General features: G+C 39.9%; 62 protein-coding genes, 4 tRNA genes, 1 rRNA gene and 1 other annotated feature. Of the genes, 51 read left to right on the forward strand and 16 right to left on the reverse strand.

Features of this window, described 5'->3' with window-relative positions; genetic code table 11:
• Positions 1 to 9: 9 nt before the first annotated feature.
• The 6 genes from rrf (at position 10) to OXPF_RS16840 (ending at position 2,457) form a co-directional block, all read left to right on the forward strand.
• A 5S ribosomal RNA gene (gene rrf, locus OXPF_RS16820) occupies positions 10 to 126 on the forward strand.
• Positions 127 to 214: 88 nt separating this feature from the next.
• Positions 215 to 290 (forward strand) — tRNA-Met (locus tag OXPF_RS16825).
• Between the two features lie 303 nt (positions 291 to 593).
• On the forward strand, positions 594 to 1,082 hold the full coding sequence (locus tag OXPF_RS16830) for a GNAT family N-acetyltransferase (RefSeq protein ID WP_054876399.1): 489 nt from the start codon (positions 594 to 596) through the stop codon (positions 1,080 to 1,082).
• Positions 1,083 to 1,295: 213 nt separating this feature from the next.
• On the forward strand, positions 1,296 to 1,532 hold the full coding sequence (locus OXPF_RS23205) for a hypothetical protein (RefSeq protein WP_242854444.1): 237 nt from the start codon (positions 1,296 to 1,298) through the stop codon (positions 1,530 to 1,532).
• Positions 1,526 to 2,035 (forward strand): nitroreductase family protein, encoded by a 510-nt coding sequence (locus OXPF_RS16835; protein ID WP_242854445.1) that lies wholly within the window; start codon positions 1,526 to 1,528, stop codon positions 2,033 to 2,035. The genes OXPF_RS23205 and OXPF_RS16835 overlap by 7 nt, the downstream gene beginning before the upstream one ends.
• A 125-nt stretch (positions 2,036 to 2,160) precedes the next feature.
• On the forward strand, positions 2,161 to 2,457 hold the full coding sequence (locus OXPF_RS16840) for a hypothetical protein (protein ID WP_160317250.1): 297 nt from the start codon (positions 2,161 to 2,163) through the stop codon (positions 2,455 to 2,457).
• A 5-nt stretch (positions 2,458 to 2,462) separates the two neighbouring features.
• Here OXPF_RS16840 and OXPF_RS16845 read toward each other — a convergent pair whose 3' ends face one another.
• From OXPF_RS16845 to vanR, 4 genes are all read right to left on the reverse strand, one after another.
• Positions 2,463 to 3,914, reverse strand: coding sequence for a cobyric acid synthase (locus tag OXPF_RS16845; RefSeq protein ID WP_054876401.1), 1,452 nt, complete (start codon positions 3,912 to 3,914; stop codon positions 2,463 to 2,465).
• Positions 3,915 to 4,066: 152 nt separating this feature from the next.
• A complete protein-coding gene (locus OXPF_RS16850; protein WP_054876402.1) occupies positions 4,067 to 4,747 on the reverse strand; it encodes a class I SAM-dependent methyltransferase in 681 nt (226 codons plus the stop codon).
• A 58-nt stretch (positions 4,748 to 4,805) separates the two neighbouring features.
• Complete coding sequence (locus tag OXPF_RS16855) at positions 4,806 to 5,921, reverse strand: sensor histidine kinase (RefSeq protein WP_054876403.1); 1,116 nt, start codon at positions 5,919 to 5,921, stop codon at positions 4,806 to 4,808.
• Positions 5,911 to 6,609: a VanR-ABDEGLN family response regulator transcription factor gene (gene vanR / locus OXPF_RS16860; RefSeq protein WP_054876404.1), complete on the reverse strand. Its 699-nt coding sequence runs from the start codon at positions 6,607 to 6,609 to the stop codon at positions 5,911 to 5,913. Before vanR ends, OXPF_RS16855 begins: the two co-directional genes overlap by 11 nt.
• A 300-nt stretch (positions 6,610 to 6,909) precedes the next feature.
• On the opposite strand from vanR, the gene OXPF_RS16865 reads away from it, so the two are divergent.
• The 12 genes from OXPF_RS16865 (at position 6,910) to OXPF_RS16920 (ending at position 17,564) form a co-directional block, all read left to right on the forward strand.
• Positions 6,910 to 7,287, forward strand: a complete 378-nt coding sequence (locus tag OXPF_RS16865) for a hypothetical protein (protein WP_054876405.1) — start codon at positions 6,910 to 6,912, stop codon at positions 7,285 to 7,287.
• Positions 7,288 to 7,363: 76 nt separating this feature from the next.
• On the forward strand, positions 7,364 to 7,618 hold the full coding sequence (locus OXPF_RS16870) for a TfoX/Sxy family protein (RefSeq protein WP_054876406.1): 255 nt from the start codon (positions 7,364 to 7,366) through the stop codon (positions 7,616 to 7,618).
• 175 nt (positions 7,619 to 7,793) lie between these two features.
• Positions 7,794 to 8,291, forward strand: a complete 498-nt coding sequence (locus OXPF_RS16875) for an RNA polymerase sigma factor (protein ID WP_054876407.1) — start codon at positions 7,794 to 7,796, stop codon at positions 8,289 to 8,291.
• Positions 8,269 to 8,544, forward strand: coding sequence for a hypothetical protein (locus OXPF_RS16880; protein WP_054876408.1), 276 nt, complete (start codon positions 8,269 to 8,271; stop codon positions 8,542 to 8,544). Before OXPF_RS16875 ends, OXPF_RS16880 begins: the two co-directional genes overlap by 23 nt.
• A complete protein-coding gene (locus OXPF_RS16885; protein ID WP_054876409.1) occupies positions 8,541 to 9,425 on the forward strand; it encodes a zinc ribbon domain-containing protein in 885 nt (294 codons plus the stop codon). The genes OXPF_RS16880 and OXPF_RS16885 overlap by 4 nt, the downstream gene beginning before the upstream one ends.
• Positions 9,426 to 9,436: 11 nt before the next feature.
• Positions 9,437 to 9,919 carry an HDIG domain-containing metalloprotein gene (locus tag OXPF_RS16890; RefSeq protein WP_054876410.1) on the forward strand — a complete coding sequence of 161 codons (483 nt, stop codon included), beginning with the start codon at positions 9,437 to 9,439 and terminating at the stop codon, positions 9,917 to 9,919.
• A gap of 65 nt (positions 9,920 to 9,984) precedes the next feature.
• Positions 9,985 to 11,088: a TolB-like translocation protein gene (locus tag OXPF_RS16895; protein ID WP_054876411.1), complete on the forward strand. Its 1,104-nt coding sequence runs from the start codon at positions 9,985 to 9,987 to the stop codon at positions 11,086 to 11,088.
• A gap of 12 nt (positions 11,089 to 11,100) precedes the next feature.
• Positions 11,101 to 11,772, forward strand: coding sequence for a response regulator transcription factor (locus tag OXPF_RS16900; RefSeq protein ID WP_054876412.1), 672 nt, complete (start codon positions 11,101 to 11,103; stop codon positions 11,770 to 11,772).
• Between the two features lie 67 nt (positions 11,773 to 11,839).
• A complete protein-coding gene (locus OXPF_RS16905) occupies positions 11,840 to 12,697 on the forward strand; it encodes a GerMN domain-containing protein (RefSeq protein ID WP_054876413.1) in 858 nt (285 codons plus the stop codon).
• A 31-nt stretch (positions 12,698 to 12,728) separates the two neighbouring features.
• Entirely contained in the window at positions 12,729 to 13,253 is a 525-nt protein-coding gene (locus OXPF_RS16910) for a transcription repressor NadR (RefSeq protein ID WP_054876414.1), read from the forward strand.
• Positions 13,254 to 13,273: 20 nt separating this feature from the next.
• Positions 13,274 to 16,018 carry a UPF0182 family membrane protein gene (locus OXPF_RS16915; protein ID WP_054876415.1) on the forward strand — a complete coding sequence of 915 codons (2,745 nt, stop codon included), beginning with the start codon at positions 13,274 to 13,276 and terminating at the stop codon, positions 16,016 to 16,018.
• Between the two features lie 88 nt (positions 16,019 to 16,106).
• Positions 16,107 to 17,564: a M1 family metallopeptidase gene (locus OXPF_RS16920; RefSeq protein ID WP_054876416.1), complete on the forward strand. Its 1,458-nt coding sequence runs from the start codon at positions 16,107 to 16,109 to the stop codon at positions 17,562 to 17,564.
• A gap of 99 nt (positions 17,565 to 17,663) precedes the next feature.
• Here OXPF_RS16920 and OXPF_RS16925 read toward each other — a convergent pair whose 3' ends face one another.
• The gene (locus tag OXPF_RS16925) at positions 17,664 to 17,861 is read right to left on the reverse strand and encodes a hypothetical protein (protein WP_054876417.1); all 198 of its coding nucleotides are present in this window, start codon (positions 17,859 to 17,861) and stop codon (positions 17,664 to 17,666) included.
• Between the two features lie 260 nt (positions 17,862 to 18,121).
• Positions 18,122 to 18,354: a binding site (T-box leader), on the forward strand.
• Between the two features lie 77 nt (positions 18,355 to 18,431).
• Between OXPF_RS16925 and serS the strand changes: the two genes are divergently transcribed.
• The 4 genes from serS (at position 18,432) to OXPF_RS16945 (ending at position 21,197) form a co-directional block, all read left to right on the forward strand.
• A complete protein-coding gene (gene serS / locus OXPF_RS16930; protein ID WP_054876418.1) occupies positions 18,432 to 19,715 on the forward strand; it encodes a serine--tRNA ligase in 1,284 nt (427 codons plus the stop codon).
• Between the two features lie 72 nt (positions 19,716 to 19,787).
• Positions 19,788 to 19,878, forward strand: a tRNA-Ser gene (locus OXPF_RS16935).
• A gap of 29 nt (positions 19,879 to 19,907) precedes the next feature.
• Positions 19,908 to 19,999: transfer RNA gene (locus OXPF_RS16940), tRNA-Ser, on the forward strand.
• 229 nt (positions 20,000 to 20,228) lie between these two features.
• Positions 20,229 to 21,197, forward strand: a complete 969-nt coding sequence (locus OXPF_RS16945; RefSeq protein WP_054876419.1) for a helix-turn-helix domain-containing protein — start codon at positions 20,229 to 20,231, stop codon at positions 21,195 to 21,197.
• 351 nt (positions 21,198 to 21,548) lie between these two features.
• Here OXPF_RS16945 and OXPF_RS16950 read toward each other — a convergent pair whose 3' ends face one another.
• The 4 genes from OXPF_RS16950 to OXPF_RS16965 form a co-directional block, all read right to left on the reverse strand.
• Positions 21,549 to 23,420, reverse strand: coding sequence for a heavy metal translocating P-type ATPase (locus tag OXPF_RS16950; RefSeq protein ID WP_054876420.1), 1,872 nt, complete (start codon positions 23,418 to 23,420; stop codon positions 21,549 to 21,551).
• A 169-nt stretch (positions 23,421 to 23,589) separates the two neighbouring features.
• Entirely contained in the window at positions 23,590 to 23,865 is a 276-nt protein-coding gene (locus OXPF_RS16955) for a metal-sensing transcriptional repressor (protein ID WP_054876421.1), read from the reverse strand.
• Positions 23,866 to 24,013: 148 nt separating this feature from the next.
• Positions 24,014 to 24,646 (reverse strand): manganese efflux pump MntP, encoded by a 633-nt coding sequence (locus tag OXPF_RS16960; RefSeq protein WP_054876422.1) that lies wholly within the window; start codon positions 24,644 to 24,646, stop codon positions 24,014 to 24,016.
• A gap of 342 nt (positions 24,647 to 24,988) precedes the next feature.
• Complete coding sequence (locus OXPF_RS16965; RefSeq protein ID WP_054876423.1) at positions 24,989 to 25,954, reverse strand: helix-turn-helix domain-containing protein; 966 nt, start codon at positions 25,952 to 25,954, stop codon at positions 24,989 to 24,991.
• Between the two features lie 198 nt (positions 25,955 to 26,152).
• Between OXPF_RS16965 and OXPF_RS16970 the strand changes: the two genes are divergently transcribed.
• The 5 genes from OXPF_RS16970 to OXPF_RS16990 are packed head-to-tail and all read left to right on the forward strand — an operon-like array spanning position 26,153 to position 32,425.
• Positions 26,153 to 26,764: an MptD family putative ECF transporter S component gene (locus OXPF_RS16970; RefSeq protein ID WP_054876424.1), complete on the forward strand. Its 612-nt coding sequence runs from the start codon at positions 26,153 to 26,155 to the stop codon at positions 26,762 to 26,764.
• The gene (locus tag OXPF_RS16975; RefSeq protein ID WP_054876425.1) at positions 26,761 to 27,468 is read left to right on the forward strand and encodes an energy-coupling factor transporter transmembrane component T; all 708 of its coding nucleotides are present in this window, start codon (positions 26,761 to 26,763) and stop codon (positions 27,466 to 27,468) included. Before OXPF_RS16970 ends, OXPF_RS16975 begins: the two co-directional genes overlap by 4 nt.
• Before the next feature lie 11 nt (positions 27,469 to 27,479).
• Entirely contained in the window at positions 27,480 to 28,961 is a 1,482-nt protein-coding gene (locus tag OXPF_RS16980; protein ID WP_054876426.1) for an ABC transporter ATP-binding protein, read from the forward strand.
• A 4-nt stretch (positions 28,962 to 28,965) separates the two neighbouring features.
• Positions 28,966 to 30,735, forward strand: coding sequence for an ABC transporter ATP-binding protein (locus tag OXPF_RS16985; RefSeq protein ID WP_054876427.1), 1,770 nt, complete (start codon positions 28,966 to 28,968; stop codon positions 30,733 to 30,735).
• Entirely contained in the window at positions 30,722 to 32,425 is a 1,704-nt protein-coding gene (locus OXPF_RS16990; RefSeq protein WP_054876428.1) for an ABC transporter ATP-binding protein, read from the forward strand. Before OXPF_RS16985 ends, OXPF_RS16990 begins: the two co-directional genes overlap by 14 nt.
• Positions 32,426 to 32,620: 195 nt before the next feature.
• Here OXPF_RS16990 and OXPF_RS23210 read toward each other — a convergent pair whose 3' ends face one another.
• From OXPF_RS23210 to OXPF_RS17000, 3 genes are all read right to left on the reverse strand, one after another.
• Complete coding sequence (locus OXPF_RS23210; RefSeq protein ID WP_242854446.1) at positions 32,621 to 32,788, reverse strand: P-loop NTPase; 168 nt, start codon at positions 32,786 to 32,788, stop codon at positions 32,621 to 32,623.
• On the reverse strand, positions 32,772 to 32,909 hold the full coding sequence (locus OXPF_RS22620; RefSeq protein WP_160317251.1) for a hypothetical protein: 138 nt from the start codon (positions 32,907 to 32,909) through the stop codon (positions 32,772 to 32,774). The genes OXPF_RS23210 and OXPF_RS22620 overlap by 17 nt, the downstream gene beginning before the upstream one ends.
• A 66-nt stretch (positions 32,910 to 32,975) precedes the next feature.
• Positions 32,976 to 33,596: a VOC family protein gene (locus OXPF_RS17000; RefSeq protein WP_242854447.1), complete on the reverse strand. Its 621-nt coding sequence runs from the start codon at positions 33,594 to 33,596 to the stop codon at positions 32,976 to 32,978.
• Positions 33,597 to 33,889: 293 nt separating this feature from the next.
• On the opposite strand from OXPF_RS17000, the gene OXPF_RS17005 reads away from it, so the two are divergent.
• Positions 33,890 to 33,966, forward strand: a tRNA-Arg gene (locus OXPF_RS17005).
• A gap of 99 nt (positions 33,967 to 34,065) precedes the next feature.
• On the opposite strand, the gene OXPF_RS17010 is transcribed toward OXPF_RS17005, so the two are convergent.
• The 3 genes from OXPF_RS17010 to OXPF_RS17020 are packed head-to-tail and all read right to left on the reverse strand — an operon-like array spanning position 34,066 to position 37,022.
• Positions 34,066 to 35,250: a tyrosine-type recombinase/integrase gene (locus OXPF_RS17010; protein WP_054876431.1), complete on the reverse strand. Its 1,185-nt coding sequence runs from the start codon at positions 35,248 to 35,250 to the stop codon at positions 34,066 to 34,068.
• A gap of 28 nt (positions 35,251 to 35,278) precedes the next feature.
• Positions 35,279 to 36,373 carry an ImmA/IrrE family metallo-endopeptidase gene (locus tag OXPF_RS17015; RefSeq protein ID WP_054876432.1) on the reverse strand — a complete coding sequence of 365 codons (1,095 nt, stop codon included), beginning with the start codon at positions 36,371 to 36,373 and terminating at the stop codon, positions 35,279 to 35,281.
• Positions 36,354 to 37,022 (reverse strand): helix-turn-helix domain-containing protein, encoded by a 669-nt coding sequence (locus OXPF_RS17020; RefSeq protein WP_054876433.1) that lies wholly within the window; start codon positions 37,020 to 37,022, stop codon positions 36,354 to 36,356. The genes OXPF_RS17015 and OXPF_RS17020 overlap by 20 nt, the downstream gene beginning before the upstream one ends.
• Positions 37,023 to 37,290: 268 nt before the next feature.
• Between OXPF_RS17020 and OXPF_RS17025 the strand changes: the two genes are divergently transcribed.
• The 18 genes from OXPF_RS17025 (at position 37,291) to OXPF_RS17110 (ending at position 47,867) form a co-directional block, all read left to right on the forward strand.
• Positions 37,291 to 37,485, forward strand: a complete 195-nt coding sequence (locus tag OXPF_RS17025) for a helix-turn-helix domain-containing protein (protein ID WP_054876434.1) — start codon at positions 37,291 to 37,293, stop codon at positions 37,483 to 37,485.
• A gap of 63 nt (positions 37,486 to 37,548) precedes the next feature.
• Entirely contained in the window at positions 37,549 to 38,286 is a 738-nt protein-coding gene (locus tag OXPF_RS17030; protein WP_054876435.1) for a Rha family transcriptional regulator, read from the forward strand.
• A 14-nt stretch (positions 38,287 to 38,300) separates the two neighbouring features.
• Complete coding sequence (locus OXPF_RS17035; RefSeq protein WP_054876436.1) at positions 38,301 to 38,558, forward strand: MerR family transcriptional regulator; 258 nt, start codon at positions 38,301 to 38,303, stop codon at positions 38,556 to 38,558.
• A 92-nt stretch (positions 38,559 to 38,650) separates the two neighbouring features.
• Complete coding sequence (locus tag OXPF_RS17040) at positions 38,651 to 38,983, forward strand: hypothetical protein (protein WP_054876437.1); 333 nt, start codon at positions 38,651 to 38,653, stop codon at positions 38,981 to 38,983.
• Positions 38,955 to 39,581, forward strand: a complete 627-nt coding sequence (locus OXPF_RS17045) for a hypothetical protein (protein ID WP_054876438.1) — start codon at positions 38,955 to 38,957, stop codon at positions 39,579 to 39,581. Before OXPF_RS17040 ends, OXPF_RS17045 begins: the two co-directional genes overlap by 29 nt.
• A 252-nt stretch (positions 39,582 to 39,833) precedes the next feature.
• Complete coding sequence (locus OXPF_RS23215; protein ID WP_242854448.1) at positions 39,834 to 40,025, forward strand: hypothetical protein; 192 nt, start codon at positions 39,834 to 39,836, stop codon at positions 40,023 to 40,025.
• 18 nt (positions 40,026 to 40,043) lie between these two features.
• On the forward strand, positions 40,044 to 40,268 hold the full coding sequence (locus OXPF_RS17055; RefSeq protein ID WP_054876439.1) for a hypothetical protein: 225 nt from the start codon (positions 40,044 to 40,046) through the stop codon (positions 40,266 to 40,268).
• Between the two features lie 169 nt (positions 40,269 to 40,437).
• Positions 40,438 to 40,773 carry a hypothetical protein gene (locus tag OXPF_RS17060; protein ID WP_054876440.1) on the forward strand — a complete coding sequence of 112 codons (336 nt, stop codon included), beginning with the start codon at positions 40,438 to 40,440 and terminating at the stop codon, positions 40,771 to 40,773.
• A 235-nt stretch (positions 40,774 to 41,008) separates the two neighbouring features.
• Positions 41,009 to 41,866, forward strand: coding sequence for a replication protein (locus OXPF_RS17065; protein WP_054876441.1), 858 nt, complete (start codon positions 41,009 to 41,011; stop codon positions 41,864 to 41,866).
• Positions 41,867 to 41,870: 4 nt separating this feature from the next.
• On the forward strand, positions 41,871 to 43,148 hold the full coding sequence (locus OXPF_RS17070; RefSeq protein WP_054876442.1) for a replicative DNA helicase: 1,278 nt from the start codon (positions 41,871 to 41,873) through the stop codon (positions 43,146 to 43,148).
• Positions 43,120 to 43,329: a hypothetical protein gene (locus OXPF_RS17075; protein ID WP_054876443.1), complete on the forward strand. Its 210-nt coding sequence runs from the start codon at positions 43,120 to 43,122 to the stop codon at positions 43,327 to 43,329. The genes OXPF_RS17070 and OXPF_RS17075 overlap by 29 nt, the downstream gene beginning before the upstream one ends.
• 55 nt (positions 43,330 to 43,384) lie before the next feature.
• Positions 43,385 to 43,615, forward strand: a complete 231-nt coding sequence (locus OXPF_RS17080) for a hypothetical protein (RefSeq protein ID WP_054876444.1) — start codon at positions 43,385 to 43,387, stop codon at positions 43,613 to 43,615.
• Between the two features lie 333 nt (positions 43,616 to 43,948).
• Positions 43,949 to 44,257, forward strand: a complete 309-nt coding sequence (locus tag OXPF_RS17085; protein ID WP_054876445.1) for a MerR family transcriptional regulator — start codon at positions 43,949 to 43,951, stop codon at positions 44,255 to 44,257.
• Positions 44,258 to 44,272: 15 nt separating this feature from the next.
• Entirely contained in the window at positions 44,273 to 44,557 is a 285-nt protein-coding gene (locus OXPF_RS17090) for a Rha family transcriptional regulator (RefSeq protein WP_054876446.1), read from the forward strand.
• Positions 44,558 to 44,619: 62 nt separating this feature from the next.
• Complete coding sequence (locus tag OXPF_RS17095) at positions 44,620 to 45,111, forward strand: sigma-70 RNA polymerase sigma factor region 4 domain-containing protein (RefSeq protein ID WP_054876447.1); 492 nt, start codon at positions 44,620 to 44,622, stop codon at positions 45,109 to 45,111.
• A 668-nt stretch (positions 45,112 to 45,779) separates the two neighbouring features.
• Positions 45,780 to 45,962, forward strand: a complete 183-nt coding sequence (locus OXPF_RS17100; RefSeq protein WP_054876448.1) for a hypothetical protein — start codon at positions 45,780 to 45,782, stop codon at positions 45,960 to 45,962.
• A 5-nt stretch (positions 45,963 to 45,967) separates the two neighbouring features.
• Positions 45,968 to 46,441: a terminase small subunit gene (locus tag OXPF_RS17105; RefSeq protein ID WP_054876449.1), complete on the forward strand. Its 474-nt coding sequence runs from the start codon at positions 45,968 to 45,970 to the stop codon at positions 46,439 to 46,441.
• A gap of 46 nt (positions 46,442 to 46,487) precedes the next feature.
• On the forward strand, positions 46,488 to 47,867 hold the full coding sequence (locus OXPF_RS17110) for a phage terminase large subunit (RefSeq protein ID WP_054876450.1): 1,380 nt from the start codon (positions 46,488 to 46,490) through the stop codon (positions 47,865 to 47,867).
• 496 nt (positions 47,868 to 48,363) lie between these two features.
• Here OXPF_RS17110 and OXPF_RS17115 read toward each other — a convergent pair whose 3' ends face one another.
• On the reverse strand, positions 48,364 to 49,539 hold the full coding sequence (locus OXPF_RS17115) for an IS110 family RNA-guided transposase (protein ID WP_054876451.1): 1,176 nt from the start codon (positions 49,537 to 49,539) through the stop codon (positions 48,364 to 48,366).
• A gap of 257 nt (positions 49,540 to 49,796) precedes the next feature.
• On the opposite strand from OXPF_RS17115, the gene OXPF_RS17120 reads away from it, so the two are divergent.
• The 5 genes from OXPF_RS17120 (at position 49,797) to OXPF_RS22180 (ending at position 57,498) form a co-directional block, all read left to right on the forward strand.
• A complete protein-coding gene (locus OXPF_RS17120) occupies positions 49,797 to 51,281 on the forward strand; it encodes a hypothetical protein (RefSeq protein WP_054876452.1) in 1,485 nt (494 codons plus the stop codon).
• A gap of 13 nt (positions 51,282 to 51,294) precedes the next feature.
• Entirely contained in the window at positions 51,295 to 54,903 is a 3,609-nt protein-coding gene (locus OXPF_RS17125; RefSeq protein ID WP_054876453.1) for a hypothetical protein, read from the forward strand.
• A 64-nt stretch (positions 54,904 to 54,967) separates the two neighbouring features.
• A complete protein-coding gene (locus OXPF_RS17130) occupies positions 54,968 to 55,672 on the forward strand; it encodes a hypothetical protein (protein WP_054876454.1) in 705 nt (234 codons plus the stop codon).
• A 442-nt stretch (positions 55,673 to 56,114) separates the two neighbouring features.
• The gene (locus OXPF_RS17135) at positions 56,115 to 57,248 is read left to right on the forward strand and encodes a sigma-70 family RNA polymerase sigma factor (RefSeq protein WP_054876455.1); all 1,134 of its coding nucleotides are present in this window, start codon (positions 56,115 to 56,117) and stop codon (positions 57,246 to 57,248) included.
• A 79-nt stretch (positions 57,249 to 57,327) separates the two neighbouring features.
• Complete coding sequence (locus tag OXPF_RS22180; RefSeq protein ID WP_201779739.1) at positions 57,328 to 57,498, forward strand: hypothetical protein; 171 nt, start codon at positions 57,328 to 57,330, stop codon at positions 57,496 to 57,498.
• Positions 57,499 to 57,671: the final 173 nt, after the last annotated feature.

Here is a 57,671-nt window from a genome sequence, read left to right on the forward strand (position 1 = left end):
GTTATCATAATCGGTGGCAATAGCCCCAGGGTCACACCCGTTCCCATACCGAACACGTAGGTTAAGCCTGGGTACGCTGATGGTACTGCCATGGAAGCGTGGTGGAAGAGTAAGTCGTCGCCGGTATTAAATAAGGGGGGCACCCGAATGTAGGGTGTCCTGATTTATTTCACAGGTATAATATATCAGTTATTGCATATAACTAATTAAGCATCGCGGGGTGGAGCAGTTGGCAGCTCGTCGGGCTCATAACCCGAAGGTCGTGGGTTCAAATCCCTCCCCCGCAACCAAATTAAGCCATCTATTGATAGAGTTATTTTTCGATAGATGGTTTTTATTTTATGTAGTTGTTTAAAAAACTATGGTTATTTGAAGGCCTCTACTTTTTTAGATGAGAGATAAAGGCTTTAATAAATTATTATCTTTAGTTTTATGGGCTATAACAACGATTATATATTTTCGTTGCATAGAGTGTAACTGGAGAATACAAGATAGAGGTGAATCTATTTACCTAAATTTTGAAAAGGACTGCCATATGAAAAATGCGGGTTAAACGGCATTGGCAAAGCCACAATATGCATTGGGGGATAAATATGATGCGGCTTGCAAAATACGAAGATTTAGATAAAATCATGGATATATACGCAATTGCCAGAAAGTATATGGCAGATAACGGCAACGTGATGCAATGGGGAGAAACTTATCCTGAGCGTGAAATGCTGGAGGATGATATCATGAATAAACAGTTATTTGTATATGAGGAAGGAGATAAAATACACGGAGTTTTTGCTTTTATGATAGGTCCTGATGAGACATATTCTTATATAGAGAAAGGTTCATGGAAAAATAATGACTTATATGGAACCATACACCGAATTGCCGGTGACGGTGCAGTGAAGGGTATTTTCAGCCAGTGTCTGGATTTCTGCAAAGAAAGAATATCAAACCTTAGGATAGATACCCATAATGATAATCATACTATGCAGCATTTGATAGAAAAATACGGCTTTGAAAAATGCGGAATTATATATGTTCAGGATGGAACACCCAGAATTGCCTATCAATATGTGGAGTATAAATGAATTCCAAATAAGAATGCTAATAAAAAACCCTCGGATTTTTATACCGAGGGTTTTTATTTAGGCTTTTAGTAAAGTCTTAATTATAAAAGAACATTCCTGTTTAAGTAAAAAATGCCTGAACATAAATTAAAAAGGGAGTTGTTTTTTATTTTAAAGCATTGTATGTTAATTTCAGACATGGATGTTGCTGATTAAAAAGGAGAAAAAACAATCATGATAGATGAACAATATAACATGATTGTTAAAAGAAAATCATTTAGAAGATTTAACGATACCTTATCTCTTTCTAACGAAGAATTGCAAGAGATAAATCAGAAGGTTAAGAATTTAGAGCCCCTTTTGGATGATATAGTTGCTAAATATCGGATTGTACCTAGAGAAAAAACAACCTCCAATCGGGGAGAGTATTGCATGCTTATTTACAGTGAAGAAAAAAATATTTTTTGTTAAATATTGGCTTTATATTTGAACAATTAGATTTGTATCTGGCTTCAAAGGACATCGGCGTATGTTGGTACGGGATGGGAAAAACACAAGAACCTGAATATGAGAACTTGAAATTTGTGATTATGATAGCTTTTGGTAAAGGGCGGCCAAGCGAATTTAGAAAAGATTATACAAAATGTTCACGAAAAGAAACACAGGAAATTTGGACTGGTTCGCCAGGGTTGGAAGTAATAGCAGATGTTGTAAAATATGCTCCGAGCGCTTGTAACACTCAACCATGGCGGATTGTTTGTGAAAAGAATAAATTGAAAGTATATCGAGCAACAAAGATTAAGTCTATAATGCCGAAAAGCAAAGCATCATTTTATAATTCAATTGATATGGGAATATTCCTATATTTTTTGGAATTAGCCTTGTCACATAACAAGATTCCTTTTCAACGGATTTTGTGTAAAGAAAACCAGTCATCTGATTTAATCCCTGTTGCCATATACAATTTATTGTAAAGACATAATTGACCCTGCTGACAGAACAGTCAAACACAAATTGTCCTGAAAAGTGTTGCCATGCTAGTGTGCAATCAATCAGCACCTGATGTATTGCAAAAAATGGATTGCCTTATGCATATGGTATGGCAGCACTCTATGCAAATCGTGTTGGAACAGCTTATATAAATAGCGGCGTATGCGCTGTTTATGATTCTGGTATTCTGGATTGTTACCTCCAACAAAGTATTGAGTCCTGTAAGCAAGCAACTGCAAAAAGCCACTCGAAAGAAGAAGAAGCTGTTTATAATGCTTATCTCCTGTTTTTTACAGAGGAAATAAAAAAAGCCGGAAATTCAGGATGCTATAGAATTAGACGATTGAGCAAAAGACCATCTTTTGATAAAGTGGTTTATCTAGAAGATGGCCTTTATTTTGCCTGATTATATTAAATTGATGAGGCGATTTCAAGTATGCCGTCAATATCAACGCTCTCAGCAAGAATATTCGCAAAGGCATTTAAAGCTTCATCAACTCTTGCGGATTGGTCAATGCCGTCTGATGCCGCACCAAGCTTAGCTAACCAATGAGCACGCTGCTTAGCATCATCAAAGATACGGTGCACATAGCAGCCGGCAATACGCCCATTTGAACTAATGGCACCGTCAGCACCGCTTCCGGAAATTTGTAAAAGGGGTGTGGCTTCAAAAGTAAGCTCCGTCCGTCCGCAATGAATTTCATAGCCTCTAAATGGTGTGCGGTCGGGGAGGCTATATCCGGTGACTTCCGTCACCCGTTTATCATTAGTCAATATAGTATGTACCGGTAAGAGGCCAAGGCCTTCAACCTCACTGGGTTCGCCTTCCAAACCCAGGGGATCAGCAATTGCCGTACCCATCATTTGATAACCGCCGCATAGTCCTAAGACATAACCGCCGCGTCTGATGTGAGCCTGCAAGTCCAGGTCCCAGCCCTGTTCACGGAAAAATGTAAGATCGCTTATTGTAGCTTTGCTTCCGGGTAAAATAACCATGTTAGCATTTCCCGGTAATGCTTGGCCGGGATATACACGGACAATTTGGACTGATTCTTCCGCCTCAAGGGCGTCAAAATCATCATGGTTGGATATGCGGGGAAGTACGGGGACGGCAATAACAACGATGGCTTTTCTTTTAATATCGGCAGCTACCGCATCTTCTTCCGGCAGGCTGCGTGCTGCGGCAATCCAGGGCACAACGCCCAGGCCTTTCCAGCCGGTCATCCGCTCAATGGTCTTATAGCCTTCATCGAAAAGCCCCAGGTCTCCTCGGAAACGATTTATTATAAAGCCCTTAATAAGAGCCGCATCTTCCGGGTCCAGTACCATTTTAGTGCCGACAACGGATGCAATAACACCGCCGCGGTCAATATCACCTATCAGGATTACCGGAACGTTGGCAGGTTGGGCAAATCCCATATTTGCAATGTCTCCGCGCCTGAAATTTATTTCCGCCGGGCTTCCCGCGCCTTCGACCACTACAAGGTCGCTTTGAGCCTTCAATCGCTCAAATGACTCCATAACCTGATCGAAAAAAGGTATACGGCCGGTATGGAAATCCTTGGCCTGAAGCCTTCCGAATACCTGCCCATGAACAATAATCTGTGCATCGATATCTGAGTTAGGTTTTAACAGAACCGGATTCATGTCAATGGTGGGAGGCACGCGGCATCCTATGGCCTGTAATGCCTGAGCCCTGCCGATTTCACCGCCGTCAATCGTCGGAGCTGCGTTGTTTGACATGTTTTGAGGCTTGAAGGGGCGGACCCTTAAGCCCCGGTTTGCGAAAACCCTGCATAGTCCCGCAGCCAGAACCGATTTGCCCACATCTGAGCCGGTACCTTGAAGCATAATAGCGCGCATATTTATACCCTCCGTAATTAATTATATAATTGCTTAAAGCATGGACAGAATGCGACACCACTTTAAGTTATTTAATAGGTATAGAATAACATAACTGATGATAAAATGAAATTTCAAATTAAAGTGTCCGGAAGAGCCTGGTTCCATGGTATCTAGCTATTCTTCTGCCAAATAAGTGAATAACGCCAAAATAATTTTCTGCGCACAACGGCACCCGGGATATGCTGTGCGGCAACTAGACGGATCTGGTGAAGGGTCATATAGCGGTCGTGCTTTCCATGCCTTCTCCATACCTCCGTTGTGTGCGGGTCATCCTTGCGGAGCTTGCCGTTCTTGATTAAGTTCATGATTACGTTAGGAAATGCTGCAAAACCCCAAACCATATAATCCATTATTGAGCTGGCTTTGGCCAGATCGAGTAAAATAAGCTTTCCTCCAGGGCGCAGTTTATCCTTTGCAAACTCCAGCAGCCAGTCATATGGAAGATGATGAGCGGTGGCTGTTGAGATTATAATATCAAAGGACAGTGGAGCATACTCCATATCCAATACGTTACCGCATATGTATTCGATATTTTCAGCGGCATTATTTGAACGGGCAAATTCGATCATCTTGTCGGCGAGGTCAACGGCAATAACCTTCCCCACTCTTTTGGATAATAGGGCAGACAAATCTCCTTTTCCACATCCGATATCCAAACAAGTTTCCGTGCCTGTAGGTATATGCTGCAGTAAATGAGAAAAGTAACAATTATTGTGATTCCATTTTGGTTCACTGCCCAGCTCGGCAATTTCATTAAAATCAGATTTGACAATATCATAATTCTCTGTCATACAAATGCCTCCAAGGATTTCTTTTTATCTACCAGTATACGCGGAGCTTATTTTTTCCCTAAGACTCAAGACTTTTATCAGCATCCCTGTCCTCCATTGGAAGGACAACCGTAAATATGGTTTTGTTCTCGCCGCTTTGGGCTGCTATCATACCCCCATGAGCGCTAACAATCTCTTTGGCGATTGCCAGGCCCAGACCTGCGCCTCCTGTTTGTGAAGAACGTGAGGCATCCAGACGGAAAAACCTCTCAAAGATCATATTCAGCATTTGCGGGGGGATTGGGTCACCACTGTTGGAGAATTGAATAACTACATTTTTATCTTTCCGGAAAGCGGATATTTCAATTATGCTGCCGGGATAGCTGTAGGCAATGGCGTTTTTCAGGATGTTATTGAATACCCGGGCAAGCTTGTCGGCGTCTCCCCACAGAGTGAGGTCATCCGGTGCAGTTACAACGGCCTTTTTTTCCTCAGGAGACAACAGCGGGTAAAACTCATCAGCCATTTGCTGCAGCATAAAGGAAAGGTTGATTCTGCCTTTATTAAGTACAATGGAACTCAAGTTAAACCGGGTTATTTCGAAAAATTCATTGATCAGCTGCTCCAGCCGGTAGGCTTTTTGGAGGGTGATACCGGTATACTTGATACGCTGCTCAGCAGGCATATCCGGTGCTTCGTCCAGCAGGCTCAGGTAACCTACAACCGAGGCGAGGGGGGTACGGATATCGTGAGCCAGATTGACGACAAGGTCATTTTTGCGCTGCTCCGCTTCTTTTGCCTCCCGCTCATTCTTTCGGGAGGTCTTCTTGATCTGATTCATTTTATGCTCAATTTCGCGCAATTCTTCAGGCAGCCGGATATCATCGTCATCAGGCTGTACTAAAGCCGTACTGGCCGCCGCAATATCCTCAATATATCCGACCGTCCTGTTCCAGTATATATAGATTATAAACAGGAGCATTGCAAGCCAGGCTAAAGGAAATAATAGAGTGGAATAGGCTGCGACAGTCTTTAAAAAATAGTAAATGGGCGATGGCTGCCAGGTTATATTATGGGCAATAAGGTACCCAAAAGCAAGAATAACAACATATACCACGGTAGCAACAATTGCCGTACTTGCGCATCGCAGGACGATTTTATTAGTGAATTCGGATCTAAAGGCTTTAATCTTCAATTTTATAACCCACCCCCCATACTGTTTTAATGTATTTGGGATGCTCCGTACTGTCCTGCATTTTTTCCCTTAAATGCCGGATATGAACCATTACGGTATTATTGCTGTTGGAAAAATACCTATCGCCCCATACTTCCTGAAATAATTCTTCCGAACTGACCACACGCCCCCGGTTAGACGCCAGTACCCATAAAATAGAAAACTCTGTCGGGGTAAGGGAAAGGGACTTTTCGTTCAATATACATTCATGTTTTTCTTTGTTTAGCACCAGGCTTGAAAATACTATAGTGTTCTCTTCCTGCCTGGCTTCAGCCGAATTATATTTTTTGAATCTTCGTAACTGGGCTTTAACCCTTGCAACCATTTCAAGAGGCCGGAAAGGTTTTGTAATATAATCATCCGCACCTAACGTAAGGCCGGTAATCTTATCAATTTCCTCATCCTTTGCAGTCAGCATGATAACGGGGAAGTTATGCTTTTCTCTGATCTGTTGGCAGATTGAAAAGCCATTTATATCGGGAAGCATGACATCCAATATGGCTAAATCTATATTTTCCTCATCAATACACTGCAAAGCATCACGTCCGTTATAGAACTTAAGCACATTGTAACTTTCGCTTTTAAGATATACTTCAATCAGGTCTGCAATGGATTGTTCATCATCAACAACTAAAATATTAGCCGGCATAGTTCGTTCAACTCCTTTGGTTACAAAATCCCATAACATCATATCAAAGGGTTAATGGATATTTATAACTTTTATCTTATTAAATCCTTAAGATTTACTTAAAGTCAACTGTTTTTCAACTATCTTTCAATCTAACATTCATCCCGCATAATGAGACATATAAATAGTCATTATATATTGTCCTAATGATTAATGATAATTATAACTGATATGTATACATTGAGGCAGGAATTTTGAAGCTCTATTTGCCGGTGGATTTAAGAGGAAACCAATGGCTACTCTTAGTTTATTTATATTTTTATGGTAAAATGTGCTCGAACATATATTAAAGATATGAAATCCGAGAATTCCGGAACGCCAGTTTTAACTGAGATACCGGAAGAGCAGAAAATCGTCACCCAGGCAGCAGAGCTGACACCGTCAGAGGACGCCGCTGCTATCGGTATCACGGAAGAAAATCATCCGCGCATCGACGGGTCGACTTCCACCCTTCCTCTCGTGCAAGGGATATATAGAAGAATGTTTTTGCCGGCGGACGGTGACGGCAACGGGTGGCCAGGCCTTCCGCAGAAGGCTTCCAAAACAGTACCGTCCTATGAGAGTCTTATCAATGGGAACGTGGATTTGATTATCGTCCCTGACCCATCAAAGGATGGCAGTAAACTGAGAGGATTGTAGAATTATTCACATAAGAGTGATATAATCTACTATATCTTTAATATCATAAAAGCTGATTAGAGAAAGGAAGAATTAAATGGGTGAATTATCCACATTGCCAAATATAGCTGCAAAGCTGGAAGCCCAGCTTTCTGATGTGGGAATTACGACAATTGATGAACTGAAACGGGTTGGAAGCCGTGAGGCGTGGCTTCGCATCCTTGCTCATGACCCGTCAGCCTGTATTATGCGGCTTTCTGCTCTGGAAGGCGCTATTCAGGGCGTGAGGTGGCATTATCTTGATGAGGACACGAAGAAGTCTTTAAAGGAATTTTACCGGCAAAACAAATAATTTGTTCTTCTGCCCGAAAGAGCCTGTTATTGGCGTTTTCGGGCTTTCTGCTTTTTCCGGCATTCATGAAAGTTCATGGACATAAGGGCATAAAGGCTTTGATTATATAAAAAAATAAAAAAATGAACTTTTAGGTTTTTTTAATTGTATATGTATATGAGAGGGGGCACAATGATTGATTGATAAATACATAAACCAACACGGCAAGCGGTTATATGGATTGTGCCTGACTCTTTGCGCCAATTCTGCCGATGCGGATGACTTGTATCAGGATACATGGCTGAAGGTTGTTAAGAATTTTTCACAATATGACACTACAAGAGAATTTGAGCCCTGGCTCACAAAGATCTGTATAAATATCTATCGGAACATACTGAGAAGAATAGGCAAAAGCCCAATTTTAAGCAGGTTTTCCAGCAATGAGGAAAAGAGAGCTGTCATGGAAGGTGTTTTGTCTGTACTGCCAGAGGATTACAGTTCATTGCATGAGGCAATTGACCAATTGCCTGAGAAACTCAGGATGACCATTATCCTGTTTTATTTCCGGGATATGGACCTTAAATCAACTGCTCTCGTGCTTAATATTCCCGTTGGAACGGTAAAATCACGGTTAAGCAAATCAAGAAAGTTATTAAAGGAGGCATTAAAAAATGAAGCAGATATACCATTTTGATTGTACTCATCCGCCGGTTGTAAGCGAAAAAATGCTTCGGGCTGAATTGGAACGGCGTACAATAGAGCGCCAGACAGCTGTTTTGGCACTGGCCGGTATTTTAGCCCATATGTGCCTGATTTTCACAGCAATTGTTTTACGACCTTTTAATGCCATGCTTTCATTAATCTGTATTGCTTATGTTTGTGTTGCCATAAGTGGCAGCGGAGCAATTGCAATAGTTTTTGATCATAAAAGGAGGGATCTGATATGAGTATCTCAATTATAGCTATACTCATCTATATGATTATTATTGCCGGCATTCCGGCGATGATAGGCTTCTATGTGTACCGGGACGCGGTTCAGCGAGGCATGAATGGGGGCCTATGGACTTTGATAGTGGTATTAACCCCCGGATTTATAGGCTTTATCATATATCTTCTTGTGCGAGGCAGCTATTCGGATTTAAAATGCCCAAACTGTTTAACTCAGGTTAACGATCAGTATGGGGTTTGCCCAAAATGCGGTACAAGGCTTAAAGCGTCCTGCCCAAACTGCAATTTTCCTGCAGAACCCGACTGGAAAGTTTGCCCCAGATGCGCTTCTCCTTTGCCGGAAAATGACGGTGCTGCATATCCCATCAGGACAAAGGATAATGCTCTTGGAAAGATCCTTTTGGCTGTAGTCGTTATTCCCCTTATTCTTTTGATGCTGTTAGTTATATTTAACTTAGCCATCTTTAGAAGCACATCGGCTATGAACATAGCGTATCTGAGTATAGAGGATTATAAGGGTCGTCCTGAAGTAACGGAATGGATTAAGGCCTGTAATGAGGATCCATCCAAAACATATGCATTGCGCTATCAGTCGGAGTATAATGAGAAAAAGGCGACACATTATTTAATTTACCGCCCTTCAGCCGGTAAAAACACAAGTGTGGGGGCTGACTATAAATCCGGACTTTTCGGAGCCAATATAGAAGCCCGTTTTTATGAAGGCGCTGATTTGGAAGGGGAAGAAAATCATCTGACATGTATTTCCAATTACTCGGATAAATTCGCAGGTCTGAAAGTGTTTTTGAAGGATAAAAAGATAGATTGCGAAATCACGGAAGTTGATTATAACCCTGCATTATTTGAAATTATCAGTGAATAAGAGGAATTTTTATGATATACAGAATAAGGCAGTTTTTTAAGGGATTAACTGCCTGCAGAACTGATTGTGAAGTTATATATAAGTATTTAAATGATAAAGAGATTGATTTATTTAACAAATTGCCTCCCCATGAAAAGCGGCATGCAGTTGATACTGCTTATACCGTTATGAAAATTTACAGCGGAGAAGATGAGGATATACTTATAAAATCAGCACTTTTACATGATATCGGAAAAATAGAAGGAAAAACGGGAATCATGAAGAAGTCTATATTAGTGCTTATGGATAAATTTGCGCATAGGCTGTCAGTTAAACTATCACATAGGATAAAAATGTTTGACATATATTATAATCATCCGGAGGCTGGAGCTGAGCTTTTGGAAAAAATAAGGACAGATGAAAAAGCCATATTGCTTGTCAGATATCATCATGCAGAGAATTATGCCGATGAATATACCATGGATATATTGAAAAAGGCCGATAGTATGAATTAGCATAATGGTATGATAAATTATAGCCAGTATATAAATAATAGCAATTATTGCAGGGAAGGGATTTTATGAAACAGCCGTTAACTTTATTATTTGGAATAATCATATCAATATTATTTTTAAGCATAGCCTTTCCTGCCGACCCTATGCAGCCGGATTTGATAACCAGGATTGCAGGGAACAAGGAGGAAGTAAAAACCCCATTGGAAACTGTCAGAAATTACAGGGTGGGGGATGTAACAAAAATAGATGATGCAGGGACTGCCCTTATCTTTTCACCCGATGAAGAAGAACTGTATTATACAAAGAAGTCGGATGATAATTCTTATGAAGAAATATGGATAAGCAATCTCAAAGACTATAAAGGAATTATAAATACAAAATTAAAGATAAACGATATCAGAAATGCCAAGTGGTCACCGGACGGCAAGCAGTTGTGCTTCATGGGGGATTTATCCCCGGGGACAACCAGTTTGTTTACATATAGCGCAACCACTAAGCTTATAAAAGAAGTCACCCCAAAAAACATCAAGGATATGGGCGTTACCTCCTATGATTGGGACAATGAATCACTGTATTTAGTAATGTCCGTCGATATTGTAAAACCCTTTATTGAATTATATAACACCCATACGGGGAAGTTCAGCAGGGTGAATTTGAAATTGAGGTCCTGCAGGAATGTAGCATTTTACGAAGATGACAAGTTAATGTACTCGGATTTGGACGAAAATAATGAATATAAAATATACACTGTCGAAAAGTCAGGGAAAAATGCTGAGTTTATTGCTGACGGACAGAGTTTTATATTGTCCCCTAATAAGAATAAAATGGCCATTTTAGCCGATTTAAACAGCCAGCAGGGCTTATGGATTTATAATATTATCAATAAAAATATAAAGCAATTGAGGACAGAACCGATAAATAATATAGTATGGTTATCTGATAATACCAATATAATTTTTGCAGAAGAGGATGACTGCAAATCAAAATATACTTACTCCGGAAGTCTTTATTATGTAGAAAATAATTTACAGGAAACCGAAATAACAGGTACTGTTTATCCTATATTTACTGCTTCGGAAAGCGGACGTAAAATTGCCATGACCTCCCCTGATTATGTAGAGGATAGAACAGAAAACAAAGGTATATTTGCAGGAACGCTATTTAAATAGGAGGTTATAAATTTGGGGGAAAAAATACTTATAGCATTAGAAGAACTTTTAATACTGAAGGGATTAAAGTTCAGCCTGGAGCAGGATGGCTATAATGCTGATGCCGTAGAAAATATGGATGAGGCCAAAACCTTGGCTGAGAATAATAAATATGATTTGATTATAATGGATGAATCCATTGGAAATATAAGCAGCAATGACTTCTATCAGAGAGTGAGAGAAAAATACAATACACCTTTTATTGTACTGACATCAAATGCTGATATGGTTGATAAAAACCAGGGAATATATGATTATGTATTAAAGCCCATTAATATCGTTGATTTTAAATCAAAGGTTAATGCAGCCCTTGTCAAATCAAGAGGAGAAAGCAATCAGCAGACAGGAGTCATAAAGCTTTGGGATATAACCATTGATTTATCGTCAAGAAATATAGTTGCAGGCAACCGTGAGATTGACCTGACGTCAAAGGAATACAGCATACTTGTTTTTCTTGCAAGCAACAAGAACAAGGTTTACAGCAGAGAAGAGCTTTTAGATGAAATCTGGGGCAATGAACATACAGGGGATAAGAGAATAGTGGATGTCCACATAAGAAGGCTTCGTGAAAAAATAGAAAACGACCCTTCAAACCCTTCATATATAATAACAAAATGGGGTTCAGGGTATTATTTCAACGGATAAATCAACTCCCTTATAGACTTGGTATTTTTGGTAAAGAATATTAAAAGCCTATAAGGGAGGTTTTTTTATGAAGAGGATAACAGCACTCGTTTCAGCAGTTATAATAGTTATATCGGGTATTTTTATCAGCATAAAAGCCATAAGCAGCAATAAGGATTCCGGTCCTTATGCATATACTTCGACAGAGGGGGCGGATGAATACACATACATAATCCTTTTCTTCAAAGGGGACGAAAGCCTTTTGCCTGAAGCCAGGGGTATAAAAAGCCGCAGGGATATTGCAAGGGCTGTTGTTGAAGAGCTGATTTCAGGTCCTGAATCCATGGAGTATAAAAATACAATACCGCAAAATACAAGACTGATAACAGCTAAAATAGATAAAAATACGGCGCATATCAATTTAAGCCGTGAATTTAATTATAAAAATATTGATGTGCCTAATCCGAAAGACATTGAAATAAGCTCCGTTGTGAACTCCTTAACCCAGCTTCCCGATGTTTTGAGAGTACAGTTTTATATCGAAGGTAAGAAATGGGGAGGGCCAATCAAAAGGGTCAGAGAAATGTTACAAAGAGAGGAGCTAAACCCGGCAGAGGTTTTAAATAAGCAAATGGCCTTTGAGAAAAAGGGAAGCTGGCTAAACGCTTATTTATTGATGTCCGATGCGGAAGAAGGCAAGGGGCGAAAATCCTATCATGAATATGTAAAGGAAATGCAGGAGGCTAAAAAAGAAGGTCTCATGGAGGCGGAATTTGAAGTAGGAGAATATAAAATAGATCAAAATGATATAAATAAGGCGGCGGTTAAAATCATATTTATTACAAGAGACGGCCTGGGTAACTATTATAAAGGATCCGAGGTATTTTTCAACACAGTTAAGGTTGACGGCTTCTGGATGGTAGATTGGCTGACTGATTACAGGTAAAATTTATGTTATACTTATAGGGGGTGATTTTATGGTGGGAATTGAAAGAAGAAACAAAATACTTGAGCTTTTAAACAGCGGCTTAGGGTCCCTTTCCGGTTCATATCTATCTAAAATACTTAAAGTTTCAAGGCAGGTTGTAGTGCAGGATATAGCTATATTGAGGGCGGAAGGAAAAGACATAATAGCAACTCCCCAAGGATATATAATACCTGACTACTTTTCAAAAAAGAGCGCTAAACGGATTATAGCCTGCAAGCATCATGGACAGGATATAGGGGATGAGCTTAATTTGATAATTGCCATGGGGGGAAGGATTTTAGATGTTATAGTAGAGCACCCCGTATATGGCGAATTAAAAGGAATGCTCATGCTTTCATCCATTATGGATGCCGAAGAATTCACAAGAAGGATGAATGAGAGCGTAAGTGAACCTTTATTGGTTCTTACAAAAGGGGTTCATCTTCATACAATAGAGGCAGACAGCGAAGAAAAACTTAACATGATAGAGGAAAAGCTCCGGGAAAAGGGCTATCTGTTGAGTGAAGAAAATTAATTTAAAGCAGGTGATTTAAATTGAAAAAGCTGTTCAATTTAAAATTTCTCATAGGGATTATTATATTTCTTATTATTGTTTTCTTTTCAGGCATAGTAAGTCTGTTGGTTGATTTTCAGTGGTTTAAGGAAGTAGGATACACGGGAGTTTTTACCACCCGCCTATTTACCCAGTTCAAACTTGGAATTCCTATTTTTGTTATTCTGGCAGGAGTTATTTATCTTTATCTTCAGTATCTCAAAAGTGAATACATTAAAAATATGAAGGTAATACATACGAAGGAACAGGTCAAGTCCATCAATTTCAAGCTGTTCTTAGCTTCACTTGGATTATCACTTATTTCCTCTTTTACCTTATCGTCCACATACTGGTACGAAATACTAAGCTATATAAACGGAGCGGATTTTAATTTAAAAGATCCTATCTTTAATAAGGATGTAAGCTTTTTTATATTCAGGCTGCCGCTGTACCAAGCACTGTATGGCGTTGTATTTGGCATATTGATATTGCTTATGATAATTACCGTTATATTTTGCTTATTTTTAGGGATAAGGCAGGGCTTGTTTGAGCTTAACAATAATATGTTAAGGTTTGACAGGAGAAGAGGGTTAGTATTCGGAAAAGAGGTTTTCGAGCTGGCGGGAAGACAGCTTGCTGCAATATTAAGCCTCATACTGGTTATGATAGGTATAAGCTATATATTAAGAAATTACAGCCTTGTGTATTCTCCCAGAGGCGTTGCTTTTGGCGCCAGCTATACCGATGTTCACGTGACGCTTTTATTCAACAGGATTCTTGCCGTTTTAAGCATAATTTCCGCAGCAGCCTTGTTTTTGGGGCTCTTTAAGAAAAATTTAAAGCTTACATTAATTGTCGTTGGCGTAATGATAGGAGCTAACCTCATACAAGGCCTTTTAGAGGCGGGGGTGGACCGATTTATAGTCAGCCCAAACGAAAAGGACAAGGAACAGCAATTCATAAATTACAATATAAAGTATACCCGTTTAGGATACGGCCTTGATAACATCGAGGAAAAGGATTACCTGGCCGAAGTTGATTTATCACCTGAGGATATAGAAGAAAACAGAAATACCATTAAGGATATAAGAATAAACGATTTTGCACCGGCTCTTGAGGTTTACAACCAGCTTCAGGGCATAAGGAATTATTACAGATTCAACGATATAGATATAGACAGGTACAAAATTAACGGTGATTATACCCAGGTGTTCATAGCCCCCAGGGAAATAGATTTAAGCAAGCTTGACCAGAGCTCCATAACCTGGCTAAACAAGCATTTAATATATACCCACGGATACGGCGTTGCCATGTCTCCCGTTAACACAGTTACGGCCCAGGGCCAGCCCAATTTGATAATAAAGGATATACCGCCTGTTTCAACTGTAGATTTACAAGTTGAAAGGCCAGAAATATATTTTGGCGAGCTTACAAACGATTATATCGTGGTAAATAACAAAATCACAAAGGAAATGGATTACCCCTTAGGCGATACAAATGCTGAAGCCGTGTATCAGGGCAAAGCCGGCATATCCCTTGGAGGCTTGAACAGGCTGCTATTTATGATTGACAGGGGCAGCTTCAATTTCTTACTGTCCCAGGATATAAATTCAAAGAGCAAAATAATTCTTCACAGAAATGTGGTGGAGAGGGCAAATAAAATCGCTCCCTTTCTCGTCTATGACAAGGACCCTTATATAGTTTTAAATGAAGGAAAGCTCTACTGGATACTTGATGCATACACCATTAGCTCAGGCTTTCCCTATTCAGAGCTTTATATGGGTATAAACTACATAAGAAATTCGGTTAAAGTCATAATAGATGCCTATGACGGAACTACAGATTTTTACCTTGCAGATGAAAATGATCCCCTTGCCGTCACCTACAGCAGAGTATTCCCGGGGCTTTTTAAGAGCCTGAATGAAATGCCCCAGGGCTTTAAGGAGCATTTCAGGTATCCCCAGGACATATTCAGCATACAGGCTGAAGTTTATAAAAAATACCATATGACAAATGCAGGAGTATTTTATAACAGGGAGGATATGTGGGCTATTCCGGGAGAAAGCAATGTACAGGAGCAGCAAACAAAAGCGGAGCCCCTATATCTTAACATGAAGCTTCCGGAGGAAGAAAAGGAAGAATTCATATTGATGACACCTTTTACGCCATCAGGCAAGGATAATATGGTGGCTTGGCTGGGAGCAAGGTCGGAGGGAGAGCATTACGGAAAGCTCATATTATATAAATTTCCCAAGCAGAAGATGACCTATGGGCCTATGCAGTTTAAAGCCAGAGTCAATCAGGATTCCACCATATCAAAGGAATTGGCTCTTTGGGATCAGCAGGGCTCCAGCGTGCTGCAGGGGAATGTAATTATAGTTCCCATTGAAGAATCCTTGATATACGTTATGCCGGTTTATATAAGGTCTACCGGCACCAACAGCATACCTGAAATGAAAAGGGTTGTTTTAGGCTACGGGGAAAAGATTGTCATGGAGGAGACACTGGATAAGGCGCTTCAAAATATTTTTGACATGAAGATTGAAGATACCGCTCCGCAGGTTCCAGAGGTCAATGAGCCTCCCATACCGGATTCTCAGATGGAGGATCTGATACTCAAGGCAAATGAGGCCTTTAATAAGGCAAAGGAAGCACAGCAAATGGGAGACTGGGCGGAATATGGTATCAGGTTAGATGAGCTTCAGAGCATATTAAATGAGATGAACCAATCGGTACAAAGCGAATAATTAATAAGAATCCCGGCTAAATATTATTTTACCGGGATTTTTTCATATAGGCCTGTATATAAATAGAGTATAGTTTAATTATGAAGGGATGATTATAATAAGGCATAAAAAAGCAGCGGTTATTATTATTTTAATCATATTTATATTTACATCGGGGTGCAGTAAAAACTCAGTCATAAATTCATTATTTACAGGTTATAGAAACAGATATGAAATAAGTGTTTATTATAAACCGGAGGACCGTTACATATTCGGCACCCAGAAATTGTTCTATAAAAACACGGAGGATATTGAGCTTAACGACATATATTTTCATCTGTACCCAAATGCTTTTTCACAAGCTGAAACAGCCCCCATGATTGGTGATATAAGGGATAATTACCCCTCTGGCTTCAACCCGGGGAAAATTGATATAATAAACGTATGGGTCAACGGTGTTTCATCTAAGTGGGCTGTGGAAGGACAGGACAAAACAATTTTAAAGGTGGAGCTGAATAAGCCCATAAAGCCTCAATCCACCATGGAAATTAGGATAGATTTCGGGGAAAAGCTGCCGCTGTCCCGGACGGATTTTGGAGCCTATAACGGGATCGCTTCTTTTGAAAACTGGTATCCCGTATTATGTGTATATGATAATGAAGGATGGCACACAGAACCCAGCTGCAAAATGGGAGAGGCAAATTTCAGCGAGGTTTCGGATTATTATGTGGATATAGACCTGCCTGAGAATGAGCTTGTTGCGTCCACAGGCGATATAAAAAAAGAAAAAGCTCTTGATAATAACAGAAAGATCATATCAATAGAGGCAAAGAATGTACGGGATTTTACCTGGGTAAGTAGCAGCAAATTTCAAATGGCAGAACTTGAGCATAATGGCATAGAAATAAGATCCTTCTTTTTAAATGAAGACAGGGAAAGAGGGATTAAAGTTCTTGATTATGCATCAAAAGCCATGGATTTCTTCTCTGAGAGCTTTGGAGAATATCCCTATAAAAGCTTTGATATTGTAGAAACTCCCCTTTACGGCGGAGCCATGGAATACCCTCTTTTAACGGCGGTAGGGGAACAGTATTATAAATATCTTGAGGAAAAAAATCTGGAAGCTGCAGTAGCCCACGAAATAGCACATCAATGGTGGTATGTAATAGTGGGGAATAACGAATATGTGGATCCTTGGCTGGACGAAGCTCTTGCTACATATTCCGAGGCTATGTATTTTGAAAAATACTACGGGGAAGCTGCTTTCAAAGAGAAAATAAATACCCGGGTGGGAATGGCCAGGTTTAACAGGGTTCCCATGGATTCCATGGATAAATTTAAAACAGGAAGCGAATACAACATCGTAGTATATATACAAGGGGCTTACATACTGGATGAATTCAGGAACAAAGTTGGGAATGAAATGTTTTTGGAAATATTGAAAAGCTATTTTGAAACTTATAAATTTAAAAATGCCAATACTGATGATTTTATAACCATAGCCACTGATATATGCGGCAATGAGGCAGCAACCTTTTTAAAAAACAGATTATCCGGAAAAAACTAAAAGAAGCAGAAAGTCTGCTTCTTTTGACTTATTATTTGCACAAACATAGGTTCTCGGAACCCGCCAGCAATCTTTGATTGCTAATCTGGATATGGGTTCTTATATGTCCTGGGCTTTAAGAATTTTAAGCTGCTCTTCCGTTAGGCTGTCCAAAAACTGCGCCTTTTTAGTAAGATCCATCCTTGTGATAACTTTTTTTTCAATAAGTAACTCAATAATGCTAACAATTGCAAGAGTGTTTTTATAGTCGGTATCTTTAAGGTCGGCTAACTGACCCGCAAAATCAATATTATTCATAATTTCTCCTCCCAAATAATTCCTACTTAAATAATTGTCAAAACTCATTTTATTTATTCAGTGAAGTATAGTAAAATAATATGAAGCTGGGAGAATAAAAATAACAAAATATAGGAAAGATATCAAACAGGTAAAATATTGTTGAATTTTCTTGAAATTATGATATAATAATTTCAAAATGGCAAAGCCATTTGAAATCATTTGACATGAAAGCTGCAAGCAGGTTTCATGAAATAATTAATTCCAATATATTAAAAATATATAAACCTATGACGGGAAATAGTAGTTATGTATTTATATAAAGAGAGCCGGCGGGCGGTGAAAGCCGGTTATATAGCATAGTGAATCCATCCCGGAGGGATTGCGACCAATTAAGCAATATCGTCAGTGCACGTTACAGCACATAAAGAGGATGGCTATCAATAGTGTAAATATTATTAATAGCTTATCAATTAGGGTGGCAACACGGAAATATTAGCCTTTCGTCCCTTGATAAGGGGATGAAGGGCTTTTTTATTTTAGGATAATTATAATATATTTTATTCATATTATTATCAGGAGGTAATGTAAATGCTGGATTTAAAGAGGATAAGAAGCAATCCCAGTGAAGTAAAGGAATTAATGAAAATAAGGGGGGAGTCCTTCGACTTATCCCTTATAGATAGAGTTGTGGAACTGGACGAAAGCAGGAGAAAAATCCTTACTGAAGTTGAAGCACTTAAAAACAAGAGAAACGCCATAACCCAGGAGGTAGCAAAATTAAAGAAGCAGCAGCAGAATGCCGATGACTTACTGGCTGAATCAAAAGCCTTGGGCGAAAAAATCAAGGAATTTGATGACCAGATATCAGGCATAGATACAGAAATTGAAACTATAATGCTTACCATTCCAAACATACCAAACCCAACGGTTCCTCAGGGAGATACGGATGATGACAACGTTGAAATAAGAAAATGGGGCACACCCAGAGACTTTGGCTTTGAAGCAAAGGCCCATTGGGAAATAGGAACCGGGCTTAACATACTTGATTTTGAAATGGCAGGAAAGGTTACAGGCTCAAGATTTACCTTCTACAAAGGATTAGGAGCGCGTCTGGAGAGAGCATGTATAAATTTCATGCTGGATTTGCATACTACAAAGCATGGATATGAAGAAATATTCCCGCCTTTTATGGTGCACAGAAGGAGCATGGTAGGAACCGGCCAGCTCCCTAAATTTGAAGAGGATGCCTTCAAAGTTACCAATACAGATTACTTTTTAATTCCTACAGCAGAAGTGCCGGTAACCAACATGTACAGGGACGATGTTCTGGATGCCGATAAACTGACCATAAAACACGTTGCCTACACTGCCTGTTTCAGGGCGGAAGCCGGTTCTGCCGGAAGGGACACAAGGGGCCTTATAAGACAGCATCAGTTTAACAAGGTAGAGCTTGTTAAATTTGCCAAGCCGGAGGATTCCTATGAAGAGCTTGAAAAATTAACCCGCGATGCGGAAGAAGTACTGCAGCTTCTTGGCATACCTTACAGGGTGGTTAAAATATGCAGCGGTGATTTAGGCTTTACCGCAGCCATGAAGTATGACCTTGAGGTATGGATGCCCAGCTACGGAAGATATGTTGAAATATCATCCTGCAGCAATTTCGAGGATTTCCAGGCAAGAAGGGCTAATATAAAATACAAACCATCACCAAAGGATAAGCCTCAGTTCATTCATACACTAAACGGTTCCGGTGTGGCAGTAGGAAGAACCGTAGCCGCCATCTTAGAAAACTTCCAGGAAGCCGACGGCAGCGTAAAAATCCCCGAAGCCCTTAAGAATTACATGGGCGGCGTTGAAAAAATAGTGAAATAAAACCAGTAGCTTTATGGCATGTTTTGTGTTGACACAGTAAATTTTGATTGTTATAATATAAAATGTGCCGTTGGAGAGGTGGTCGAGTTGGTTTAAGGCACCGGTCTTGAAAACCGGCGTAGGGGTGACCCTACCGTGGGTTCGAATCCCACCCTCTCCGCCATTAATAATTTTTTGTAAACTTAAGCCAATGGAGAAGTACCCAAGTAGGCTGAAGGGGACGGTTTGCTAAACCGTTAGTAGGGGCAACTCTAGCGCGAGTTCGAATCTCGCCTTCTCCGCCAGAAAAGACATGGCTTTCCGCTAAGGGAAGCTGTGTTTTTCTTTATATTGGCAGGCATGTTATCTTAAATACAAAAGCATTATATCCTGCAGGGATACAGGCGCTTAACGAAAGTGCAACTAATGGTTGCGGAATTTTCAAGTCATGTTGATAGTATGCAACCGGAAGCTTTGTTATGATTTCCTTGCGATATCGTCAAAATGCTATTTGATGAATAGGAGGAATTCAAAATGATTTTGGCAGACAAAATTTTATCGTTGCGTAAAAACAACGGATGGTCTCAGGAAGAACTGGCAGAAAAAATGAACGTATCAAGACAGTCTATATCTAAATGGGAAAGCGCCGCCGCAATACCGGATATCAATCGCATACTGGAACTGGCGAAGCTTTTCGGTGTAACGACGGACTACCTGTTAAAAGATGATCTTGAAACGACTGTGTATTCCGATACAGATGAGACAGAAAATTATATACGCGTTTCATTACAGGAAATGAACGATTTTTTAAGGAATAAGGCTATCCATGGAAGGCAGGTTGCATTGGGCGTTATGTTATGTATTCTTTCCCCGGTTTTGTTGATTTTGCTGTCCACAGTATCGGAGGTGGGTGTTGCCGTAACCGAAAGAGCCGCATCCGGTATTGGCATTGTAACGTTATTATTGATGGTCTCAGGAGCCGTTGCCATATTTATTATCAGCAGTGCAAAAATGAAACGCTTTGAATACCTGCAAAATAGTAATTTTGAGCTTGAATATGGTTTATTGGGCATTGTAAAGGAAAAGCGGGCGGCATTTGAGACAACATATGTTCGGAACATGGCCATTGGCGTTGTTCTTTGCATTTTATGCGTCATACCGCTTGTCGTCGCCGGCATATTCGAGGCTTCGAGCATGACTTTGTCTTTCTTTGTAGCTCTGCTGCTGGCCATTGTCTCCGTTGCGGTATATCTTCTTATCACTGCGGGGACCATAAAAGGCAGTTATGACCAGCTGCTGCGTGAAGGCGAGTTCGAGCCAAAAGAACAAGAGCATTCGAAAAGGGTATCAAAATTCGCGGGCTTCTACTGGCCGATTATTGTGGCAGTCTATCTTGGGTGGAGTTTTTATACAAGCAACTGGGGATTCACCTGGGTGGTTTGGCCCATTGCAGCGCTGATTTTTGCGGGGATTTCTTCGGTATTGCATGCATCCAAACCATAAAAGATACTCCGATTACAGCACAGTCCGTTATATAACTAAGCACAATAAAAAGGCTTTTGCATTCGAAATACTGCATTTACTGTGTTGGAGTTCCGTTCCCTGCCTTGAAAATACAAGAATTTTTAAACTTGATTCGTTCAAACAATCTAAAATTCTAAATATTTTCTGCGGCAGAGCCCCCGAGAGCTTTAGAGAGAACTCTCACAATGCTCATTACGTTGTTTCAAATGCATAGCCCCATCTATATTTGCCCTCATGGCGAATATAGATGGGGCTATTTCTTGTTTTTTGTTATGATAACTTATTAGAACAATGAGTCTGCTCATTAATATTGGGACAGAGTGATTGTTTTCATTTACCCCGTTCCTTCCATTTCAATAATAGTGATGAGTTTATAATTACTGCTACCGAACCGGCATTATGTACCAGTGCGCCAAGGACAGGTCCGAGAAATCCTAGCATAGCCAGAAAAATAGCGGCAAAGTTAAGTACCATGGAAAGCGCCATATTGAGCTTGATGGTATTCATAGCCCGTTTTGATAAGGCAAACAAATGGGGAATGCTCTTGATATCATCACCCACAAGAGTAATGTCGGCGGCGTCTACTGCGATATCGCTGCCGATGCCTCCCATGGCAATGCCGACGTGAGCCTTTTTCAGCGCCGGGGCATCGTTTACGCCGTCACCAACCATACATACCAACTCACCGGTGCTTTGATACTGTTCGATGACAGCCATTTTATTTTCCGGCAGGCAACCGGTATGAATGTCATGAATTCCCGTAATTTTTGCCATGTGGGAAGCGGCATATTGATTATCACCTGTCAGCAGCACGCTTGTTATTCCCAACTTTTCAATGCTCCTGACCATATCTATGGCATCAGGACGTAAAGTGTCCGATAACGCTATAAGACCACAGGCACGGCGGTCCACGGAAATAAAGATGATGGTGCAGCCGTCATTTCTGTATGCATCTGCTTTATCTGTTATCTCTTGGGGCAAGGTTATAGTATGGTCAAGCAAAAGCTCCGCATTTCCTGCAAGTATCCTACGGCCGTCTACCAGTGCAAAAACGCCGCGCCCTGCAACCATTTGAAAATCATCAGGTTCTGGCAGGGGTTTATTTAAGGGCGCCTTATAATGAGCCACAATAGCTTTCCCCAATGGGTGCTCGGAGCGCAGTTCCGCGGAAGCCGCCAGGGACAGCAGATCATCGGCAGTCAGGCTGGAATCAAAGCTCTCAACAGCTGTAACATCGGGCTTGCCGTGGGTAAGGGTGCCTGTTTTATCAAAGGCAATGCGCTTGATTAAAGAGAGCCTTTCCAGTGCGTCACCCTCCCGGATTAAGATACCGAATTTCGTAGCGTTGCCGATGCCTGCCATAATTGCCGTAGGTGTCGCAAGCACTAAGGCACAGGGGCAGAATACTACCAATATGGTCACGGCACGAATAACCTCTCCTGTAATAAACCATGTGGCGGCTGCAAAAGTCAATGCGATAACTACGATCCAGGTGGCCCATCTGTCTGCAATGCCGACGATGTTAGCTTTTCCGGCATCGGCGGACTGGACCAGACGGATCATCCTTTGCAGGGAGCTATTTTCGCCAACTTTTGAGGCCTTCATATCGAATGTGCCAAACTGATTGACCGTTCCGCTGAAAACCTCATCCCCGGCACTCTTATCAACCGGCAGAGATTCTCCTGTCATCACCGATTGGTTAACCGAGGTTTGCCCGCTTACGATGATGCCGTCAACGGCAATGGTTTCACCTGCAAGGACGCGCAGTATATCATCAACCTGGACCTGTTCCGCTGGTACAATAGTCTCTTCACCATTCCTGATGACCCTTGCCGTCGTCGGAGTGAGGTGCACAAGCTTTTCAATGCCCTCCCGGGCTTTTGCTACGGTGCGTTCTTCCAGATAGGCGCCGACTGCCATAATAAAGGCGACTTCACCGGCTGCGAAGATCTCGCCAATTATGACTGACGCGATTAAAGCGATAGATACCAGCACATCGGCCTTGATATCAAATTCTGTAATAAGGCCGATAATAGCCCCCTTGATAATTGGTATACCGCACAGCAAGATTGCTGCCCATGCTGCGTCAACAGGTAAATTCCTGAAGTTAAAGAAACTGATTACAAGAGAAATAAATGATATCGCGAGGAAAAGGAGTGTTCTTTTTTCGCCGTCTTTTAATAGCTTTATCAAGTGCATCATCCTTTCTATACCTATGGGGGTATGGGTTTATTATACTCCCATAGGTATACTCAGTCAATAGATATCATCCTTAAAATACCAGGGGGATGGATCAGCAATATTGTGAACATAAAAAAAAGGACTGGCAAAAGCCATATCCTTTTCAATGCCTGTTATATATATCCGAATGTCATGTTATTCTTGAAAAATGTTCAACCGCTTTGGCAAAATCCGCAATAGTTTTATCAGCGTCGCCGTGCTCGATCCCTTCCCGGACACAATGGCTTAAGTGGCCCTCCAAAACAACCTGGCCGACTTTTTGCAAGGCACTTTTTGCCGCATTTATCTGAATCAAAAGGTCTTCACAGGGGAGGTCTTCATCGATCATTTTATCTATTGCCTTGATCTGTCCCATTATTTTGTTTATTCTTCTATGCAGATTGTCCGAATCCATACATTTACGCATTTTATCACCTCTTATAATACCCATGGGGGTATGCCTTAGTATATCATAACACATATTCAGCGTCAACCTGGAAGATATTTTGGCAAAGAGGGCAACAGGCGGCAATGATATAAAAATTGATAACCGCAATATGTATCAGCTTTTATATTCATAAGCTGATAATCCCCATATGTTCCAGCAATATTTTCAAACCTATTAATACCAGTATAATTCCACCGGAAAGTTCGGCTTTGGATTTAAACTTTATACCGAATATATTTCCGACTTTTACACCCAGCATGGATAAGGCAAAGGTGATAATGCCTATAGAAGAAACCGCCGGGACAATGTTTACCTGAAGAAAAGCAAAAGATACTCCTACAGCCAGCGCGTCAATACTTGTGGCGAGGGCAAGGGGCAGCATTTCCGAAGGTTTTAAGGAAGGTTCTCTTATTCTGGGGCTCTCCCCCCCGGGACATTCTCTGTCCGCACAGGTTTCGGCGACACATTCCCTGTCCGGACATCCTTCCTTTTTAAAACTTCCCACCGCCATTTTTCCGCCGATAAAACAGAGCAAGGCAAATGTAATCCAGTGATCAAAAGCGATTATTTTTTCGGCAAACTGTGTGGCAAGCATATAACCTATAAGCGGCATAACAGCCTGAAAAAAACCAAAGTATCCGCCTACAATCAATGACTTTTTTACGGTTACCTTGGGCATGGTCAGCCCGGAACAGGCAGCTACGGCAAAAGCGTCCATAGAAAGTCCGACAGCGATTAAAAATAATTCCCATAGATTCATTGTGCATTCTCCTTTACAAAACGTAATTTCAAAAGAAAAAACCCAGGTATTTCTCATACGAGCATATACCTGGGTTTTCTGCAAAAAATAAAAACCATGTATAGCTGTAGAAGTTATACATGAGTCTCGTTTTTTAAGACAAGCCAGACCGTTGCCGGTCAGTATGTTGACTTGCCGCGCAAATCTGCGCTAACTACTCCCTCACGGGCTTTTCAATTTATAAAAGTATATCACGATTTTGTGTAAAGGTCAAGCTCTCAATGGCAGCCCAAAGTTTGAGTATTGCAGACCCGCTGCACTCAGCCTTTTTGACCATGAAAACAAAAGAGCAAATTGCCGCGTTCATCTCAATGCCATCTTCCGGTATTCCCCCGGAAGCAAGCCGGTGCTTAGACGAAACAATTCGGCGAACCGGCTGGCGCTTACATATCCTACGGTTTGGGCGATTTGACCGATGGTCAAATTGGTCGAGGATAGCAAATGCTCCGCCTGGCTCATGCGGCGCTGCTGTATATACTCTGTGATGGTATAGCCGTGAAATTGCTTAAAACAGGACTTAAGCTTCGTTGTACCCATGCAGGCAATCCTTGAGAGACGGATAAGAGGCAAATCAAAGGCAAAATGGTCGTTTATGTAGGATGTAACTGTTTCAATCTGTTTTACATCCTGAAGAGAAAGCTTAACTTCCTGTTTGAATGCGCATTTTTTCTGCCTTTCCACAACCAGCGAAACTGCTTCGGCAACTTTGGCTTCATAAAATAATCTTGCTGAAATTCCTTCGCCCCGATAATTCTTTACCTGGCTCAAAAGCCTTGCCATCTCCGGAAAGTTTGTGGTCTGCCCCACATGGGCAAAGGCATCATGGGGATTTAAATATTCTCCGGGATATTGTTTTTTTAAGTAGTCTTCATAATAAGCGGGCATAATTTCAATGCCTATGGAGCAAATGGGTATTTTTTTATGGATAAGAATCTTATAGGGCGTATATCCTCCGATGATGCTTTTGATGCACCCGGCAGTAAGCCTCCGGTAAGGAGATAATTCTTCACCGGATATGGATTCAAATTGTGTGATGTTTAAACATTCGGGAAGATCAAATTCCATAAAGGAATCCTCATGAAAATAAAAATCATGGATTTTAATATCAAACAAATTTTTCTGGCCGTAGATCCAGTAATATCCTTCCCCCATATCCTCTGAAAGCTTCCAGCACAAGCCGGCCCTTCCATATCGCTGATTGCCCGGGTTGGGAGAAAAGCCCCGTTCGGATAGCATAGGTCTGTAAATATCTTCAATAATATCTTTCAATTACGCCGCCTCCTTGCTATGATCGGACGTTTCTTTGCCAGGAAAAGACGAACTGTGTTTCATGGGATTGCCATCCCCGGCACCATAGAGTATTGTTATAATTAATAGTTAGATTCAGCTAACTGAAATTTTAGCATGACTTTTTAGCATCGTCAATACAGACGGATAAAAGGCTGCAAATCGAGGAGGGATTTATTAATGATAAACCAGACAGAAACTGAAAAGAAGGTGCTGACCGTAAAAGACCTTGTAACGGCGGGAATTTTTACGGCATTGTTCTTTATATTTACGTTGATAGGCGGTATTGTGTTTGCCCCTAATCCTGTTTTAACCTTCTATATGCCTTTAGGCTCAGCATTGCTGTGCGGCCCCATCTTCCTGCTGCTGGTTGCAAAGGTGCCAAAACCACGTGCAGTAACCATTCTCGGTGTCATTGTAGGACTGATCTTTTTTGCCACGGGAATGCACTGGGCTATGGATATTGGTTATATAATCATGGGCATAGCTGCCGACTTTGTAGCCGGTATAAAAAAGTACAAAAGCAAGGGGATGAACATACTGTCATATATGTTGTTCTGCCTGGGCGCAACGGGGAGCTACATTGTATTTTTTATTGACCCTGAAGGATGGACAAGCGCAATGCTGAAAAACGGAACGGAACAGGCATATATTGATACTATGGCGGCCTCGGCTCCGGCATGGATGCTATATGTTATTCTCTTCGGCACCCTTGCAGTAGCGGCTTTCAGCGGCTGGGCTGGAAGCAAGCTTATGAAAAAACAATTTGAAAGAGCCGGGATTACCGCATGATTGTTTCAGGCAGAACACAAGGCATTAACCCCGACCCAAGAACTAAGCTTTTCCTTCTCTTAATGGTTATTCTGGCTGCCGCCATGTCACCATCCCTTAGCTATGAGCTTGGTCTTGTAGTGTTGATTGCGGTATTCGGTGTGTTTTGCGGGGGTATAAAATACAGCCTTATTTCGGCTTTTGCCTATGGCCTTATTTATATTTTTACCCTTTTGGTGCTTGATAAAATAACCGGCGGGCTAAGGACCACGTTCATTGCCTTTCTGGGGCTGGTTCACAAAGTCTACCCTTGCGGTATGTTGGCAGGAATTATGATTTCCACAACAAAGGTCAGCGAGTTTATGTCCGCCATGTACCGCATTCGTGCGCCTAAAAAGCTGGTTATACCGCTGGCCGTAATGCTCCGTTACCTGCCTGCAGTCCGGGAGGATTGGAGCTATATAAAAGATGCTATGCGTATGAGGGATGTGTCTCCAAGCCTTAAGGGGCTAATAACACGGCCTGCCATGACGATGGAATGCGTATACGTGCCGCTTATGATGTCAGCCTCCAAGGCTGCCGACGAGCTTTCCGTAGCAGCCGTCACCCGTGGAATTGAAAATCCAAAACCGCGGACCTGCCTTACGCAGATCTTGTTCGGAGTGTCTGATTTAGTATTGGCCGCCTGCTTTCTTCTATATTTCATGGCAGGACGGTTTATATAGGAGGGGATTATATGATTGTATTTGAAAATGTATCCTTTACCTATACGGGGCAGGAAGGAGGCGGGCTCCGGGATGTGAGTCTCACTGTTAAAAGAGGAGAATGCGTCCTTTTATGCGGACGCAGCGGCTGTGGGAAAACTACGGTTACCCGGCTAATTAACGGGCTTATTCCCCATTTTTATGCCGGTACTTTAAAGGGAAGGGTGGCGGCAGGTAACATGGAGGTTTCCGAAACACCGATGTACCGCATTGCCGATAGCATTGGCTCGGTATTTCAAAATCCCCGGACCCAATTTTTCAATACGGATACGGACAGCGAGATTGCCTTTGGAATTGAAAACCAGGGGTTGCCGCCCGACGAACTTAAGCGCCGTGTTGAGGAAACCGCCCTTAAGCTGGGTATCCGGGAGCTTAGAGGGCGGAATATTTTTGCTCTTTCGGGGGGAGAAAAACAAAAAATTGCTTTTGCATCGGTTTATGCCATGAATCCGGATATTTATCTATTGGATGAGCCATCCTCCAATCTGGATATGAAGTCCATTAAAGAACTGGAAAAGCACTTAAGGCTTATAAAAGAAAGGGGCAAAACCATCCTGATTGTCGAACACCGGCTGTATTATCTGATGGGGCTTGCAGACCGGATTATTTATCTTGAAGACGGCGCTGTGACGGCAGAATATACGGCGGACGATTTCCTGAAGCTCTCCGAAAAAGTGCGGGAGGACATGGGGCTAAGAGCCACGGACCTTGGTCGGCTTTTACCGGAAAAAAGAGTAGAAAAAAGAGAAGCGCCAACACTGGACATAGGCAATCTTACCATCCGCCATAAAAACAAGGTGATATTGGACAAAGTAAGCTTACAGGCATCCCGGGGCGAAGTGATCGGCGTAGTCGGCCATAACGGAGCTGGCAAGACCACCTTTGTAAGGGCTTTGTGCGGCCTCCACACAAACTGTGAAGGACAGTTTATATGGGAGGGCCGGCTCCGAAACGCAAAATCCCGGCTGAAGCTGTCCTATCTGGTTATGCAGGATGTAAACTATCAGCTGTTTGCCGAGACAGTGGAAAAAGAGTGCTCCCTTGGCATAAAAAAGCCCGATGAACAGTTGGTGCAAAGGACAATGGATGATCTGGGACTTACACCCTATAAAACCAGGCATCCCAACACTCTGTCCGGTGGACAGAAGCAGCGTACGGCAGTGGCGGTGAGCATGGTCTGCCGTAAGGAAATTCTGGTTTTTGACGAACCTACCAGCGGCCTTGACTATGATGGCATGGCCAGAGTTTCGGGGATTATTGGCAAGCTGGCGGCCATGGGAAAGATTATCTTTATAGTTACCCATGATTATGAACTGGTTTTAAAGGCCTGTACCCGCATCCTTCATTTGGACGAGGGAGAAATACCGGAGGATTTGTCTGTCCTACCGGAAAACCTCTTAAAACTCCGGGACTTGTTCGGCGTTACCGGCAGTTCCATGGAAGAAAAGGTGTGATGTTATGAATAAAACTAAAAAAAACCCTATACTCTTGCTGCTTAACTGGGCCGGCGGCAGCAAATATTATCTTATGCTGTCGGCCCTTCTCTCTTTCTTCAGCGGGCTGTGTACCATGGTTCCTTATTATGGACTTTACCGGCTGATGGATGACGTTTTTTCCGGCATGTATACGAGGGAAAGTATCATTAATTATTGTATGGTCATAGGTGTTGCAGTGATCGCCCGGTTTGTACTGTTCGGGATTTCCGGCATTGCTTCCCATAAGGGCGCTTACGGCGCGCTGTTTAAAGTCAGGTGCATGATCACGGAACACATGGCAAAGGTGCCGCTAGGGGCCCTTAATGAGAGGAGTACGGGAGAAATCAAGACGGTGATGAATGAAGAAATTGAAAAGCTGGAATTATTTTTAGCCCATCATTTTCCGGAGCTTATTTACTATCTTACAGGCCCCGTTGCGGTATTTATCTACCTTTTAACCGTCAATGTACCTCTTGCCCTCATATCCCTGGCTCCTCTGATATTTGCCGTTGCCGTCATGGCCCTTATATTCCGCAACACCGATTATATGATGGTGAGGGCTAACCGCTCCATCTCAGCCTTAAACTCAGTCATGATTGAGTATATAACCGGAATGAAGCTCATTAAGGCCTATAACATGGGCAGCCATTCCTTTCAAAAATATTCCCGTGCGGTAGAGGAGGAGAACAGCGTATGGAATGAGATTTCCCGTAAAATGGCGCCACTCTATGCCGCCTTTGTTGTGATTATTGAATGCGGCATGCTTCTGATGGTGCCGTTAGGAGGCCTGCTGTTTTTAAAAGGGTCCCTGACCGCAAGCGCTTTTTTGCTGTTTGCTTTTGTCGGCTCTCTGTACCTTACCGAGCTTCGCCCCCTGCAGGAGCTGGGCAGCAATTTTGCCCAGGTACTGACTGCCATAACCAAAGCCGAGGAATTTTTAAGCCTTCCTATTTTTGAAGGAGGATATTCTTTCCCCGGAAGTCATGATATAGAACTTAAGGATGTCCGTTTTTCCTATGACGGAAAGACCGATGTGCTGGAAAAATGCAGCTTCAGGATAAAGAGAGGAGAAAAGCTGGCTTTAGTTGGCGCCTCCGGTGCCGGAAAAAGCACAGTTGTTGAACTGATCTCCCGCTTTTATGATGTTTTGGAAGGAGAAGTACTTATCGGCGGAACAGATGTCCGAGTCATCAACTATGAAGAGCTTTTGCAAAACATAGCCATGGTCTTTCAGAAAACCTTTCTGACCCGTGACAGCGTCTTTGAAAACATCAGGATGGGGTCCGGCGCAGCGATTGAGCAGGTGCGGGAAGCGGCAAGACAGGCCCAGCTTGACAGCTTTATCATGTCTCTGCCCCAAGGTTACGATACCAAGGTAGGCAACTTCGGTGCGCGGTTTTCCGGCGGGGAAAAGCAGCGAATAGCCATCGCCCGGGCTATTTTGAAAAACGCTCCCATCCTGATTCTGGATGAAGCAACCTCGGCTGCCGATCCGGAAAACCAGCTGGAGATGGACAGGGCTATAGAAAATCTTTGCAAAGGCAAAACCGTCATTATTATTGCCCACCGGTTGGGGGTTGTGAAAATGTGCGACCAGGTTGCCGTTGTGGAGAACCGTACTCTATCCTGTATGGGAACTCACCAGGAGGTTCTTGAGGGAAACGACTATTACCGCAGAGCCTGGGCAGACTACGAGGCGGCGCGGGGCATTACCTACAGTATGGAAGGAGGGGACGGAAGTGAAAGACAGTAACCCTTTTGGGAAAAATAAAAGATTTTATTTCAGCATCTGCTGCAATGTAGCAGAAGGGCTTCTTTCCGGATGCAACTTTTTACTGCTTTATAAAATTATGAAATTCCTCTGGGAAGGAGAGGCAGACTTTTCCCGTATTATGTATATGACCGCCATGCTGGCCGCTGTCTTTGCAGTACGGCTTATCATCTACAGCCTTGGGTATACTCAGGGGCAGATAGGAGGAGCTGCCGTAAGCAAGAAGCTTAGAATGTCGCTGGGGGATAAGCTGAAAAAAATTCCGCTGCCACGATTTACCCAGGGTCAGGTGGGACAGTATGTCAATACAGCCACAAGCGATGTCAACAGTTACGAGAAAATTCTGACTCACAAAGCCGGAGATCTGGCAAAGAATTGTTCCCTGTCTTTGACGCTGATTGCTTTCACAGGCAGCATTGTCCCTTCTGCCGGGGTGATAATGCTGTGCGCATTTCTGCTCTTAATCCCGGCTCTGTGGATTTCCTTCAGGGCGGTAAAAAAATATGGGGCAAGGAAAAACGCTATAACCGCGGAAGCAGTGAGCAGCATGGTGGAGTATGCTACCGGAATCCAGACCTTTCGCGCCTACGGCGTGGGCGGAACCAAGAATAAAACGGTCACCGCCGCCCTAAAAGCTTTCAGTGATATCAGTTTTGTTTACGAGGTTAAAATAATTCCTGTGGGAGTGATGCTCAGCATTCTTGTATGGCTAAGCCTGCCCCTTACTATGTGGACAGCCTCCATCCCATGGGCACAAGGGAGGCTTGACACCATATCCTATCTGCTCTTGTGCATGCTTCCGCTATTTTTTGCCAAGCTTGAAGGCACCATATTTATCGACCTGACCAGCTATAAGAATCTGACCATCTCTAAAGGCCAGATTATGAGGGTGCTTAATGAGCCCGAAGAAATTAAAAAGGCTGGATTATTTGAACCAAAGACTCATGAAATCACTTTCAGCCAGGTGGATTTTGCCTATATCCCCAATGAGCCTGTCTTAAAAAAGGCGGAATTTACTGCAAAGAACCGGAAGTTCACAGCCATGGTGGGAGATTCCGGTTCGGGTAAATCCACTATATTAAACCTGATCTCAAAATATTACGAGCCTCAGGCCGGGCAGATTTTAATGGGCGGGAAAAAAATTGGCGGTATTGCGGCTGAAAGGGTGCTAGAGAATATCTCCATGGTGGATCAGGATGTATTCCTGTTTGACGATACAATAGGTAACAACATCCGCTATGCCAGGCCGGATGCCACCGATGAGGAAGTAGTCGAAGCCTGCCGGGCGGCCAACTGTGACGAATTTATCCGCAAACTTGAAAAGGGCTATGACACCTTTGTGGGAGAAAACGGAAACCGCCTCTCCGGCGGAGAACGCCAGAGGCTGTCCATCGCTCGGGCTATTTTAAAAGACAGCCCTATACTGCTGCTGGACGAGGCAACGGCTTCTCTTGATATTGAAAATGAGCTTGCCGTCAAGGAAGCCATTGTAAATCTCCTCCGGAGGAAAAAGACGGTTGTAATGATTGCTCATACACTGTCTATAGTGAAAAACGCAGATAAAATATTGGTGGTTTCGAGGGGGGAAATTGCAGAACAGGGAACTCATGAAGAATTGCTGAAGAGAAATGGTAAATATGCTGCCATGTGGCAGGCGGAAAACTCTCTCTAAAAAAAATTCAGGTTTAAATGTTAAAGGCTGTTTCGGTAACTAAGCTAAATTAGTTATAGCGACAGCCTCATATGTTACCTCATTTATTTTTATATGCTTTCTATCATTTTTATCATGTTAACAAGCCAGCTCCCGTTGAACAGCTCAATAGTCCCAGCATCGCAGGCCGCGGAAAGCTTAGGATCAACAGGCAGTTTAGATAGGGTTCCTATGCGGGGATTTTTCTGCAATATCATCAATGCGGCTCTGTCCAAAAACATGATATTCCTTTTTGCAGTCGGGGCAGACAACATAACTCATATTTTCCACCAGCTCAATCACCGGAATATCCATCATTCGGGCCATATTAACGGCCTTTTCCACAATCATGCCCACCCCATAAAGCGTTTTGGTTATGTCCGGAATTCATCATTGAAAGCATGACTTTCCCACCAAGTCCTTCAAGCTTGCGTACATTTTCAAAAAAACTTTTTATGATTCCCATAAATTCACCTCATTTCTTAGCTCATTTTCCTTGACTTCAACCAGAGGCCTTTGCGTTAACGTGCGTCTACTCTCCGCTGTATTTATAATGGATATCCCCGACCCCCTCGCCGGCAAACAGCTTTAGCCTATCATCGTCGCATAATTCTTTGATTAGCGGGATGAATTCCTTTTTGGTACCAAAGGATACGCTGCTTATATTAACTGCTCCATTAGGGTGGATAAAGGCTTTAGGCTTAGGGTCAATATTAAAGTAGGTCATTAAAAACGGAAGTTGAATATCGTTGGGGAATGCGCAGGTGAAGCGCAGCTTTCGCCCTTTTGTATCGTCTCTTTTGGAAGGCATCGTAAACCAGCTCTGGTTATACTTTTTAAGAATAGTCAGCTCTGCATCAAGGTTGGTTTTATAGTTTTCCAACGCCAACCCGCAGGGGCCACCGGGGTGGTTATCCCAATAATCCAGCCGATCGGCAAACTTCCCTTGTCCAAAGATGCGCAGAATTTGCTTAACCGTCCGGGGCATGCCGGTAGATCCTAGAATCTCCAAGTAAGGCCCTTCGGAAAAATAAATAATTGCGTTGTAGGGATTTTTTTCTTTGCCGTATTCCACATCAAATCCCATGGCAAGGAACTCCTCAACACCCTGGTGCAGCTCCTTCACCTTATATATAATATGGCTTAATTTCATGATCTCACCCCCATAATGTTATCCTATTCTAACTATAGCACTCCCTCACCTGCTTGACAAGAGCGGCAACCGGGATTTTTAACTAAACCGGCATTCAACAAAGGCAATACCATTATATTGCACTCAAAAAGGATTATATAATACAAATAGTGGTATAATAACGTTGCTGATATAAAGCAAGGCTAAAATAGCAACAAAATTCTTGAAGCATAAAGACATTAAGCCTTACAATAGGATATAATATATTTGATTTTTATATGTTTTTATGCTAATATATTTTATGTTCTTATTATGCGCCCGTAGCTCAGCTGGATAGAGCACTAGACTACGAATCTAGGCGTCGCACGTTCGAATCGTGTCGGGCGCACCAAAACCCCTGTAAGTTCAAGGCTTGCAGGGGTTTGTAATTTCTCGATATTTTGGATTTTCCCACATTATTCCCACACTAGAAAAGACAAAAATAAAAAGGCTATGCAAATAAGTCATTTAATTTATCTACTGCTCTTGTTTTTTCTTCAGGCATTACATGGGTATATATCTTTGCTGTGATAGATATATCACTGTGCCCTAATAGCTCCTGCACTGTTTTTAACGGGACGCCCCTCTCGAAGAGTTTAGTTGCGTATGTATGCCTAATGGCATGAAATTTGCGATATGGGATATTTGCTTTTTTAAGTATCCGTGCATAGCTCCGGAGAAAATTACTGGCATCTATAGGGTTGCCTAACTCGGTTGTAAAGACATAATCAGTTTCATTATAGGATGAGCCGGCATCAGCCTTTTCCTTCTCCTGTTGCCGCTTATGATCTTCTAAAGTGGATAGTATATTTGACGGAATAGGAACTGCTCTCTTACTGGTTGGAGATTTTGGCGTTTGCTCTATTATTTTATGCTTTCTGGATGCATCTGCAGCGATTATGGTCACTTTTTTTAATGACTGCCTTACCTTTAATTCCTTTTTCTTAAAATCAATATCGGACCACTTCAGACCCAGCAGTTCCCCCTGCCTTAGGCCGGTACCGAAATCTAATAAATAAAGGGCCTTCATCCGGTGCCCTTCCAAGGTCACTATAAAGTGTTTTATTTCCTCATCAGAAAAGGTGATAACTTCCGTTTCTTCATTGTCTTCGCTCATTTCTGTGGTGCCTGGTATTACTATTTTCTTGCCGGCACAGGGATTTTTCAGAATATATCCTTCATCTATTGCGTAATTAAAAAATGTCTTGAGCAGCTTATTTAGAGTGTTTATAGAATTGCTGCTTTTGCTGTCGTTTTCATATAGGCTATTATAATAACGTTGCAGCTGTATAGATTTCAGAGTATCTAACTTTAAACCATATATGCTGCTATCCTTAATGTAATTCCTATATATCCCTTCATATTTTTCAAAAGTTGTAGGTTTAATTTCATTAGATACCCTCATAACTTCGAATAACCAGGAATGCATTAGCTTACCCAAAGAAGTATCCTTAAAATCGATATTGAGCCCATTTTTTATGCCATTAAGATAGTTATCTCTTAAACCTTCTGCTTCTGTTTTGCTTTTACCATAGAATTCTTTACGGATTAACTTCCCTTCCGAATCTCGGCCTATAGAAGTTGTTACCCGGTAATATTCGTTGCCGTTTTTAGAATAGTTTGTCTTACGTGCCATATGTACACCTTCTTTTTTGAAAATAAATTTAAAAAGGAATGGAGTCATCATTTATTAAAGTCGTAGATTCAAAGTCGCTTTGTTGCTGCTCGTTTTCAATTTCGTTTTTTTCTTCTGACCAACTTTTTAGGTAGTCATATTTATAAAAAGTTGAGGTACGACCACACACTGTACAGTATCTAGCATTACTTGTTAATTTAACATTGCACCCTGGCTCGACAACATATTCCTCGTTATCAACATCAAAAGCAGTCTTTCCAGAACATTCTTGAATCAAGTAAGCACCGCATATTTTGCAATAAGCTTCAGAACCACTGACATCTTCATTATCACATCTTGGACATATTTTAGCATGCCCATCATCATATAAAGGTACGCCTTCTTTATACTTCATTTTTCCGTCACCTCTAATTAATTTATTGTTTCCACATATTGGACAAAAATTCGTATTGCTATCAGCTATAAATGTATAATTGCATTTCGTACACATTCGGCTATGAATAAAGTTAAAAAACAAAGCTATTACTTTTATATCTTCTGCGCTAAAAAATTGATTAGCTTTCCACTTTTTATAACTATTAAATCTATTAATAGAAGCTTCATTAGATAATTGACAATACGATTGAATATCAGAAGCACTTTTAACTTCAAGGGCATTTAATATTATCGGGGGAGCAAACAGTGAACTGGCAAAATAATTGGCTTCACTCTCTAAAATACCATATTCTTTATCACTTAATTTGCTCCTAAAAATACGGGTTTTATCTGAAAGTTTATGATGTCCAAGCATAACATGTCCTAATTCATGTGCTATTGTCCATCGTATTCTGTTAGATTCATTTATGTTTATATCATTATAATAAATCAAATAAGAATCTTTTTTTACCGAATAATCCGTACAACCGTCTTTACTATCTGCATATCTAATCATTTCCGTAATTGTAAGATTGAATTTCTTCATATGCATGGAATAAGGAATAAGCCTGCATTTTATATTCTTTTTAATATGGCTATTAATTTTTTCTATATCTACAGGAAGAGAAGTAATCTCAGACGCTTTTAACAGATTGTAGACAATCCGCTTAATTAAGCTATACCTTATACTACTCGGAATCTTCATCATCAAAATATTCTTCAAAACTTAACTCAAGTATTTTTATCATTTTCTCTCTTTCCTGCTTAGGCATTTTTTTTCGAGCCCTTTCAATTCTTCGGATATCTTCATCTTCAATGTTTTCTAAGTCTGCTTGTTTAATTAATTCAGTGTTCAATTCAATATTTAGATTATTCAACAGGCTATTATTGCTTTTTTTAAGATAAGGCAATAAGTCTTTAAATTTAACCTGCTTTAATAAATCAGAATTAATTGTTTCTAATAAATTTTTATCTATAAATAAATCTGGATCGCTCTTGTATAATGACACAAAAAAATCATATGCACTGACAGAATTGAACGCAAGCAAAGTATATTTTTCAATTTCTTCTGCAGTCAACCTTTTATCTGCAAACAGTTTATTGTCTAGAAGAATACCTTTTATAGAATCAGGTAAATTGTTGGTTATTTCCATATGACTTGGATTTTTAGTACGTCCTAATAAATAATCTATTGTAACTCCAAAATAATCTGCAACTTTTTGAAGTTTATCTATAGAAGGCGAGTTGGTATTCCATTTATAGATAGCGCCTTTGCCGAAATCCATTTCCTTTTCAAGTTTTGGTATGGTAGTATTATATTTTTTACATAGCTGCTGAATATTTTCTACTAATGACATATAAAGGCCTCCTAAACTTACTAAAAATAGCTGAAAATTTAACATTGTGCTATTGACTAACTGAAAATATTCGGTTATGATAATCTTAATAGCTGAGATATTGGCAAAAAGGGTAACAAAAAATAAAGGTTTAAGCACCTGTTTTAAAATCGTTCCCCAACGATATTATATGGTTTTATTTGCCTTATTTAATATTAGAATATTTTCTAATGCTTGTCAATATTTTAGCTGAAAATTACCAATAGTTGCAAGAAGGGAGGGAATATACATGCAAGCATATTCAGAGTTTGGACTAAAAGCAAGAGGTGCAATGTTGCAAAAAAAGATTACTATGACATCTCTAGCAAAAGAAATGGGTGTCTCCGTTTCGTATTTATCAGAGATTCTTAAAGGTACCAGGAGCGGGACAGAGCAAAAAGAAAAGATTGCTAAAATTTTAGAAATAAATGTAAAAGAGAATTAATGATAAATGTGGCATGGCTAATTAAGATTGTTGATTAAGCAGGTATTCAAAGGAGGGATATAAGTGAACGAATTGACAGTAATTAATCAAAACGGACAGTTATTAATAGACAGCAGAGAAGTTGCAGGGATGACGGAATTTAAACATTATCAGATATTAGAAAAGCTGGAAGGTACCAAAACTGTAAAAGGAATTATACCAACAATGACTGACCATAAAATTATGGTGAGTGATTATTTCATTGAATCTTCCTATAAGGATGCAAGCGGCAAAGAAAATAAATGTTACCTTTTTACTAAAATGGGCTGCGAATTTATAGCAAATAAATTTACAGGCGAAAAGGGAATTTTGTTCACTGCTAAATATGTTAAAAGGTTTAATGAAATGGAACAGGCATTAAGACAACCACCTCATTCGGAAGATAAGGAGAAACTTGCAGAAGCACGTCTTAAGAATGCCAATGCAAAAGGCGCCAATGTTCTTCTTAAAATAGCAAATAGTCAAGACTTAAGTAAGGAATACAGACAGATCCTTTACTCTTATGCAAGTCAGATTATTGCAGGCAAGCCATTATTACCAATGCCGAATGTAATAGAAAAAACGCTATCGGCTGAAGAAGTCGGATTAGAGTTAGGTATAAGTGCTAACATGGTAGGCCGTATTGCAAAGGAGCATAATCTTAAAACTGAACAGTATGGCAAATGGTTTCACGATAAGTCTAAATACAGTAATAAAGAGGTTGAATCCTTCAGATACTACGAATCAGTTATTCCGATTATAAAGGCTATATTAGAAGCTTAAGAGGAGGGAATTGCGTGGATATCACTTCGGAGCAGCTAAAAACTATAGTTTCAGAAGCTATTCGAGAGGCAGCACCGCAACAACCCAAATTAACAATGACAATCCTCGAATGTTCAAAGTATAGCGGTATCGGCAAAGATAAGCTTATGGAACTGGCACATAATCCTAATTCTGGCTTTCCCTGCTTTAAAGTAGGTTCCAAATTTTTAATTAATCGAGATCTCCTAATAGCATGGCTAGATAAGATTACAAAAGAAGGGAGGGTATTGTAGTAATTAATCCTCTAAAAGCTATGAGATAGGAATGAAAATGTGGGGAAAGGCAAAAGCACTACACTTAGACATGTAAAGGAGATGATATAAAAGTGGAGCATAAAGGTATTGAAATTCTGAATGCTGACATTAAGGCATTAGGGATGCCTGTAATGATATATCAAACGTTCGGATGCGTTATATATGCATATCCGGATGCAATAGAGGAAGATGAATTTGATTTTGTGTTTAAATGCCAAGGAAAAACCGTCGGCAGGTTATCTAAATCAGGTGAACTTCTAATCAAGGAATGCCATAAACCTGACAATATGGTTATAAGCTGCAAAAAGTGTTACAGGGTCTGTGAAGAAAATGGTAGGGGGATAAATGCATTTCTATGCTGGGGAGAGTGGATAAATGAAAGACAAGATATTAAAGACTGTTGATAGGCATGATTTATACATAAATGCTTTCTTTAATACTTTAGAAGCTTACGGGAGGGAACCTGACCAAAATATAAAACCGCTTATTAAAAAGTTAATCGTTTATGGAGTAAAGGCAATAAACACTAAAAAGAAGCCGGAATACATAACCGAGGAAGGGGAAACAGCAGACTTTCAGTTTGCAGAAATTATAAAAGACTGTATAGGAGCATTGACGCCAAGGGAATTTATGAATTTGTTCCCTATAGATAAAGATTATGACGGCCACAAATATGGTGCTAAAGATTATTTTTATACCATGGATTATATAAGAGGCCTTGGTATTGATAAGCCTATAGGCGAAGAAGTTACAGATTTTCTATGGGATTATATGAATGCAGAAATACATGAGTTCCTAGCAATTTCATTCAGCTTTGTAAGTAATTTAAGACATTTGACCGGGCAAAAAGGCATAGCCGAAGAGTGGCTTGAGATGAATGGAATAACGACCTATACAATGCACAAGGACAGCCAAGGCAAGGAATATATGATAGATAATCAAACCGGTAAAACAATCAGAATTAAAAAGCCAAGGCCGAGATATCTTAAGGCAAAGAAATAATAAATTTATAATCTCATGAATTACAGAGAGCTATGTTTAAAGCAATAATTTTAAGGTAAAAATGGATGTGTAAAAGCAAATTACATAGTTCTATAAAAAGCTCAAGAGCTAATGGAATATGAAGGTGAAGATACATGAACGTATATAGGTTACTAACAAAGAAAGACCTTGCAGAGCGTTGGAAAGTAACTACTTCAGCTATAGACAACTTTGTAAGGCAAGTTAACACCCTGCCGTAACGTTCCCGGGGATATGAGGTTTCATCCGGATTATATTGCTGAACTTGAGGGAGTAAAGCTTGATAAGTTTTCTCCACTGGAGCGGCGGAATCTCGAAAGACAAATTGAAGAATTAAAAGTAAGAGTTGAGAAAGCTGAAAGCGCTCTCGCAAAGATAAACATGATTAGCCTGGAAGCTTTGTATTTAAGAACTAAAGAAGATTGATGGAAGGAGGTGTGAAAATTGGCATGGTTGTTATTAAAGGCAGCCTCTAGAAAAACCGGCCATCCTGAGCATAGACTACGACAATGGTGCAAACAAAAGAAAATCCGTTTTAATATGGCCGGGAATAGATACATCATAAATGATGAATGGTTGGATGAAGACTTAGAGAAAATGGCATTGGAGAATATAAAACCTCAAAATAACAAAAATGAGTACGGCAAGCTCCGTAAAATTAACGCTTAATGGAGGGAGGAATGGATATTGAATAAATTAATAGTAAAATGCCCTTGTATTGCAGTACAAGAGCATAAATAAAGACCTGAGATTTAATTAAATACTCAATACTAATTTAACATATTTTCCTGGGAGTTTCAATCTCTCCAGGGCATAAATATTGAAAGGTGGTAATAAAATGAAAACTTATAAAAAGCCATTTGATATAAAAGCCTTTGATATAATGGGTGCGCGTGAAAGTCAAGACTTATTTGCGATAATTGATTACAGGCAAGATGCATTTTGCAAAAGTGAAGAATATAAGACCATTGACAATAAAATTCTTGCTCTCAAAGAAGAAATCTTAAAAACAAGTAAAAGCGATATTGAGATTCCTTTAAAAAAGTTATTAGATGAAATAACTAATTTAGAATGTACCTGCTATAATGCGGCTTATAAGGATGGCATGAGTGATTTAATGGTGGCTTTGACTTTAAATAAAATACAAATAACAGAAGCGGAATTTATTCTGTAGCAACAACAATGAAGCGTCATAAGTACATAATGGCTGCAACCTATATGTATATTTATAAGTAAAGTAAATTATTCTATATTTATAAAAAATATATGCAAAATTGGTTGCGGATATGTCTTTATCGGAAGTCTATTGTGATAATTGAGGTACCTTGTTTATAACGAAGTACCTCTCCGTAAAGGCAGGTGATGGATAAAATATTAATGATGGCATATTTTATCCTCTGTTAAAAGTTATGGATTATTACAACTTCATCATATCTATAGAAATCGAAGATATTAAAGGTAAAGTTGGTGAGTGCATGTCAAAACCTCAACTAGAAGATGGATACACAAAAATAGCAAATGAGCTATTAGAACAGATATATAAACTGCCTTTAAACGGTACCCAGTTTCGAATTATTGCAGTTATTATTAGATATACATATGGCTATAGCAGAAAAGAACATGAAATGTCAGAATCCTTTATATCTTCAAATTCAGGCATATATAAAAGGCAAGTTCAAAGGGCACTGAAAGAACTTATTGAGTCTAAAATTATTACTGTTGTAAAGGAAGCATCTTTTAATTCATCGAGGGTTATAGCAATCAATAAAAATTATGCTGAATGGTGTTTGAAAAAACACCAGGTGACAAAAAAGACGTCAGATGACGTAATAGACGCCCAGCCAGGTGACAAAAAAGACGTCTCGCCAGGTGTCCAAAAAGACACCCATATAAAGAAAATATATAAAGAAAATAATAAAGAAAATAATATATTGTCAACGGAGTTGACTCCGTATACGGAAATAATGGACATGTTTAACCGTATATGTACCACCTTGCCTCAGATAAAAGGGATAACAGGTAACAGGAAATCTTCAACACGTAGCCGATGGAAAGAGCATCCGGACATTAATTTCTTTAAGCAATTGTTTGAAACCGTTGACAAGAGCCAGTTCTTAAGCGGTAGAAACGATAAGTGGAAAGGGTGCTGCTTTGATTGGATTATGAAGCCTTCGAATTTACAGAAAATAATTGAGGGTAACTACGATAACAAATCAGATAAAGTAAATGACGTATTCGATTTTGATTTCAAGGGAATAAGGAGATGATTGGATGAACGCAGACAGAATAATGAATCTAGACGCCGAGAGAGCTGTATTAGGAGCAATAGTCTACAACAATGATTTATTATGCGACGCGAATTTAAAACCGGATGATTTTTACAATAAGGAACATGGCACTATATTCAGCCTTATGCAGAAACTTTACAAAGAAAATAAAACAATAGATGTTGTGGTCCTCCTTGAATACCTAAAAGGAACCTCAGCAACGACATATATAAGCGACTTGATGCATTCAAGCGGATACTTAAGCAATATAAAGTCACATGTAGAGATTGTAAAAGAAAAATCTAGGATGCGTAAATTGTGGAATGTACTTTTAAAATCCATGAAAGCAGCTGAGCAGTCAGACGAAAGCACTAAAGATATACTTAAAATTTTGGATGAACTACAGATTGATGAAAACGACACCGAGATACTAAGCGATAAGGACATATTTAATTTAACCGTATCGAGCGTAGAAAGCAATCAAAAGAGGGGTGGTGGTATCTTAGGTATACCTACGGGATTTGCAGACCTAGACGACGCTATAAATGGCTTACAGGATAAAAAATTATATATAGCTGCAGGCCGTCCCGGAATGGGCAAAAGTGCATTTGCAGTAAACGTACAACAGAACATTTCAAATAAGCGCGGTGCATATTTCAGCCTGGAAATGTCAGAAGAGGAACTTGGCATAAGGAGAATAGCGTTAATAAGCAATACTAATGCGACACAGCTTGAACGAGGCAACTTGGATAATGATATGTGGCAGCATGTTATGAAAACAGGACCTATCTTCTACGACGGCAAAGGTCTGACATGTACCAAACAAGGTATGTCAGTAAACGAAATAAAGCAGTTGTGCAAAAAGATAATCCTCCAAGGGGGCTTGGACTACTTGATAATAGACCACATAGGTATACTCGATATGCGGGGAATGGGCAACACAATAAGGGAGCAGGTAACAAATGTGTGCATTGAGCTTAAAAGAATGGCGAAAGAGTTTAATATTCCAGTGGTTGCATTAAGCCAGCTGTCAAGGGAATGTGAAACAAGGCCAAATAAAAGGCCGTTACTTAAAGATTTGAAAGAATCCGGAGGAATAGAAGAAAATGCAGACGTGGTTTTGCTCTTCTACCGGGACGAATATTACAACAAAGATACCGACGATAAAAACGCGATAGAGGTAAATGTCGCAAAGCAAAGAGGGGGCAGAACAGGGACAATAAAATTGCACTGGCAGCCTGAGTATCAGAAGATTGGCAATTTGGAAAGGTGGCGAAGTTAAAACGGATAGATGGGGGCTATATGAACTTTTAAAGAGCAGTAGAGATATAGACGCAGCCATTAAAAAGATTGAGACAATGGACATCATGGAATTAAGGGAGGGTGTAATAGAGTATTTAATATCAAGAGGACATAATGATTGGGAAAGAGAAATTGCGACATGTAAAGAATCAAGGTCATGATCGATATTTTAAATATTCAGTTAGATAAGAAAAAAGGGAAGGGAGAAATAAAAAGATGAATCATTTTGAAATAATGTCTATAGACGCAAATATCAAAATGAATGCAGAAGTAGAGGGAAAGAATAAAGAGGAGCTTAAAGAGATTGTAAAGGAGCTTAAAGAGTGCGGTGTATTACTCTATCAGAGTAGTAAAATTATGCTTGAAAAAGTTTATCAGCAAGATTATGAAGCTATCAATCATATAGGGCAGTCTTCAGAGAATGAGAAGATACCGCTATATATATAAGTGAGTTAATTTCATAATTTCTATCCATTGAAAACAAAGGCTTAGAAAAGGTATAAAAAATAGTTTACCCCGATCCGATAAATAATTTGTGCAAATAATCCACAGAAAGGGGTAAACTCTTGTTACAAATTATAAATCGGCAAAAAACATTATTTACTTTAGAGGAAATTTTAGAAAATCCAGCAAAACTTATCCACATTTTCAGTTTTTGAATTATGAAATATCCTCAAGTGCTAAAGGCGAAATATAATATCCTGTTTCGGTAGAAAAAAATATACCCTTATGTTCTAATGGAGGAAAAATATGATCCATATGGATTGAGGGGGCAAAACAATGGATAAACTCCTAACCAAAAAAGACTTAGCCGAACGATGGCAAGTTTCCACAAAGACAATAGAAAACTGGGTAAAAGAAGGCAAATTAACGCCCTGCCGTAACATTCCCGGGGATATGAGGTTTCATCCGGATTATATTACTGAACTTGAGGGAGTAAAGCTTGATAAGTTTTCTCCACTGGAGCGGCGGAAAATGGAGCGAGAGATTGAGGAATTGAAAGTAAGGCTTGAAAAAGCCGAGGGAGCATTAGCAAAGGTGAGCATGATAAGCACAGAGGCAGTTTACTTTAAGCTAAAAGAAGCTTAGAAAGGAGATGGATATTTGAACGAATTAACAGTTATTAATCACAATGGGCAACTTTTAATAGACAGCAGGGAGGTAGCAAGAATAACGGACAAAGACCATTCAAATCTGATGAGGGACATCAGAGGATATATTGATATACTCGATACCCCGGATTCAAATTTGAAGGCGGCTAATTTCTTCATAGAAAGCACTTATATGGATAGACAAAATCAAGAAAGGCGTTGCTATCTTCTCACCCGCAAAGGCTGTGATATGGTAGCCAACAAAATGACAGGTGAAAAGGGAGGCGAAATGATATAGCCATATCAAGAGAAGACTTAAATGTATTAAAACAAATTTTTGGTGAAGAAGCAAGAAAAGCAGTGGAAGTAATTCTAAAAGCTAAAGAGCAACGAGATAACGAACAAAGAAATTATTTTAAAGATACTGAAAAGTTATTATACAGTTATCCTGTATTGAAGGAAAAGATAGATTTAGATCAGGAACTTTTATTTAATCCTGATGCTGTAATATATCCAAAAGAGAAATCAAAAGATATCATAAGATATTTAAATAGCAGCAATGCATCGGAATTTGATATTGACCAGTACACCGAAAGCGTAAAGTCAACCATGATAAAAACTAGAGCAGAGGTTGTAAGAATTGAAAGGGCGCTCAAATGCATAGAAGATGATAAATATTATAAGATAATTGAATTGAAATATTTTCTTAAAAAAAATAGCCAGGAGCAATATACATATGAAGATATTGCGTTTATATTAGAAAAGGATGAAAGTACAATCAGGAGGAATAAAAACCGTTTGATTACTAAGCTTAAGCTGTATCTGTTCGGTGCAGAGGCCTTGACAAGTTAACAATAAAATGCACGATTTGACGCCGATTCCGCGCCCTGTACAATCCGGTTTATATATAATATAATTACTATAGTGAATTTTTTATAAAAAGCCTAGGTGAAAACTTAGGCTTATTTTAATTAAGAAGGAATTAGCTCAAGGGAAAGATAGTTTAAGAGATACAATTTAATATTCAATATCAACCTCCTCAAAATTGAGGGGGTTGTTTTCATATAAGTAAAGAGTGGTATTGTCTATTTACCACTCTTTTGTAAATTTATTTACAGTAATATTATATTTAGTTAGTATAAGCCTCCCCCTCTTTTAGGGATAATCTCAATCCCTAAATGCTCCTATTAACATACCTGCTTTACAGCAGTGCGGTAATAGTGATTATAGTCTTGGGATAAAGTAAAGCCCATGGATGTGAAAAGCTAGAATTTAATTTCGGAGAATCCAAATCTGGATTATCAAAACTATGAACCTTATGATTGCATAAAGGAGCGCATACTTTATTGGCTTTTGATATGGTCCGCATTAATATTGAAACTCTTCGTATAAGGTTTATAAGCAAGATAAAGCAGAAAATGTATAAAGCGAAGCTCAATTAAGGGCTCTTTTTTCGCATATAAATAAAAGCTTAAGGAAGTCTAAAAAAGGCTGCCTATTATTTTAACAGGAGGGGTAAAATGAATAGTTCAATAAAACAAGATTTAGTATATGCCCAAGGTTATAACGATGGATACAGAGAGGGGTTCAATGCGGCATTGGCTATATTTAACAAACAATTGATGGCAGCCGAACAACAAAAGCATGTACAGATTTTAATAAAAACATCAAATGAGGATTTGCCATTTATAAGGGAGGTGTGAAAACAATGCCAGCAGGCAGACCAAGAAAATATAAAACAGCAAAGGCAATAGAAAAAGCAATAGAATATTATTTTGACAGTATAACCAAAACAGAATTAGCTTTTGAGAATATCCTTACAGGCTACGAAGATGAAGAAAAAACAAAGCCTATATATAACAAAATACCTTTGCTTAATAATGCCGGCGAACAGATAAAAACAACTATTTATTTTGAAAATCCCTCCATATTAGGAATGTGCGCGCATATGGGAATAGACAGAGCTACACTGCTAAGGTATGAGCAGGAGCAAGAATATTGCAACACAATAAAAAAAGCCAAAGAAAAAATAGAGAAATACCTCGAAGAAAAGCTATATAGGCACGAGCAGGTAACGGGCATTATATTTAATCTTAAGAATAACTTTGGATGGAAAGATAAGACGGAAGTGGAACAAAATATATCTGGAGACATAAACGTAAACATAAAAGTAGTAGAGTAGATTGCGCAAAAGGATTGTTTAGTGCAAAGTATAAAGGGTTGATGTTATGGACTTAAACCTAGAGATTACAAAGCCTCAGGAGGCATTTATAAACGCAAAAGAGGACGAGGTATTGTACGGAGGTGCAGCAGGTGGGGGTAAAAGCTACGGGCAGCTTATAGATGCTCTATTATATGCCCTTAAATATAAAAGCAGCAGACAACTAATATTAAGGCGTACATTCCCTGAGCTTGATAGGTCGCTTATTATTACCAGTTTAGACTTATACCCTCAAAGCGTGGCTAAATATAATCAGTCTAAGCATATATGGCAGTTTAACAATAAGTCCATTATAGAGTTTGGCTACTGTGACAATGAGGCCGATGTAACAAAATATCAATCAGCAGAGTATGACGTAATCAGATTCGATGAGCTTACTCATTTTACCGAGTATCAATATACCTATTTATTGTCCCGCCTTAGAGGGGCAAACAATAACCCTAAGCAGGTCAAGAGCACAACCAACCCGGGCGGAGTAGGGCATGTATGGGTTAAGGGAAGGTTTATTGATAACCACATACCAAAGCAGACATTTAAGATAGGCAACAATACAGGGGTGTTTATTCCTGCAAAGGTGCAGGATAATAAGTTTTTAATGGAGGCAGACCCAGAGTATATTAAAAGATTGGAGCAATTGCCGGAGGCAGATAAAAAGGCATTATTAGAGGGCAATTGGGATATATTCGAGGGGATATATTTTACAGAGTACAACCGAGATATCCATGTAATAGAGCCTTTTATTATACCTGACCATTGGCATAGGTTTACTGCAAAGGACTATGGATTAGACATGCTTGCACAGCTATGGTTTACCATAGACACCTACAACAATGTATATGCCTATAAAGAGCTGCATGAGAGCGATTTAATCGTCTCAGAGGCCGCTAGACGCATTAAAGAGGTAAACGGGGATGATAAGATACTTGCTAAGTATGCTCCGCCTGATTTGGATAATAGGCAAAAAGATACAGGCAAAAGCATCTTCGATATATTTCGGGAGCATGGAGAGTATTTGATTAAAGCAGACAATAGGCGCGTAGATGGCTGGATGGCAGTTAAAGAGTGGATTAAGCCATATGAGACAAGAGACATAGTGACAGGACAGCCAGTCATAACAAGCCGGCTAAAGATATTCAGCAATTGCGTAAACCTTACCCGCTGTCTTCCCCAGGTGCAGCGGGACGAAAAGAACCCCAATGATGTAGCCACAGAGCCGCACGAGCTTACGCATATAGTAGATGCTTTAAGATACTTCTGTATTATGCGTCAAAGGCCATCAGCAGAGCCTAAAAAGCTGCAGGATGATTTCTTCAACCGGGGTGACAGGCGAGATGTAAATATTACGGGTGGTGAGCCAGATATGTCTTACATCAATTACGGTGCATAATATACAGTTTATAGGCTGTATAAATATAAAATAAAACGTATAAAACCTGTATAAAAAAGTTATAAAAACATAAAAAGTATCAAAAATTACGTAGGTTATACTTTTAAAAAGCCTAAAATAGATAAAATTGGGCTTATTTTTATGCAAAGATTTCATAAAAGAGATATTTAACGAAGAGTATTAAAGGGATTAGGTACGAAAGAACTAACAGGTATTTTAGGAGCAATTATGAAATTCCAATCAGACATAAATATTCTTGATGAAAGGTTGCGGTTTTTTATGGCCAAACTTCCTCAAGAAGACCATCTTCAAAGACAAGAAGAAATGTATCCAAACAGGGCCTTTTAAATAGGGCCCCTTTAATTTTACATAAAAGAAAGACTAACTATTAAAAGTCAAGCCCGTAAATGAGGAGGAATGCAAAAAACAGATGCTTCAAAAAAGGTATAGCAAAGCAGACGTCTGCTAAGACGCCACTCAAGCTATCGTGAGAAAATCAGGCTGCCGGACGATAAGGTTTTCCGGATTTCTCCAAGGCATAGATGAGCCGTACCAGTTTCTTGGCAGTGTGGGAAATAGCAACATTGTAGTGCTTGCCTTCTGAGCGTTTTTTTGCAAGATAGGCAGAAAAGGTTGTATCCCAATGGCAAACGTATTTGGTGGCGTTAAAGATGGCAAACCGCAGATACCTGGAACCGCGCTTCTCCATATGGGCATAGCAGTTGGTAAGCTGTCCGGATTGGTATGTAGAGGGTGAAAGACCGGCGTAAGCCAGGATTTTGTCCGGAGAATCAAACCGTGAGAAGTCTCCTACTTCGGCCAGAATCATAGCCCCCATTCTAGTGCTGATGCCCGGAATCGTGGTAATAGGCGAATCAAGCTCGTCCATAATGCGTTGGATGGCGGACTCGATTTCTTCAATCTCAGCATCCAATTCACGGATGAGGCGAATCGTATGTCGGAGTTCCAAAGACTTTGCCGGCATCACGGAACCGATGGAGACTTTTGCGGCCTCCCGGATAGATAAGGCAGTATCCCGGCTGTAACGGCCTTTTGAAGCGTCATGGAGAACGGATTTCAAATGTGTCAGATGCGCCTGAGCAATCTGCTTTGCTCCGGGAAACTCGTCGAGCAGCGCATAAACAGAGGTCATATGGAGCGTTGTTACCAGCTTCTCCAACTCTGGGAACAGGATACACACCAATCTGGAAATAGATTGCTTGAGTTTGGCCCGCTCACGAACCTTGTCAAAACGGTATCTTGTGAGTGACTTTAGTTCCTCGTTGTGATAAACTGTGTCTGTGTAGGGCTTGAGGCCCACATCAGACATGAGCATAGCTGCAATCGTTCGAGCATCGACACGGTCGGTCTTTGTCTTTCTGAGGCTGAGACTTTTCCGATACAAGTTGGTGTGCAAGGGATTTAGGACATAGGTGGGAAGACCGTTGTCAAGAAGAAACCCGAGAATGTTGTAGCTGTAGTGTCCGGTTGCCTCAAGTCCTACTTTTATTTTGTCTTGAGTTGTGGAGCAAGCCTGAATCTTTTGTATCAGGCAGTGGAAACCCTCCATATTGTTGGGAATGGTAAAAACATCCTCTAGGACTTCACCTTCCGAGTTGATGATGAAGCAGTCGTGCTTGTCCTTAGCGACATCAATTCCAACACAAATCATAGTAAAAACCTCCGACGGTATATATTCGATGCTGCTTTGTCCACAGAACACTTTGCTCTTGTAACCTTGTTCTAAATAAACCGTCTGGCGGTATCTAACTGATTAACAATACTGCAAAGGGCTGTGGTTGGAGCCTTTCTTGAACCATCTTGTGGTAGGAGGAAAATACCAATCCACAGCATCCCTTACAGTGTATCACATTGCCCTTGGAGAGGGGCTCTAATAACTACTACTCTATAATACAAGGAGGAAACACTATGGCAACATATACAAGCGAACAATATTTAAAAGCAAAGGACTCGCTAAGAGATAGTAAGGGCAATTTACCGTCAGGTTGGGGCCTTGCCGTCGATAAGATATTGGCAGACCCAACATATAAGGCTCCTTCATCCGGGAGCGATTCAAGCAAAATAACATATGGTTCCGGTGGGAATTACACTGTAGATTCCGGTAAAAGTAAAACCACCAAGGACAGCAAAGGCAGCACAATAAGCAGTGAAGTAGCACAGGGCAGAGTAATCTTGACTGACGGTAACGGGAATACGACCAATCTTCCCGCGAGCGATTCATCAGGGATAAATAACCTTATATCAAAAGGCTGGAAAGTGTCAAGCCAATACGGTGTATATATGGACGGCAGCACAACAAACGGCGGCGGTTCATCCGGTGGAGGATATAGCAGTTCACAAGGCTCAATATTAACCCCTAATGTATCGGGAACTACTTCTTATGATAACTATATTCAACAGCTTAAAGACGCTCAAATAAAGGCAGGAATAGCCGCACTGGACAAAAGCAGGTCTAATGCCCTTGCAAATATATCGTCACAAAGGGCAGACGTGGCACCGAGGTATTACGATTCAAGGAACCAACTATCTACACAATCACAACTTTCCGCTAAAAACTTTGCTGAATATATGGCGCAGAGAGGCACAAGCGCAGGAGCAGGAGCACAGGCAAGCTTATTAAACAATCTAGGCTTGCAGAACAGCATGACAGACTTACAAAATGCACAGAACAGAGAATATGCTGACTTAGATACTCAAAAGACGTTAGCAAACAATGCCTATCAATATGACGTAGCAGCTGTAAAGTCAGGAGCAGAGGCCCAGGCAATGGAACAAATGATTGCGGCACAGCAGCAGGCAGCAGCACAGGCATTGGAGCAGCAGAGGTATCAACAGCAGTTAGCATTATCACAAAGGCAGTGGGAAGCACAGCAACAGCAGCAGTCTCTTGAAAATCAATTCAAACAGACACAGTGGGAAAACACTCTTGCACAACAGGAGTTTTCCAACTACATGGCACAACAAGAATTGGAGTTAGCAAGGCAGAAGGCAGCGAATACAAGCAGTGGCAGCTCACAAAAGCAAACGACACCGCAACAGATGTTAGATTATTATGAGCAGTTATGGAAATTAACCGGAACCGTTCCAACTACAACGGTTAATCAATTTGTTCCTGGAGGGGAGAGAATGGGAATAGCTGGTGCGCCGCAGGCAAGGTATTCAGATAGCGTTCAGCAGGTGCAGCAGAGTTTAATTCCGGGAGTAACCCCAGGGAGTCCATACCCGTTAAGTGAGTCAATACGTAATAGTAATTATAATGCTGCTTTGAACAAAGCAATGGAAATGATGAGTGTTGGTACCAATCCGGAAATGGTAAAAGCGTATGTATCAGGCTCCAATATATCCAGTCAAGAGGCGGCAAATATACTTAACATTTTAGGTATCCCAAGGTAAAGGAGTGGTATAAATGCCTTATACAGCAGAAGACATTGAAAGAATGAGAAAAGGCATGCAGTTTTCGAGCACACAAACAAGCGGTAAGTATACTGCTGATGATATTGAGTTGTTACGAAAAGGGCAGAAGCTGCCTACTCCACAGGCACAAGTCGCCCAAAACGTTCCTATGCCGCAAGTACAGGAGTCTCCTAAAATACCGGTGCCGACATCTGCAAATGTTAATCAAAATAACGTTAACCCTTTAGGAGCAGGTTTTATGAAGGGTGTGGTTGAATCTAATAAAGGGTTGTTAAGCATACCAAAGTTGGCTTATAAAGGCGTTTCCACGTTAACCGATTTAGTAACGCCTGATAGTTGGTATAAGCCTGAGAATGATTTGTTATTAAAGGCTCTTGATAAAGGCGTTAAATATTATGATACAGCTTCACAGGAGTATGATAAACAGATGCAAGGGGCAGGTATAGGCGAAAATGCGGCTTATAATGTTGCCTCAATGGTACCGCAGGCAATTACTGCAGCAGTTACAAGTAAAATACCATTGCCTAAATTTGGAACTGTAGGCGGTTTAGTTAGCAATGTTACACAACCAGTAACGCAGGCTGTAACAAATATATTGCCTAAAACATTGAACCCAGTAGCAAGAAATTTGCTTCCTGTAATGGCTAAAGAGGGCGTAGAAAACACTTTGGTAGGTGCGGGAATTGACTTAGCCGCAGAAAGAAGCCCATCGGAAATGGCTAGGAATGCACTAGGGAATTTTGGATTTGGGGCCGGATTTGCAGGGCTGCTTAATCTCCCGGGAGCAATAAAGTCCGCAAAGGCTCTCCCTATTCCTGAAATATCTACTTCTAAAAAAGATATTCCGGATTTAATCCCTAAGACAACACCGGACGCTTCACAGCGAATACCTATGCCAGATACACCTGGAACGAAGATAGATGCTCCAGAAATAAAGAATTCAGTAATGGCAGAAAATACGGGCATGCCAGGAAGCATACCTTCAAAAAATGCTTTTTCATTTGAGAAAAGTTTCCCTATGGGTACAGAGGTTCAGTATACTGACCCGTTATCTTTTAAAAATAAAAAAATAACAGGTAAGGTAATAGGCTATAAAACCAATCCTATTACTGGAGATTTATTTGCAGAGATAGATACAGGGCTGCCTACTGCTAATGGGAAAGGTAACTATATAGGATATGCTGGATTAGTAAACGACATAGAGGTTTTAAATAATCCACTATCAAAAGTCTCAAATAATACTCCAATAATTACAGAAGGCATAAATATGCCAAGGAAAACCTCATCTTCTATGGATATGCCCAATGTAAAGGTTTTAGAAATTGATAGCGACGCCCCTATTCATGACAAGGCAAATAAGGAACGCGGTTTTTCAAAGAATGTAAGGACCGACTTGAACATGGAAGATGAGATAAGAAAGAACTTTGATAGTGATCCTCTTTTTTATGAACAACTTGCAAACGAAACTACCCTTGATAAAGCACAGGTCATCTTTAACAGAGGCTATGATTTTGCAAGAAGTTACTGGATGGACACATCAAGAAAGTTTGACCCTTCCGACGTGCCACTGTCCCGGATGATAGCGAACGAAGCCATAAGACAAGGTGATACTGCTTTTGCAAGGGATGTTATCACAACTACAGCCGAAAGACTAACACAGGCAGGGCAGTTTTCACAGGCCGCAAAGATATTAAGGGATAGTGACCCAGGGACATTCGATATATTCCTGCAGAAACAGATTAACAAACTCAACATTGAAGGTGCGAAGCAGTACGGCAAGAAGTGGAACAATATACAGTTGACTGATGGAGAATTAAACCTTATAAGTGGCATGGCAAACCTTGATGATGCAGGCAAAGAAAAGATGATGGAAAGTATTTACGATAGGATAAATAAACAAATACCATCGACTATTACAGAAAAAGTAGACGCATGGCGAAGAATGGCTATGTTGCTCAATCCAAGAACGCATTTAAAAAATGTAACTGGCAATATAATAATGATGGCCATGCGAAAAGCTTCTGACACCGGAGCCGCAGCGCTCGAAAAGCTTGCCGGGCTAAAACCTGGAGAAAGAACAAAATCTTTCTTATGGAGCAGAAATAAAAATATAGTTGATATGGTTAATGCTGATTGGAATGCAAGTAAAGCCGATTTATTGGGTGAAGGGCGATATGACATAGGCAGTCTTAATTTTATGAACAAGAATAAACCTATATTTAACAAAGGGTTTGCTACTAAAATTGCAGAAAAGGTATTAGGAAAAGAGTTTGATAAAGGGATACTTGAAGCTGTAAACCAATTCAGTAAAGATGCTTTAAATGCTGGTGATGTACCTTTTTTAGAAAGAGCTTACAAAGATTCTCTAGGTCAATATATGCAAGCAAATAAACTAACGCAAGTAACGAATCAGGCAAAAGAATATGCTACACGCAGAGCCTATGAAGCAACATTTAAACAAGTCAATATACTAAATGATTTTATAAATAAAGCCAAGAAGCTAAAAGGAATTGGACTACTTGTCGAAGCTGTATTCCCGTTTAGTAAAACACCAACCAATATAACAATGAGGGCTATAGAATATTCGCCAGTAGGTTTAATAAAGGCACTTTATAGCAAAGCAGCTGGAAAAACTACTGCTGATGTAATCGAAGATTTAGCAAAAGGTATGACAGGAACTGCTGTGGCTGCTCTTGGATTTCTATTAGCTTCTCTTGGATGGGCTAGAAGTGGAAGAAGTAATAGTAAAAACGCAGAGGCAATATTAAGCCAAGCAGGAGAACAGCCTTATAGTATAATCACCCCACATGGGAGCTATACTTTTGATTGGGCGCAGCCTACAGCTTCTACATTTGCATTGGGAGTAACTTTCTTTGAAGAATTAGACAAATATGATGAAATAAATATAGAAAGTATTACTAACGCAATAGCTGCAGGCGGAGATACAATATTCAATATGTCAATGCTACAAAATATTAAAGAATTACTTGGTGGCGGTTATGGGAGCCCTACAGAAAAAATAATGGGACTGCCGGTGACATATATTGAACAAACCTTTCCTGCTATCTTAGGGCAGACAGCCAGGACTGTAGACGATACAAGAAGAAGCACATATGACCCTGATCCTTTAAAAGCATTTACTAATGAATTAAAAGCTAAAACTCCTGGATTATCAAAAACCCTTGAGCCTAGACTTGATATATTTGGCAATGAGCAAAGGCAAGGAGGGGCATTTCAACAGTTTGTAAATCCTGGGTACTATAAAGAAAAATCTACGGATATAGTTACAAATGAGCTTGCTAGGATCTATAAAAGCACAAAGGAAACAAGTTTATTACCTAAATTGGCACCTTATAAGTTTACTTCCGGAGGCAAAGAGATTAAATTAACTGCTCAAGAAGTTACGCAATTTCAAAGGACCATGGGGCAAAAAAACTATACAGAAATAAACAGGCTTATTAATTCAGGACAGTATAAATACATGAACGACAGCGACAAAGCAAAAGTATTAAGAAAGATAGTGGATAGCAATTACGATTATGCAAAGCAGGAAGTATTACAACAAAAGAATATATTGCCAAAATTGTCAATACAAAGGTAAAATAAGGTTAGATTACATCCGTCAAATGTAATCTAACTATTTTATTCATAGGAGATTATCAAATATGGGTGATATATTCTCTGTATTAGTTGGTTCTGCTGCGGTATTTATTGGTCTGATAATATTAATGAATATATGGTTGCCGATTATAGATAGGTTGAGAAAAAAAGAAGAAATCAAGATAAACCGCATCACCTATATTATTATTGGGGTAGTTTCAATTGTATTCTACGTTATCTATGAGGTATATGAGGCTAGAAAGATTTATGAACCACAACCATTGGATACAATCACATATTCAGGTCCATTAAGTATTATTTTTTCAGTTATATATGTTTTTATAATAGGCTTTGTCTTAACATATATAGTAACCTTGTTCATATTATTTGTTTTTAAAAAAGGTGATAAACATAAAAGTCATATTCACCTTATTTCCCTTTTCGTGGCAATGTTGGCAGTGTTTTGTTATTTTGGCGGAAACAAAAAAATAGATAGTTGGTTCGCCAGAGATAAGTATATAACCACATATAATGTAAATGTTTCGTCGGAAGAGTTCGAAGATAAAGTTTACAAATTAAAAGCTGACATAAGGGTTAATAACGGCAATGTATTTTCATTGGGTGAAAAAGATGTAAGCATTTTAAAAGTTTATTTATCAAATGGCGAGCATTTAATTCCTCAAGACCAAGATAATTACGATTTTATTGGGGATAAAAGCATTAGAATAAAAGACCAATACGGTAAGCGATGGCAGGTAGAAATACCGTAAAGTTTTAAAAATAACAATTAGAGACTTGGTTGATTTTATATATAATATACCAGAGATTAGTGGGCTAATTCAAATAATACCAGGTATAATAGGAATATTAGCAACATTGTCTGGAGCGTATTATTCAATAATGTTTATAATATTTAGCCATCATTATTATTACTACGAAAAGACAGTACAAAACAGCAGAATATAAATTAAAGAACAAAGCCTTGGATGAATGGTCCGGGCTTTTTATATATTCTCAAAGGAGCTAAAGGCTCTTTTTTTATACTCGGAATAAGGAACATAAGGCATCATAAATGGCCAATTACGTCATAAAAAATTATAGAAAGGCACCTGATAATCTATTTAAAGCAAAAAGGCGGATATCAAATATACCACCCATTAAAAAAGATATAACCTTACTATTAGATTTTAACATATAAAACGGAGGGTATATATGACAAATGAAGATTTAATAAATGAATATAGAAGAGGGAATAGAGATGCATTAAATACACTTATAGAGAACAATATGGGCTTAGTTAAAATGGCTGCCAATAGATATCTTTTTAATGGAAAATATGAATTTGACGACTTGGTTCAAGAGGGATGTATAGGGTTGATGAAGGCGGTTGATAAGTTTAATCCGGATTTAGATAATCCAGCATCATTCAGTACATATGCTGTTTATTGGATTAATTCTAAACTAAGCCGGTATACCAAAAAAAACAATTATGATGCCACCTCTCTGTCTGTACCTATCAATGATGAAGAAGACGGGACGCTAATGGACCTTATACCGGATAACAGCCCCGGACCGGAAGAAATAGAAGAGGAAAAGGATTTTAAAAGGCATTTATGCCGTAGAGTATCGGACGCTATAGATAAAACCCTTACCCTAAGAGAGAGGGAGATCGTAAAGATGCGATATGGATTAAATGGTCCCTGTACAACACCTGAAAAAATAGGTGAAATATTTAATTGCCCAAAAGAAAACATCAAGCATCAGGAAAACCGTTCTCTTCGCAAATTAAGGAGCTGCTCTATTATATTGGTATTACGAAAAGAATTACATTTAGATAGTTCTATGAGGGATATCCCTAGAGGAGACTTTAATACAGAAAAATCAGCGATATATGAAGTCAGTAGATATGAGAAATTAACGAAAAATACATCATTCAAACCTATTGACAATAATCCTTTTGATAAGTGGTATGCGAACCTACATAAGCAGAGAGCATCCTTAAGTAGGGAACTTGATAAGATAACGGGGAATAATTTTCTATCTTCTTATAACTTCTATGGAAGCCGCTTGAATTATGATAAAACAATAGAAAAACAGGTGCAGATTCAGAAGCAGATAAACAATATAGATAAGACAATAGATGCAGTTAAATTCTTTACAGATCAATTAATGATTTATGACTTTGATATATGGGAAATTTTTAAGGGCAGGATTAATTGTGATAAAGAACAGGATAAGCATTGGCGTAAAGTATGTGGCAAAGAGAATTATAGTGACCAGGTAAATAGAGCAATTGAGTATATAAGGAAAGGCCTTGAGATTAATGATATGCAGTATGACTTTTAACCATGCCGTCTGGACTTGTAGGCGGGTTATATTGAAATTCTTAACAAGCAATTGGTAGTGGTCGACTATTTCATTAAAAGTGAGCACTGAAAAAGCAAAGGGAATTACATTGATTTTAACTGACAACAAAATTGTGGTGAGTGATTATTTCATTGAATCTTCTTATAAAGATACAAATGGCAAGGAAAATAAATACTATCTTAAACTTAAAGATTTCCTGGATGATGGAGAAATTAATCAAAGTCAGTAATTAATTTGTGTAAAAATGGCTATAACTCATAGCAGATAATAGGACAAGCATAGGACTTGCAGGATAACACCTGCCCTCTTGTGCAATATGAGGATAAGCCATGTCGTGAGACACGCCAATGTCCTCCTTGGGAGTTGAAGCATGGCCGGGTATGTTCCGGCCGGCTCCCTTTA

The sequence above is a fragment of the Oxobacter pfennigii genome (genome assembly GCF_001317355.1).
GTDB classification, from domain to species: Bacteria; Bacillota; Clostridia; order Clostridiales; family Oxobacteraceae; genus Oxobacter; species Oxobacter pfennigii.

Coding starts and splice junctions, on each gene's coding strand:
- OXPF_RS17100 (WP_054876448.1), top strand. CDS start 45,780: ATGAATAGTTCAATAAAACAAGATTTAGTATATGCCCAAGGTTATAAC.
- OXPF_RS16955 (WP_054876421.1), bottom strand. CDS start 23,865: ATGCGTAAATGTATGGATTCGGACAATCTGCATAGAAGAATAAACAAA.
- OXPF_RS16880 (WP_054876408.1), top strand. CDS start 8,269: ATGAAGCAGATATACCATTTTGATTGTACTCATCCGCCGGTTGTAAGC.
- OXPF_RS16850 (WP_054876402.1), bottom strand. CDS start 4,747: ATGACAGAGAATTATGATATTGTCAAATCTGATTTTAATGAAATTGCC.
- OXPF_RS17105 (WP_054876449.1), top strand. CDS start 45,968: ATGCCAGCAGGCAGACCAAGAAAATATAAAACAGCAAAGGCAATAGAA.
- OXPF_RS17110 (WP_054876450.1), top strand. CDS start 46,488: ATGGACTTAAACCTAGAGATTACAAAGCCTCAGGAGGCATTTATAAAC.
- OXPF_RS23205 (WP_242854444.1), top strand. CDS start 1,296: ATGATAGATGAACAATATAACATGATTGTTAAAAGAAAATCATTTAGA.
- OXPF_RS17085 (WP_054876445.1), top strand. CDS start 43,949: ATGGATAAACTCCTAACCAAAAAAGACTTAGCCGAACGATGGCAAGTT.
- OXPF_RS17125 (WP_054876453.1), top strand. CDS start 51,295: ATGCCTTATACAGCAGAAGACATTGAAAGAATGAGAAAAGGCATGCAG.
- OXPF_RS17010 (WP_054876431.1), bottom strand. CDS start 35,250: ATGGCACGTAAGACAAACTATTCTAAAAACGGCAACGAATATTACCGG.
- OXPF_RS16885 (WP_054876409.1), top strand. CDS start 8,541: ATGAGTATCTCAATTATAGCTATACTCATCTATATGATTATTATTGCC.
- OXPF_RS22620 (WP_160317251.1), bottom strand. CDS start 32,909: ATGGGAATCATAAAAAGTTTTTTTGAAAATGTACGCAAGCTTGAAGGA.
- OXPF_RS16960 (WP_054876422.1), bottom strand. CDS start 24,646: ATGAATCTATGGGAATTATTTTTAATCGCTGTCGGACTTTCTATGGAC.
- OXPF_RS17135 (WP_054876455.1), top strand. CDS start 56,115: ATGACAAATGAAGATTTAATAAATGAATATAGAAGAGGGAATAGAGAT.
- OXPF_RS16925 (WP_054876417.1), bottom strand. CDS start 17,861: ATGAATAATATTGATTTTGCGGGTCAGTTAGCCGACCTTAAAGATACC.
- OXPF_RS16980 (WP_054876426.1), top strand. CDS start 27,480: ATGATTGTATTTGAAAATGTATCCTTTACCTATACGGGGCAGGAAGGA.
- serS (WP_054876418.1), top strand. CDS start 18,432: ATGCTGGATTTAAAGAGGATAAGAAGCAATCCCAGTGAAGTAAAGGAA.
- OXPF_RS16865 (WP_054876405.1), top strand. CDS start 6,910: ATGGTAAAATGTGCTCGAACATATATTAAAGATATGAAATCCGAGAAT.
- OXPF_RS17065 (WP_054876441.1), top strand. CDS start 41,009: ATGGATTATTACAACTTCATCATATCTATAGAAATCGAAGATATTAAA.
- OXPF_RS23215 (WP_242854448.1), top strand. CDS start 39,834: ATGAGGTTTCATCCGGATTATATTGCTGAACTTGAGGGAGTAAAGCTT.
- OXPF_RS17130 (WP_054876454.1), top strand. CDS start 54,968: ATGGGTGATATATTCTCTGTATTAGTTGGTTCTGCTGCGGTATTTATT.
- OXPF_RS17000 (WP_242854447.1), bottom strand. CDS start 33,596: ATGAAATTAAGCCATATTATATATAAGGTGAAGGAGCTGCACCAGGGT.
- OXPF_RS16895 (WP_054876411.1), top strand. CDS start 9,985: ATGAAACAGCCGTTAACTTTATTATTTGGAATAATCATATCAATATTA.
- OXPF_RS17020 (WP_054876433.1), bottom strand. CDS start 37,022: ATGTCATTAGTAGAAAATATTCAGCAGCTATGTAAAAAATATAATACT.
- OXPF_RS16975 (WP_054876425.1), top strand. CDS start 26,761: ATGATTGTTTCAGGCAGAACACAAGGCATTAACCCCGACCCAAGAACT.
- OXPF_RS16970 (WP_054876424.1), top strand. CDS start 26,153: ATGATAAACCAGACAGAAACTGAAAAGAAGGTGCTGACCGTAAAAGAC.
- OXPF_RS16945 (WP_054876419.1), top strand. CDS start 20,229: ATGATTTTGGCAGACAAAATTTTATCGTTGCGTAAAAACAACGGATGG.
- OXPF_RS17015 (WP_054876432.1), bottom strand. CDS start 36,373: ATGATGAAGATTCCGAGTAGTATAAGGTATAGCTTAATTAAGCGGATT.
- OXPF_RS16870 (WP_054876406.1), top strand. CDS start 7,364: ATGGGTGAATTATCCACATTGCCAAATATAGCTGCAAAGCTGGAAGCC.
- OXPF_RS16840 (WP_160317250.1), top strand. CDS start 2,161: ATGGCAGCACTCTATGCAAATCGTGTTGGAACAGCTTATATAAATAGC.
- OXPF_RS17080 (WP_054876444.1), top strand. CDS start 43,385: ATGAATCATTTTGAAATAATGTCTATAGACGCAAATATCAAAATGAAT.
- vanR (WP_054876404.1), bottom strand. CDS start 6,609: ATGCCGGCTAATATTTTAGTTGTTGATGATGAACAATCCATTGCAGAC.
- OXPF_RS17045 (WP_054876438.1), top strand. CDS start 38,955: ATGAAAGACAAGATATTAAAGACTGTTGATAGGCATGATTTATACATA.
- OXPF_RS17025 (WP_054876434.1), top strand. CDS start 37,291: ATGCAAGCATATTCAGAGTTTGGACTAAAAGCAAGAGGTGCAATGTTG.
- OXPF_RS17070 (WP_054876442.1), top strand. CDS start 41,871: ATGAACGCAGACAGAATAATGAATCTAGACGCCGAGAGAGCTGTATTA.
- OXPF_RS16845 (WP_054876401.1), bottom strand. CDS start 3,914: ATGCGCGCTATTATGCTTCAAGGTACCGGCTCAGATGTGGGCAAATCG.
- OXPF_RS17120 (WP_054876452.1), top strand. CDS start 49,797: ATGGCAACATATACAAGCGAACAATATTTAAAAGCAAAGGACTCGCTA.
- OXPF_RS16890 (WP_054876410.1), top strand. CDS start 9,437: ATGATATACAGAATAAGGCAGTTTTTTAAGGGATTAACTGCCTGCAGA.
- OXPF_RS16920 (WP_054876416.1), top strand. CDS start 16,107: ATGATTATAATAAGGCATAAAAAAGCAGCGGTTATTATTATTTTAATC.
- OXPF_RS16910 (WP_054876414.1), top strand. CDS start 12,729: ATGGTGGGAATTGAAAGAAGAAACAAAATACTTGAGCTTTTAAACAGC.
- OXPF_RS16905 (WP_054876413.1), top strand. CDS start 11,840: ATGAAGAGGATAACAGCACTCGTTTCAGCAGTTATAATAGTTATATCG.
- OXPF_RS17115 (WP_054876451.1), bottom strand. CDS start 49,539: ATGATTTGTGTTGGAATTGATGTCGCTAAGGACAAGCACGACTGCTTC.
- OXPF_RS17060 (WP_054876440.1), top strand. CDS start 40,438: ATGAAAACTTATAAAAAGCCATTTGATATAAAAGCCTTTGATATAATG.
- OXPF_RS16830 (WP_054876399.1), top strand. CDS start 594: ATGATGCGGCTTGCAAAATACGAAGATTTAGATAAAATCATGGATATA.
- OXPF_RS16950 (WP_054876420.1), bottom strand. CDS start 23,420: ATGATGCACTTGATAAAGCTATTAAAAGACGGCGAAAAAAGAACACTC.
- OXPF_RS16985 (WP_054876427.1), top strand. CDS start 28,966: ATGAATAAAACTAAAAAAAACCCTATACTCTTGCTGCTTAACTGGGCC.